This window comes from Moraxella porci DSM 25326 (assembly GCF_002014855.1).
GTDB lineage: Bacteria > Pseudomonadota > Gammaproteobacteria > Pseudomonadales > Moraxellaceae > Moraxella > Moraxella porci.
The window spans coordinates 1-52,553 of record NZ_MUYV01000012.1 but is presented as its reverse complement, the minus strand read 5'-3'; the positions used below and the strand labels follow the sequence as shown (position 1 = coordinate 52,553).

Annotated in this window: 69 protein-coding genes and 1 tRNA gene; 20 read left to right on the top strand and 50 right to left on the bottom strand. The window is 46.5% G+C overall.

Features of this window, described 5'->3' with window-relative positions; genetic code table 11:
• Nucleotides 1-114: 114 nt before the first annotated feature.
• On the bottom strand, nucleotides 115-453 hold the full coding sequence (gene glnK, locus B0681_RS09420) for a P-II family nitrogen regulator (protein ID WP_078318478.1): 339 nt from the start codon (nucleotides 451-453) through the stop codon (nucleotides 115-117).
• A gap of 240 nt (nucleotides 454-693) precedes the next feature.
• On the opposite strand from glnK, the gene murD reads away from it, so the two are divergent.
• From murD to B0681_RS09405, 3 genes are all read left to right on the top strand, one after another.
• Nucleotides 694-2,070, top strand: coding sequence for a UDP-N-acetylmuramoyl-L-alanine--D-glutamate ligase (gene murD / locus B0681_RS09415; protein ID WP_078318477.1), 1,377 nt, complete (start codon nucleotides 694-696; stop codon nucleotides 2,068-2,070).
• Nucleotides 2,071-2,246: 176 nt separating this feature from the next.
• Nucleotides 2,247-3,422 (top strand): FtsW/RodA/SpoVE family cell cycle protein, encoded by a 1,176-nt coding sequence (locus B0681_RS09410; protein WP_078318481.1) that lies wholly within the window; start codon nucleotides 2,247-2,249, stop codon nucleotides 3,420-3,422.
• Between the two features lie 3 nt (nucleotides 3,423-3,425).
• On the top strand, nucleotides 3,426-4,820 hold the full coding sequence (locus B0681_RS09405; protein ID WP_078318476.1) for an MATE family efflux transporter: 1,395 nt from the start codon (nucleotides 3,426-3,428) through the stop codon (nucleotides 4,818-4,820).
• Between the two features lie 57 nt (nucleotides 4,821-4,877).
• Here the strand turns inward: B0681_RS09405 and B0681_RS09400 are convergent, their stop codons facing one another.
• The gene (locus B0681_RS09400) at nucleotides 4,878-5,474 is read right to left on the bottom strand and encodes an FxsA family protein (RefSeq protein WP_078318475.1); all 597 of its coding nucleotides are present in this window, start codon (nucleotides 5,472-5,474) and stop codon (nucleotides 4,878-4,880) included.
• A gap of 126 nt (nucleotides 5,475-5,600) precedes the next feature.
• Between B0681_RS09400 and ruvC the strand changes: the two genes are divergently transcribed.
• A complete protein-coding gene (gene ruvC / locus B0681_RS09395; RefSeq protein WP_078318474.1) occupies nucleotides 5,601-6,191 on the top strand; it encodes a crossover junction endodeoxyribonuclease RuvC in 591 nt (196 codons plus the stop codon).
• Between the two features lie 11 nt (nucleotides 6,192-6,202).
• Here the strand turns inward: ruvC and B0681_RS09390 are convergent, their stop codons facing one another.
• From B0681_RS09390 to B0681_RS09360, 7 genes are all read right to left on the bottom strand, one after another.
• Nucleotides 6,203-6,727, bottom strand: coding sequence for a GDYXXLXY domain-containing protein (locus B0681_RS09390; RefSeq protein WP_078318473.1), 525 nt, complete (start codon nucleotides 6,725-6,727; stop codon nucleotides 6,203-6,205).
• Nucleotides 6,727-8,496: a DUF2157 domain-containing protein gene (locus B0681_RS09385; protein WP_078318472.1), complete on the bottom strand. Its 1,770-nt coding sequence runs from the start codon at nucleotides 8,494-8,496 to the stop codon at nucleotides 6,727-6,729. The genes B0681_RS09390 and B0681_RS09385 overlap by 1 nt, the downstream gene beginning before the upstream one ends.
• Nucleotides 8,497-8,644: 148 nt before the next feature.
• Nucleotides 8,645-8,857, bottom strand: coding sequence for a cold-shock protein (locus B0681_RS09380; protein WP_078318471.1), 213 nt, complete (start codon nucleotides 8,855-8,857; stop codon nucleotides 8,645-8,647).
• Between the two features lie 368 nt (nucleotides 8,858-9,225).
• Nucleotides 9,226-9,654 carry a hypothetical protein gene (locus B0681_RS09375; RefSeq protein ID WP_078318480.1) on the bottom strand — a complete coding sequence of 143 codons (429 nt, stop codon included), beginning with the start codon at nucleotides 9,652-9,654 and terminating at the stop codon, nucleotides 9,226-9,228.
• A 146-nt stretch (nucleotides 9,655-9,800) separates the two neighbouring features.
• Nucleotides 9,801-10,823 (bottom strand): ketol-acid reductoisomerase, encoded by a 1,023-nt coding sequence (gene ilvC / locus B0681_RS09370; RefSeq protein ID WP_078254878.1) that lies wholly within the window; start codon nucleotides 10,821-10,823, stop codon nucleotides 9,801-9,803.
• Nucleotides 10,824-10,971: 148 nt separating this feature from the next.
• On the bottom strand, nucleotides 10,972-11,487 hold the full coding sequence (ilvN, locus tag B0681_RS09365; protein ID WP_078254880.1) for an acetolactate synthase small subunit: 516 nt from the start codon (nucleotides 11,485-11,487) through the stop codon (nucleotides 10,972-10,974).
• Nucleotides 11,487-13,325 carry an acetolactate synthase 3 large subunit gene (locus tag B0681_RS09360; protein WP_078318470.1) on the bottom strand — a complete coding sequence of 613 codons (1,839 nt, stop codon included), beginning with the start codon at nucleotides 13,323-13,325 and terminating at the stop codon, nucleotides 11,487-11,489. Before B0681_RS09360 ends, ilvN begins: the two co-directional genes overlap by 1 nt.
• A 513-nt stretch (nucleotides 13,326-13,838) precedes the next feature.
• Here B0681_RS09360 and B0681_RS09355 point away from each other — a divergent pair.
• Together B0681_RS09355 and queG are read left to right on the top strand one after the other, a co-directional pair.
• Nucleotides 13,839-14,252 (top strand): hypothetical protein, encoded by a 414-nt coding sequence (locus B0681_RS09355; protein WP_143821234.1) that lies wholly within the window; start codon nucleotides 13,839-13,841, stop codon nucleotides 14,250-14,252.
• Nucleotides 14,245-15,399, top strand: a complete 1,155-nt coding sequence (queG, locus tag B0681_RS09350) for a tRNA epoxyqueuosine(34) reductase QueG (RefSeq protein WP_211271532.1) — start codon at nucleotides 14,245-14,247, stop codon at nucleotides 15,397-15,399. The genes B0681_RS09355 and queG overlap by 8 nt, the downstream gene beginning before the upstream one ends.
• 48 nt (nucleotides 15,400-15,447) lie before the next feature.
• Here the strand turns inward: queG and lysM are convergent, their stop codons facing one another.
• The 6 genes from lysM to B0681_RS09320 form a co-directional block, all read right to left on the bottom strand.
• A complete protein-coding gene (gene lysM, locus B0681_RS09345) occupies nucleotides 15,448-15,942 on the bottom strand; it encodes a peptidoglycan-binding protein LysM (protein ID WP_078318467.1) in 495 nt (164 codons plus the stop codon).
• Nucleotides 15,943-16,157: 215 nt separating this feature from the next.
• Complete coding sequence (gene acpP, locus B0681_RS09340; protein WP_078318466.1) at nucleotides 16,158-16,394, bottom strand: acyl carrier protein; 237 nt, start codon at nucleotides 16,392-16,394, stop codon at nucleotides 16,158-16,160.
• A gap of 427 nt (nucleotides 16,395-16,821) precedes the next feature.
• Complete coding sequence (gene fabG / locus B0681_RS09335) at nucleotides 16,822-17,550, bottom strand: 3-oxoacyl-ACP reductase FabG (RefSeq protein ID WP_078318465.1); 729 nt, start codon at nucleotides 17,548-17,550, stop codon at nucleotides 16,822-16,824.
• Nucleotides 17,547-18,506 (bottom strand): ACP S-malonyltransferase, encoded by a 960-nt coding sequence (gene fabD, locus B0681_RS09330; protein ID WP_078318464.1) that lies wholly within the window; start codon nucleotides 18,504-18,506, stop codon nucleotides 17,547-17,549. The genes fabG and fabD overlap by 4 nt, the downstream gene beginning before the upstream one ends.
• Nucleotides 18,507-18,723: 217 nt before the next feature.
• On the bottom strand, nucleotides 18,724-18,906 hold the full coding sequence (gene rpmF, locus B0681_RS09325) for a 50S ribosomal protein L32 (RefSeq protein ID WP_003656952.1): 183 nt from the start codon (nucleotides 18,904-18,906) through the stop codon (nucleotides 18,724-18,726).
• A gap of 241 nt (nucleotides 18,907-19,147) precedes the next feature.
• On the bottom strand, nucleotides 19,148-19,690 hold the full coding sequence (locus tag B0681_RS09320; RefSeq protein ID WP_228143898.1) for a YceD family protein: 543 nt from the start codon (nucleotides 19,688-19,690) through the stop codon (nucleotides 19,148-19,150).
• A gap of 119 nt (nucleotides 19,691-19,809) precedes the next feature.
• On the opposite strand from B0681_RS09320, the gene B0681_RS09315 reads away from it, so the two are divergent.
• Nucleotides 19,810-20,556 carry an elongation factor P hydroxylase gene (locus B0681_RS09315; RefSeq protein ID WP_078318463.1) on the top strand — a complete coding sequence of 249 codons (747 nt, stop codon included), beginning with the start codon at nucleotides 19,810-19,812 and terminating at the stop codon, nucleotides 20,554-20,556.
• 6 nt (nucleotides 20,557-20,562) lie between these two features.
• On the top strand, nucleotides 20,563-21,174 hold the full coding sequence (locus tag B0681_RS09310; protein ID WP_078318462.1) for a Sua5/YciO/YrdC/YwlC family protein: 612 nt from the start codon (nucleotides 20,563-20,565) through the stop codon (nucleotides 21,172-21,174).
• 60 nt (nucleotides 21,175-21,234) lie between these two features.
• Here B0681_RS09310 and rplQ read toward each other — a convergent pair whose 3' ends face one another.
• From rplQ to B0681_RS09160, 30 genes are all read right to left on the bottom strand, one after another.
• Nucleotides 21,235-21,594, bottom strand: coding sequence for a 50S ribosomal protein L17 (gene rplQ / locus B0681_RS09305; RefSeq protein ID WP_078254892.1), 360 nt, complete (start codon nucleotides 21,592-21,594; stop codon nucleotides 21,235-21,237).
• 18 nt (nucleotides 21,595-21,612) lie between these two features.
• A complete protein-coding gene (locus tag B0681_RS09300; protein WP_078318461.1) occupies nucleotides 21,613-22,617 on the bottom strand; it encodes a DNA-directed RNA polymerase subunit alpha in 1,005 nt (334 codons plus the stop codon).
• A 24-nt stretch (nucleotides 22,618-22,641) separates the two neighbouring features.
• Nucleotides 22,642-23,283 carry a 30S ribosomal protein S4 gene (gene rpsD, locus B0681_RS09295; protein ID WP_078318460.1) on the bottom strand — a complete coding sequence of 214 codons (642 nt, stop codon included), beginning with the start codon at nucleotides 23,281-23,283 and terminating at the stop codon, nucleotides 22,642-22,644.
• Nucleotides 23,284-23,295: 12 nt separating this feature from the next.
• The gene (rpsK, locus tag B0681_RS09290; protein WP_078318459.1) at nucleotides 23,296-23,688 is read right to left on the bottom strand and encodes a 30S ribosomal protein S11; all 393 of its coding nucleotides are present in this window, start codon (nucleotides 23,686-23,688) and stop codon (nucleotides 23,296-23,298) included.
• 20 nt (nucleotides 23,689-23,708) lie between these two features.
• A complete protein-coding gene (gene rpsM, locus B0681_RS09285; protein ID WP_078318458.1) occupies nucleotides 23,709-24,065 on the bottom strand; it encodes a 30S ribosomal protein S13 in 357 nt (118 codons plus the stop codon).
• A 130-nt stretch (nucleotides 24,066-24,195) separates the two neighbouring features.
• Nucleotides 24,196-24,312 (bottom strand): 50S ribosomal protein L36, encoded by a 117-nt coding sequence (gene rpmJ / locus B0681_RS09280; protein WP_049236838.1) that lies wholly within the window; start codon nucleotides 24,310-24,312, stop codon nucleotides 24,196-24,198.
• 19 nt (nucleotides 24,313-24,331) lie between these two features.
• A complete protein-coding gene (secY, locus tag B0681_RS09275) occupies nucleotides 24,332-25,663 on the bottom strand; it encodes a preprotein translocase subunit SecY (RefSeq protein WP_078318457.1) in 1,332 nt (443 codons plus the stop codon).
• A gap of 3 nt (nucleotides 25,664-25,666) precedes the next feature.
• Nucleotides 25,667-26,107, bottom strand: coding sequence for a 50S ribosomal protein L15 (rplO, locus tag B0681_RS09270; protein WP_078318456.1), 441 nt, complete (start codon nucleotides 26,105-26,107; stop codon nucleotides 25,667-25,669).
• The gene (gene rpmD / locus B0681_RS09265) at nucleotides 26,107-26,286 is read right to left on the bottom strand and encodes a 50S ribosomal protein L30 (protein ID WP_078318455.1); all 180 of its coding nucleotides are present in this window, start codon (nucleotides 26,284-26,286) and stop codon (nucleotides 26,107-26,109) included. The genes rplO and rpmD overlap by 1 nt, the downstream gene beginning before the upstream one ends.
• Before the next feature lie 16 nt (nucleotides 26,287-26,302).
• Nucleotides 26,303-26,800, bottom strand: a complete 498-nt coding sequence (gene rpsE / locus B0681_RS09260; RefSeq protein WP_078318454.1) for a 30S ribosomal protein S5 — start codon at nucleotides 26,798-26,800, stop codon at nucleotides 26,303-26,305.
• A gap of 2 nt (nucleotides 26,801-26,802) precedes the next feature.
• On the bottom strand, nucleotides 26,803-27,153 hold the full coding sequence (gene rplR, locus B0681_RS09255; RefSeq protein WP_078318453.1) for a 50S ribosomal protein L18: 351 nt from the start codon (nucleotides 27,151-27,153) through the stop codon (nucleotides 26,803-26,805).
• 11 nt (nucleotides 27,154-27,164) lie between these two features.
• A complete protein-coding gene (gene rplF / locus B0681_RS09250; protein WP_078318452.1) occupies nucleotides 27,165-27,698 on the bottom strand; it encodes a 50S ribosomal protein L6 in 534 nt (177 codons plus the stop codon).
• Between the two features lie 150 nt (nucleotides 27,699-27,848).
• Nucleotides 27,849-28,247, bottom strand: a complete 399-nt coding sequence (gene rpsH, locus B0681_RS09245; protein WP_078318451.1) for a 30S ribosomal protein S8 — start codon at nucleotides 28,245-28,247, stop codon at nucleotides 27,849-27,851.
• 14 nt (nucleotides 28,248-28,261) lie between these two features.
• A complete protein-coding gene (gene rpsN / locus B0681_RS09240) occupies nucleotides 28,262-28,567 on the bottom strand; it encodes a 30S ribosomal protein S14 (protein WP_078318450.1) in 306 nt (101 codons plus the stop codon).
• An 11-nt stretch (nucleotides 28,568-28,578) separates the two neighbouring features.
• Complete coding sequence (gene rplE / locus B0681_RS09235; RefSeq protein ID WP_078318449.1) at nucleotides 28,579-29,115, bottom strand: 50S ribosomal protein L5; 537 nt, start codon at nucleotides 29,113-29,115, stop codon at nucleotides 28,579-28,581.
• Nucleotides 29,116-29,135: 20 nt separating this feature from the next.
• Nucleotides 29,136-29,453 carry a 50S ribosomal protein L24 gene (rplX, locus tag B0681_RS09230; protein ID WP_078318448.1) on the bottom strand — a complete coding sequence of 106 codons (318 nt, stop codon included), beginning with the start codon at nucleotides 29,451-29,453 and terminating at the stop codon, nucleotides 29,136-29,138.
• Between the two features lie 18 nt (nucleotides 29,454-29,471).
• Nucleotides 29,472-29,840 (bottom strand): 50S ribosomal protein L14, encoded by a 369-nt coding sequence (gene rplN, locus B0681_RS09225; protein ID WP_049236821.1) that lies wholly within the window; start codon nucleotides 29,838-29,840, stop codon nucleotides 29,472-29,474.
• Nucleotides 29,841-29,952: 112 nt separating this feature from the next.
• Nucleotides 29,953-30,222, bottom strand: a complete 270-nt coding sequence (rpsQ, locus tag B0681_RS09220; RefSeq protein ID WP_078318447.1) for a 30S ribosomal protein S17 — start codon at nucleotides 30,220-30,222, stop codon at nucleotides 29,953-29,955.
• Nucleotides 30,219-30,416 carry a 50S ribosomal protein L29 gene (gene rpmC / locus B0681_RS09215; RefSeq protein WP_078318446.1) on the bottom strand — a complete coding sequence of 66 codons (198 nt, stop codon included), beginning with the start codon at nucleotides 30,414-30,416 and terminating at the stop codon, nucleotides 30,219-30,221. Before rpmC ends, rpsQ begins: the two co-directional genes overlap by 4 nt.
• The gene (gene rplP / locus B0681_RS09210; protein ID WP_064603324.1) at nucleotides 30,416-30,829 is read right to left on the bottom strand and encodes a 50S ribosomal protein L16; all 414 of its coding nucleotides are present in this window, start codon (nucleotides 30,827-30,829) and stop codon (nucleotides 30,416-30,418) included. The genes rpmC and rplP overlap by 1 nt, the downstream gene beginning before the upstream one ends.
• Before the next feature lie 3 nt (nucleotides 30,830-30,832).
• Nucleotides 30,833-31,555, bottom strand: coding sequence for a 30S ribosomal protein S3 (rpsC, locus tag B0681_RS09205; protein WP_078318445.1), 723 nt, complete (start codon nucleotides 31,553-31,555; stop codon nucleotides 30,833-30,835).
• 2 nt (nucleotides 31,556-31,557) lie between these two features.
• Nucleotides 31,558-31,887 (bottom strand): 50S ribosomal protein L22, encoded by a 330-nt coding sequence (rplV, locus tag B0681_RS09200; protein ID WP_078318444.1) that lies wholly within the window; start codon nucleotides 31,885-31,887, stop codon nucleotides 31,558-31,560.
• A 9-nt stretch (nucleotides 31,888-31,896) separates the two neighbouring features.
• Nucleotides 31,897-32,172, bottom strand: coding sequence for a 30S ribosomal protein S19 (rpsS, locus tag B0681_RS09195; protein WP_078318443.1), 276 nt, complete (start codon nucleotides 32,170-32,172; stop codon nucleotides 31,897-31,899).
• Nucleotides 32,173-32,184: 12 nt separating this feature from the next.
• A complete protein-coding gene (gene rplB / locus B0681_RS09190; protein WP_078254911.1) occupies nucleotides 32,185-33,012 on the bottom strand; it encodes a 50S ribosomal protein L2 in 828 nt (275 codons plus the stop codon).
• A gap of 11 nt (nucleotides 33,013-33,023) precedes the next feature.
• Nucleotides 33,024-33,353 carry a 50S ribosomal protein L23 gene (gene rplW, locus B0681_RS09185; protein ID WP_078254912.1) on the bottom strand — a complete coding sequence of 110 codons (330 nt, stop codon included), beginning with the start codon at nucleotides 33,351-33,353 and terminating at the stop codon, nucleotides 33,024-33,026.
• Complete coding sequence (gene rplD / locus B0681_RS09180) at nucleotides 33,350-33,952, bottom strand: 50S ribosomal protein L4 (protein WP_078318442.1); 603 nt, start codon at nucleotides 33,950-33,952, stop codon at nucleotides 33,350-33,352. Before rplD ends, rplW begins: the two co-directional genes overlap by 4 nt.
• Before the next feature lie 11 nt (nucleotides 33,953-33,963).
• Nucleotides 33,964-34,602, bottom strand: coding sequence for a 50S ribosomal protein L3 (gene rplC, locus B0681_RS09175; RefSeq protein WP_078254914.1), 639 nt, complete (start codon nucleotides 34,600-34,602; stop codon nucleotides 33,964-33,966).
• 52 nt (nucleotides 34,603-34,654) lie between these two features.
• Entirely contained in the window at nucleotides 34,655-34,966 is a 312-nt protein-coding gene (gene rpsJ / locus B0681_RS09170; protein WP_003656991.1) for a 30S ribosomal protein S10, read from the bottom strand.
• 555 nt (nucleotides 34,967-35,521) lie between these two features.
• Complete coding sequence (locus tag B0681_RS09165) at nucleotides 35,522-37,138, bottom strand: Rne/Rng family ribonuclease (protein ID WP_078318441.1); 1,617 nt, start codon at nucleotides 37,136-37,138, stop codon at nucleotides 35,522-35,524.
• Between the two features lie 99 nt (nucleotides 37,139-37,237).
• Nucleotides 37,238-37,885 carry a Maf family protein gene (locus tag B0681_RS09160; protein WP_078318440.1) on the bottom strand — a complete coding sequence of 216 codons (648 nt, stop codon included), beginning with the start codon at nucleotides 37,883-37,885 and terminating at the stop codon, nucleotides 37,238-37,240.
• A 185-nt stretch (nucleotides 37,886-38,070) separates the two neighbouring features.
• Between B0681_RS09160 and gatC the strand changes: the two genes are divergently transcribed.
• From gatC to B0681_RS09130, 6 genes are all read left to right on the top strand, one after another.
• The gene (gatC, locus tag B0681_RS09155; RefSeq protein WP_078318439.1) at nucleotides 38,071-38,361 is read left to right on the top strand and encodes an Asp-tRNA(Asn)/Glu-tRNA(Gln) amidotransferase subunit GatC; all 291 of its coding nucleotides are present in this window, start codon (nucleotides 38,071-38,073) and stop codon (nucleotides 38,359-38,361) included.
• 50 nt (nucleotides 38,362-38,411) lie between these two features.
• A complete protein-coding gene (gatA, locus tag B0681_RS09150) occupies nucleotides 38,412-39,887 on the top strand; it encodes an Asp-tRNA(Asn)/Glu-tRNA(Gln) amidotransferase subunit GatA (protein WP_078318438.1) in 1,476 nt (491 codons plus the stop codon).
• Nucleotides 39,888-39,941: 54 nt separating this feature from the next.
• Nucleotides 39,942-40,883 (top strand): class A beta-lactamase, encoded by a 942-nt coding sequence (gene bla, locus B0681_RS09145; RefSeq protein ID WP_036364342.1) that lies wholly within the window; start codon nucleotides 39,942-39,944, stop codon nucleotides 40,881-40,883.
• A gap of 33 nt (nucleotides 40,884-40,916) precedes the next feature.
• Entirely contained in the window at nucleotides 40,917-42,386 is a 1,470-nt protein-coding gene (gene gatB, locus B0681_RS09140) for an Asp-tRNA(Asn)/Glu-tRNA(Gln) amidotransferase subunit GatB (RefSeq protein ID WP_078318437.1), read from the top strand.
• A 60-nt stretch (nucleotides 42,387-42,446) separates the two neighbouring features.
• Nucleotides 42,447-42,962 carry a hypothetical protein gene (locus B0681_RS09135; RefSeq protein ID WP_078318436.1) on the top strand — a complete coding sequence of 172 codons (516 nt, stop codon included), beginning with the start codon at nucleotides 42,447-42,449 and terminating at the stop codon, nucleotides 42,960-42,962.
• 93 nt (nucleotides 42,963-43,055) lie between these two features.
• Nucleotides 43,056-43,132 (top strand) — tRNA-Pro (locus tag B0681_RS09130).
• 209 nt (nucleotides 43,133-43,341) lie between these two features.
• Here the strand turns inward: B0681_RS09130 and B0681_RS09125 are convergent.
• Nucleotides 43,342-43,866 carry a c-type cytochrome gene (locus B0681_RS09125; protein ID WP_078318435.1) on the bottom strand — a complete coding sequence of 175 codons (525 nt, stop codon included), beginning with the start codon at nucleotides 43,864-43,866 and terminating at the stop codon, nucleotides 43,342-43,344.
• 327 nt (nucleotides 43,867-44,193) lie between these two features.
• On the opposite strand from B0681_RS09125, the gene B0681_RS09120 reads away from it, so the two are divergent.
• On the top strand, nucleotides 44,194-44,493 hold the full coding sequence (locus B0681_RS09120; protein ID WP_078318434.1) for a hypothetical protein: 300 nt from the start codon (nucleotides 44,194-44,196) through the stop codon (nucleotides 44,491-44,493).
• Between the two features lie 212 nt (nucleotides 44,494-44,705).
• Here B0681_RS09120 and B0681_RS09115 read toward each other — a convergent pair whose 3' ends face one another.
• Nucleotides 44,706-45,359 (bottom strand): OmpA family protein, encoded by a 654-nt coding sequence (locus tag B0681_RS09115; protein ID WP_078318433.1) that lies wholly within the window; start codon nucleotides 45,357-45,359, stop codon nucleotides 44,706-44,708.
• A 464-nt stretch (nucleotides 45,360-45,823) separates the two neighbouring features.
• Here B0681_RS09115 and B0681_RS09110 point away from each other — a divergent pair, with 464 nt between their 5' ends.
• From B0681_RS09110 to minE, 5 genes are all read left to right on the top strand, one after another.
• Nucleotides 45,824-46,780: an acyltransferase gene (locus B0681_RS09110; protein ID WP_078318432.1), complete on the top strand. Its 957-nt coding sequence runs from the start codon at nucleotides 45,824-45,826 to the stop codon at nucleotides 46,778-46,780.
• A 109-nt stretch (nucleotides 46,781-46,889) separates the two neighbouring features.
• Nucleotides 46,890-47,996, top strand: coding sequence for a hypothetical protein (locus B0681_RS09105; protein ID WP_078318431.1), 1,107 nt, complete (start codon nucleotides 46,890-46,892; stop codon nucleotides 47,994-47,996).
• 78 nt (nucleotides 47,997-48,074) lie between these two features.
• Entirely contained in the window at nucleotides 48,075-48,848 is a 774-nt protein-coding gene (gene minC, locus B0681_RS09100) for a septum site-determining protein MinC (RefSeq protein WP_078318430.1), read from the top strand.
• Nucleotides 48,849-49,034: 186 nt separating this feature from the next.
• On the top strand, nucleotides 49,035-49,850 hold the full coding sequence (gene minD, locus B0681_RS09095) for a septum site-determining protein MinD (protein ID WP_078318429.1): 816 nt from the start codon (nucleotides 49,035-49,037) through the stop codon (nucleotides 49,848-49,850).
• Between the two features lie 2 nt (nucleotides 49,851-49,852).
• Nucleotides 49,853-50,128, top strand: coding sequence for a cell division topological specificity factor MinE (minE, locus tag B0681_RS09090; protein WP_078318428.1), 276 nt, complete (start codon nucleotides 49,853-49,855; stop codon nucleotides 50,126-50,128).
• A 116-nt stretch (nucleotides 50,129-50,244) separates the two neighbouring features.
• Here minE and rpsU read toward each other — a convergent pair whose 3' ends face one another.
• The 3 genes from rpsU to B0681_RS09075 form a co-directional block, all read right to left on the bottom strand.
• Nucleotides 50,245-50,460, bottom strand: coding sequence for a 30S ribosomal protein S21 (rpsU, locus tag B0681_RS09085; protein WP_003657016.1), 216 nt, complete (start codon nucleotides 50,458-50,460; stop codon nucleotides 50,245-50,247).
• Nucleotides 50,461-50,682: 222 nt separating this feature from the next.
• Nucleotides 50,683-51,615, bottom strand: coding sequence for an OmpA family protein (locus B0681_RS09080; protein ID WP_078318427.1), 933 nt, complete (start codon nucleotides 51,613-51,615; stop codon nucleotides 50,683-50,685).
• Nucleotides 51,616-51,685: 70 nt separating this feature from the next.
• Nucleotides 51,686-52,553: YadA family autotransporter adhesin (locus B0681_RS09075; RefSeq protein WP_211271531.1), on the bottom strand; the 868-nt coding region annotated here is incomplete at its 5' end.

The following is a 52,553-nucleotide window of genomic DNA, read 5'->3' as shown; positions in this document are numbered from 1 at the left end:
CTTTTGGGGTGCGGTTCAATTCTGCGGTGTATTTTTTTTGGTATAAATTTATAGATCACAGCGCAAGCTTTCTTAACGCAGTTTGTCAGATTGGCGATATTAGCAATACACTCATCACAGCGCACTTTCATCAAATTCGCCAGTACGGATACGAATCACTTGCTCAAGTGGCGTCACAAAGATCTTACCGTCGCCGATTTTGCCGGTATTGGCAGCCTTGATGATCACTTCAATGATGCTATTGGCCATCTCATCGCTACAGGCGATCTCGATTTTGATTTTTGGAAGAAAATCAACCACATATTCAGCACCGCGGTACATCTCGGTATGCCCCTTTTGACGACCAAATCCCTTAACTTCGGTGATGGTGATGCCATTGACGCCAATTTCCGAGAGCGCCTCGCGTACCTCGTCGAGCTTAAATGGCTTGATGATTGCAGAAATCAGTTTCATAAATTTTCCTTTGGCAAAAAATGGGTTGGGGTCAGCCAAATTCTCATACAACTCAAAGTATTATATAGCCCAAGCAAATAATTAACAACCGTATTTTAACAAAATCTGATCCTCAGTGCAGCGGCGCGCCATAACTTGCTGCGATCCCATAGCCTAGACCTATCGCCCATCTGCCAAACCTGCTACAATAGTCACATCTGTTATCATAGGTTGCTGACACTAAAGAGTAAGGAAAACCCCATGTCAAAAAAATATGCCGTCATCGGTCTGGGCAGTTCAGGTCTGTCTGCTGTTCGTTATTTGTGTGAACAAGGACACGCCGTTGCCATCACCGATGCCCAAGCCGCGCCGGCATTAGCCGATCAGCTGCCTGCCGAGGCGCTGCAGCATTTTGGCGCCATCGATTCTGCAGTATTATTGTCATCAGATGTCATCGTCATCAGTCCTGGCATTGATCCGCGCACCCCAGCCGTCCAAGCCGCCAAAGCAGCTGGCATCCCCGTGATCAGTGATGTGCAGCTGTTTGTTGACGCCTTGGCCGAGCGCGACGCCAAAAATGCGACCCAGACACCGATCATTGCCATCACAGGCTCCAATGCCAAAAGCACCGTCACCACCTTGGTCGGCGAGATGGCAAAGCAAGCAGGCATTTGTGTTGGCGTTGGCGGCAATATCGGCACCCCTGCTTTAGAATTATTAACAATCGATAACATGGCATTGGCGGTGCTTGAGCTGTCCAGCTTTCAACTTGAACACATCAGCCATCTGTCTGCCAAAGCTGCGACCATCCTAAACCTCTCTGCCGATCATCTGGATCGCCATGATGGCATGCAAGACTATCTGAATCAAAAACTGCGCATTTTTGAGGGCTGTCAGACTGCTGTGATTTGCCAAGATGATCCTGCACTGGCGCGCGCCTGCTTAGCTGCCCTGCCTGCTGATGCACAAATCATCCACACCGACAGCTCACTTGCTGCCAAGGACGAATTTCATCTGCATGATGCTGGCGATGGCTTGGCACTGTATTATGGCGCCGATAAGCTCATCGACACCCAAGCGCTTAAGATTAAAGGCAAGCATAACCTGCTCAATGCCTTATCAGCATTAGCCTTGGGGATGGCCGCTGGACTTGATATGCCATCGATGCTCATTGCGCTTGAAAACTTTAAGGGCTTGGCGCATCGCTGTGAATATGTCGATGAAGTGGCAGGCAAGGCTTATTTTAATGACTCAAAAGGCACCAACATCGGTTCGACTTTGGCTGCCATCGATGGCCTTGGCACAGTCTATGGCGAACACTCGATCGCGCTGATCTTGGGTGGCCTGGGCAAAGGTCAAGACTTTAGCGAATTATCCGATCCAGTGGCGCGCTGGGCAGGTGCAGTATATTTGATCGGGCAAGATGCCAATCTCATCGAACAAGGGCTATTGGCGGGCAATGAGCGCTTGGCCAAGATCATCGAGTCGGTAGGGACGCTGGATGCGGCGGTCGCACGCGCCAGTCAGAGCAGCGCCAAAGTCGTTTTGTTGTCACCTGCTTGCGCCAGCATGGATCAATTTAAAAACTACAGCGAGCGCGGTGATCACTTCGTAAAGCTTGTGCATGCGTTAAGCTGACTTTGACCAAGCCTCGATCACCTCGAGGCTTTTTTTGGTTATCGGTTTTATGAACACAGATCGATACCGCGATAAAAATTGTTGGCACAAAATCGCATCATTTGCCCAAAAATCCGTTATAATAGACAGTTTAAGCATATTTTCACCTCATTTAATACCTTGTGACAGCCAACACCATGCCCCAATTTTCTGAAAAATTTCTGAGATTTTTTGATGCCATCAATCCCAGAAAAGTTCTACTGATCAGCTTAGCCCTGGTCATCTGCATCAGTCTTTTGATGATTGCTTCAGCATCGATACCATTTGCTGTGTCGCGCGATCTTGCGCCTTTAAGATTTTTTTGGAGTCAGCTGAGCTATGTTGCCATCGGTGGCATTTTGGCGTTTGCGATCTATCAGATTCCTCTTAAGCTGTATTATCATCGCCAGCACATGAATGTGGTGCTGTTGATGTGGGCGATCTTGCTTGGGCTGCTGATTTTGACTGCGGTGGCTGGCGAAGTAATCAATGGCTCTCGGCGATGGCTAAATCTTGGACTCTTTAATTTTCAGGCGGCTGAGCTTGCCAAGGCGGTGATGGTCTTTGTCACCGCTGACTATGTGGTGCGTCGATCGGCTGAGCTGCGCAGTAATGTGTTTACTGGTGTGCGGTTGTTGGTGTGGTTTTTGCCCATCGGCGGCTTATTGCTGCTACAGCCTGACTTTGGTTCGGTGATCGTACTTTTGGCGACACTTGGAGTGATAGTGTTTATCAGTGGCGCACCTGGTCGACAATACGCGTGGTTTGCACTGTTGGCATCACTACTCATCGGCATCGCAGCGTGGCTTGAGCCGTATCGCCGTGAGCGCATCTTGTCATTTACCAATGCCTTTGATGACATCCAAGGGTCGGATTTTCAGTTGGCGCGCAGCTTGATTGCTTATGGGCGCGGTGAATTTACTGGCGTCGGCTATGGTGATAGCGTCCAAAAACTCTCTCATCTGCCTGAGGCGCACACGGACTTTTTATTGGCCATCACAGGTGAAGAGTTTGGCTTTTTGGGGGTGTTTTTGGTGCTGTTATTGCAAGCACTGATCATTTTTAGCATCATGGTCATCAGCTTGCGCGCACTCAAGCGTCGCCAACTGCGCCTAAGCTACACTGTGTTTGGCTTTGCGGTGGTGATGTTTGGTCAAGTGATCATCAACGCTGGCATGACCATGGGGTTGGCGCCCACCAAAGGCTTGACCATGCCGTTTTTTAGCTTTGGCGGTTCATCGATGGTGGTGCTTTTGATGATGATTGGTTTTATCCTGCGCGTCGATAAAGAAAGCCTTGAGATTCACGCCCAACGCCAAAACGACAAATACTAAAGCATGCTATTAGACATTCGCCGCTTTGGCTGGCCCACCTACAAAAAAGAGCTGTCATCACTGATCCATCTGGGGCTGCCGATGCTGCTGTCACAACTGGCACAAGTCGGTACAAGCTTCATCGATACAGTCATGGCAGGCGGTGCTGGCAAGGGTGACTTGGCAGCAGTAGCACTGGGCAGCAGTGTTTTTATCACCATTTATGTGACGCTGACAGGCTTGATGACCGCCTTAAACCCAATGATCTCACAGCTGTATGGCGCCAAACACAGCGTTCAAGTTGGCGAGATGGGTCGTCAGGGTCTGTGGTACGGACTGATCGTCGGCGTGATGGGCATGGTGGCAACTTGGCTTGCGATCGCTCCGTTTCGCCTATGGCTCGATGTCAGCGAAGACACCTTTGCCATCGCCGAAAATTATCTGTGGTTCATTGGCTTTGCCATGCCAGCTGCGATGCTACATCGAGCGCTACATGCTTATGCCTCAAGCCTAAATAAGCCCAAGGTCATCATGTGGGTCAGCTGGCTGTGCTTTTTTATTAACATTCCTTTAAATTGGATTTTTGTGTACGGCAAATTTGGCATGCCCGCCTTGGGCGGTGCTGGCTGTGGCTTGGCGACGGCGATCGTGTTTTGGATCAATGCACTGGTATTGTGGCTGCTCATCGCCAAAGATCGCACCTTGCAGGCCTTTGGCTTGATGGATCGCTTCGATTGGCCCAATCCCAAATCTTTCTTAGAGATCACCAAGCTTGGCGTACCGATTGGCTTGTCATTTTTTATTGAGGTTAGTTTATTTACCTGCATCATGTTTTTGGTGGCCAAATTGGATGGTAACACCGAGGACTATGTCGCAGCGCAGCAAGTGGTCATCAGCTTGACCAGCCTGATTTATATGATTCCCCAAAGTCTGGGCAGCGCTGCTACCGTGCGCGTCGGCTTTAGCCTTGGCCGCGAAGAATACCATCGCGCGCGCTACATCAGCGGTGTTGGCATCAGCTTTGCCATGCTGATTTCGCTGGGTACGGCGATCTTTTTGGTGCTTTTGCGCTATCCTTTGGCGATGATGTACACCAATGATGCGGCGGTGATTGCTTTGGCAGGCAGCATCATCTTATATGCAGCAGCGTTTCAGTTGGTCGATGCGGTACAATGTGTGGCAGGATTTTGTTTGCGCGGCTATAAGGTGACGACTGTGCCGATGCTGATTCACATCGTCGCTTTTTGGGGTTGTGGTTTGATTCCAGGCTATTGGCTGGCATTTCATCAAGACATGGGCATCTATGGTTTTTGGGCGGCGCTGATCGTCTCGCTGGGGCTCGCGGCAGTATTTTCGCTGTGGTATCTGGAGATGCACAGCCAAAAAGTCACCACTCAGATGCGCGTTCGCATTTTATAATTTCAATCAAAAAGCCCCAATCATCGATCAGGGCTTTATTAAAATTAGGCTTTGGCATCAGTCATCATTGGCTGACTTGATGCGCTTGATGTCTGGATTGACAGGCTTGGCCTCGCCATCAACTGTCGTACCAAAACCGCCTGTTTTGCCAAATGGGCCATTTTTACCAAATGGACTACCGCCCATACCTTGGCCGAACGGACTGCCGCCCATGCCACCAAAAGGACTTTGGCCGCCCATTTGCTTGGCCATGATTTGCATCATTTTGTCTTGATTTTTTAGAGCATAATCTTTGGCTGCGGCGGTGAGTTTATTTTGGACAACTGGCAACAACAGCAGCAGCGCCACCAGATCCGTCAGCAGACCTGGCAACAAAAACAGCAGGCCTGAAAAGCCCAGCGCGATGGACTTGGTGATGGTCGCTTCAGCAGGTTGATTGGCTGGGTTTGGAATGACGCCTTTTTGGATGGCTTTCATTTGCTGAGCCATCGGATTTAGGGTGCCTGCTGCCTTTCGAATCATCACGATGCCAATCACTGCTGCAATGATGAACCAAAAAAACACATACCAACCACTGACAAACTGAGCGGCAAGATACCAAATCAGCATTTCGATGATAAACCAAATCAAGGCAATGCCTACTAATGCACCCATGCCCATCTCCTTAAAAGATTCAATAAACAGATAAAATACGCTATACTACCAGTAAATTAGGACGATTGGCAAGTTTTCAAGCCTCTTTTATGATTTCAACGACAGTTTTGGATTATTGACACCTTTATGACCCTCATCATCGGCATCGACCCAGGCTCGCGCATGACAGGCTATGGCATCATCAGCACAGACAATGACAAATTGAGCTTTTTGGATGCTGGCACCATTCGCACCAACTCAACCGACATCACCGAGCGCATCGCTCAGATCTTTGCAGGCGTGTCGCGCATTGTCACCCATTACCAAAAATACAGCGATAAGCCGATGCAAGCCGCCATCGAACAGGTCTTTATGGCCTCAAATCCCGACTCGGCGCTAAAGCTTGGGCAGGCTCGCGGTGCTGCCATCGCGGCGCTGACTGCACTGGATTTACAAGTCAGCGAATACACCGCGCGTCAGATCAAGCAAGCGGTCTGCGGCTATGGCGCCGCCGACAAAGAACAGGTCACCGCCATGGTGTGTCGCATTTTATCCCTAGAAGTCATCCCTCAAGCCGATGCCGCCGATGGCTTGGCATGCGCCATCTGTCACGCACACGCCTCGCATTCGATGAATAAGCTATTAGGTGCAGCCGCACTCGGTAGTCGCACGAGCAGCAAGAAAAAAGGCCGCTGGCGATTGCATGAAGAAGATCTATTAAAATTAAAACAGCGTTAAGCTCAATGAGATCAATCCTGAGCGCCTTGCCACCATGAAATGCCATCTTGGCAGTTTAAGACTTGCAAATTCTCATCCACCAAATCCACCAGCATTGCTTGGCCATCATCAGCGACGGACAGCTTGGCATAGCGTGCTTCACCATAGCACTCACCCAAGCCTTCGGCAAACAAAAAACTGTCGGTTGCAGGATGCCATTGCCAATGGTGAAATGTCAGCATCAGTGGCGTGCTGTGCGTATTTGAGGCTTGCCAATCAGCCGAGACGATGCGATTGGCATCATCAAGCATTACCCACGCCTGCCGCCGCTTGCCATGCTCATGATCATCGACTGTTTCTGCATCCACATCATTAATGCCAGCCAATGCATAGCCTAGTTGCATATAGTCGCCTTGGATGAGAGATCTGGGATCGACGGGGGCGAGTTTGGCATACATTGGTGTGCCTGCTGCTAATTGTGCCTCATATCGTACAATCAGCGCGCCAAGCAGTATCACAGTGATACATGCAATGATTATCGGGATAAATTTTCTCATCACACTGTCCTTTTATCCAAAGACACACCCATTATGATCATCACACATCCTGTGATGAAAATTGTGATAAACTTCACCAAAAACACCAACGACAGCTGATAATAGATCAGCCATAATAAGCCAATTCCCACACAAACCGCCAATCCATAACTGACATAGTCTCGCCGCGCCACCGCCATCGCTAGTACCAAAATTACCGCAAGCAACCCCGCTAGCCCAAAACCTGCCATCAGACCTAGCGGCATCAGCAGTAGGGTCGTCGCCATCGGCAGTCTCGATAAGCGAAGCCCTAAGCCAATCAATAGCGGCATACTTGCCATCAACATCGCCAACGGCACGGACACACCTCTTAGGTCACCGTCAAGCATCCCAAAATACAGCGACCAGCCCACCGCAAGCGCCATCACCCATAGCCCCACCCCACGCACATCCAGATGAGCATGATCCAGCCATACTTGACGATCCACCCACACAGCAGGCAAAAATCCAAGGGCATACAGCCCATAAGTCATCAGCGTCGGCTGATCGTTTGCTGTCATCACATCAAAGCTTTGGATGGCAAGCAGCCCATACAAAAACAATGCATACATCAGCAGATACAGCCAATGCACGCGCACACGCCATAATAACCCCAAAACCGCACTCTGCAGCGCGATCAATGGCCACAGACTCTCAAGATCCCACCGCTCCATGATGGCATAGATGCTAAGACCAACCCCAACCGCCACCAGCGCATAGCCCAAATGGCGCGTATAAGCCCACCGACCAGCTTTGGTAAGCATCATCATACCAAGCATCAAAATAAAAATCGCATACGCCGTCATCACCCACGCCGAATCAAAGCCCATCAGCACATCCGCCACGAGCCATAATAAGGCGAACAAGCTTGTCAGCCAGCCGCCGACAGCCAGCAGTGCTGTTTGGACTTGGGTAAGCTTACGCCCAAAGTGCCGATAAATACCGTAGGCAAGCAGCCCAAACCATACATGAGCCAAGATGCTGATCACAAGCAGGGACTCGATCTCAAAGCCAATCACTACAGCACAAAATACTGCCATCGCCCCGCCGACCACACCGATGGCAACGCTTGCCATCTGCCGCATCGGCAATCTGACTTTTGCCCACAAGGCAAATAGCCACGGCGAGATAATCACCATCAGTGTACAAAACACCTGTGCCACAGAAAGCTCAAACCAATCACTGATAGCCGCATAAACCGCAAGCACCGATAGCCCAAGCGCCACAAGCCACGACAGACGACACCGCCCAAACACTCGCCACACGCCAAGCAATAATACCATCGCCCAAGCAGGATACCAGCGCTCATCCCACGCCATCTGATCGACCGTCAGCCACAGTGCCACTTGCGACACCGCCATCAATAGCACAAACGATGCATCATTCACCCGATACAGCCATGGCGCGATCAGCACCGACCACAGTACAAATAACCACATACCATCAGCACCCGTCTGATACACTTGCCCAATCACCGCAAGCGATAAGCCTGCCATCAAGGCTGACATCGTATGTAGCGCACTCATCCACATCGCTGATGCACGCATACTCATCACAGCACACAGCATCATCACAAGCGGGTTGATGATAAGTTTCACTTCATCCGGCAAAAGCCGCCAATTCGCCGCCATCAGATAAATCAATGACGCTGCGATCATTATAAGACCGAACACGACCCACTGCATCGCCATCGGTGTAGATGTCAGCGCATCAGGCAAGTTGACAAATTGGCGTTTGGACTGATAAATCATAACAAATACTCACAGCGGTAGATTATTTTAATCATAACAAAGCCAACAAGAACTTTCAAACGGCGAAAATAAAAAAAATGCCGCCCAGTTGGACGACATTTTATGCTATCTAAAGTCAGATCACTTCTTGGATCTTTTTGATGACTGTTTAGATCGCTTCGATTTCTTCAGCTTGTGGGCCTTTTTGACCTTCGCCTAGAATGAACGATACTTTTTGGCCTTCAGCTAGAGTTTTAAAGCCAGAACCTTTGATCGCGCTGTAATGTGCGAACACATCTTGGCCGCCATTGTCTTGAGCGATGAAGCCAAAACCTTTAGATTCATTGAACCACTTAACAGTGCCTTGTACTTTATTTGACATAACAATTTTCCTAATTTGGATGATGAAAAGCGTAAAATACGCGAACTTATGCTATTCATGCAAAACTTACAATAACGATCGGGATCACGGACACAGGTCCTAACTTCTTCGCTCATCCAAATAAGAAACTTACTGGTCTTTACTAAAGAACGCTTGATACCACTGCGTTTTTCTGCAGTTACACTTCAAAGTCTTTTTGATAATGACAACCTCAAACGACAAAATCATCGGCATCAAATTAACTGAGCGGTACACAAATACCATGCCAAGCAGTATAACAGATTCTCACCCAAAAAGGTGAAATTTTTTTAAAATTTTTAAAAATCTTATAAAAAATATCAAATATGTATCATCAACTTTATGACAGTCTAAATTTGAATACGCCCAAAAAGCTCAAAAACCGCTACCAAACACAGCGCAAAATAGACAATCCCAAATGAGCGACAATAGTGCAAATATTTGATGGGTAATGCAATTTGTGCTGGATCATCAGGCAGATCGACGCCGCGCATTAGCCGCGCTGAATACAATAAACCTAAGATGCTATACAGTGGATAAACAAAGGCCACAACAGAACCAAACAGCTCAAGCTCAAGAAAAAACCACGCCAAACCACTCACCAGCGTCCAAGCAGTCGAAAATATACTGACCACCATAAATATGCGGCCGACAGGCATTTTGCCACCGTTTTTTTCAAGCAAAGTAGCTTCAATGATGACGCACAGCGCCACGAACAAACTTGTGCAGACATAAACGGTGGGTAGAACATCTTTAAGATCGGAAAATTGGCTGAACATAATACGCTTATTAATCAAAAGCGCCATTATAGCGGTTTTGACCATAAAATCATAGCCAATAAAATGGCCGCAAGCACAGACTTGCGACCATAACACTGTATCGAGCCAAATAACGCTTGATTACAAGACATTATTTGGCCAGTAAATCAGTTCTTTTCTTTGTCGATGATTTTGTTACCACCAATCCAAGGCATCATCGCACGCAGCTTAGCACCTGTAGTTTCGATTGGGTGTGCTGCATTGTTGCGGCGACGAGCAGTCATTGAAGGGTAGTTAGTCATACCTTCAGCGATGAACATCTTCGCGTATTCGCCATCTTGGATGCGTTTTAGAGCATTACGCATGGCTTTGCGTGATTCTTCGTTGATGACTTCTGGACCAGTCACATACTCACCGTACTCAGCGTTGTTAGAGATTGAGTAGTTCATGTCAGCGATACCGCCTTCGTACATCAAATCAACAATCAGCTTAAGCTCATGCAAGCACTCAAAGTATGCCATCTCTGGTGCATAGCCTGCTTCTACTAGGGTTTCAAAGCCCATCTTCACAAGCTCAACTGCGCCACCACATAGAACCGCTTGCTCACCGAATAGGTCAGTTTCGGTCTCGTCTTTGAAAGTGGTTTCGATGATACCAGAACGGCCGCCGCCCACGCCTGCTGCATAAGATAGTGCAAGCTGCTTGGCTGAGCCTGATGCATCACGCCATACAGCGATCAAATCAGGGATGCCGCCACCTTTGGTGAACTCAGAGCGTACAGTGTGGCCTGGTGCTTTTGGTGCAACCATGATGACATCTAGATCGCTACGTGGCTCAACTTGGTTGTAGTGGATCGCAAAGCCATGAGCAAATGCCAAAGTTGCACCTTGCTTGATGTTTGGCTCGATAACTTCTTTATAAAGTTGGCGTTGGAATTCGTCTGGGGTCAAAATCATGACCACATCCGCACCAGCGACCGCGTCGGCAGTTTCAGCGACTTTTAGGCCAGCGTTTTCAGCTTTTTTCCAAGAAGCAGAACCGGCACGCAGACCGACAGTCACATCAACGCCTGAGTCTTTTAGGTTCAATGCGTGTGCATGACCTTGAGAACCGTAGCCGATGATGGCGACTTTTTTGCTTTGGATGATTGACAAATCACAATCTTTGTCATAATAGATATTTAGGCTCATAAGAGTTTCCTTTTGTTAAAAATCGTTTTCAAATCTAAAATCTAAAACGAGTTGGTTAAAGTTAATTAGTTTTTGGTTTGGCTTGGCAAGCTGTCGAAATCAAAGCTTGATCCCAAAAGCATCATTGGTGATTTTTACGGCACCACAATTACAAACTCAATGTCTTCTCACCACGAGCGATACCAATCACGCCTGAGCGTACCACCTCTAGGATACGATCACGGCCGATGACATCGATAAAGCCATCAAGCTTGCCTGCATCACCAGTGATCAAGATGGTGTACAGATTTGGGGTGACATCGACGATTTGGGCACGGAAAATATCCGCCGTACGCTTGACTTCTTCGCGGTGTGAGCCTGTGGCACGCACTTTGATCAGCATCAGCTCACGCTCGATTTGGCTACCGCCACTGATTTCAGACAGATTTTGTACCTTGACCACTTCAATGAGCTTATGCAGCTGCTTGGTGATTTGCTCAATCTTATCATTGGTGGTGATGGTCGTCAGCGTCAGACGAGAAATCGTCGGATCATCGGTTGCAGCGACATTGAGCGTATCAATGTTGTAGCCACGCTGTGAAAACAGACCAACCACACGAGATAGCGACCCTGCTTCGTTTTCCATCAATACAGAAATCAGATGTTTATGGACTTGATTTGACATTAGGTACGCTCCCCTTTTGATAGCCACATATCACGCATTGACTGACCTGCCACTTGCATCGGATAGACGTGTTCGCTCTTATCCACATACACATCGATGAATACCAGCTTGTCTTCCATCGCCAACGCCGCTGCCAGCTCTTCTTCCATTGTCGCAGGATTGGTGATTTTTACGCCTTTATGCCCATAGCTTTCGGCAAGCTTCACAAAATCAGGCAGCGACTTCATATACGACTGTGCATGGCGTGCTTCGTATAGCATATCTTGCCACTGCTTAACCATGCCCAGTTGAGCGTTGTTTAGGTTTAGGATTTTTACAGGTAGATTGTACTGTAAGCAGGTTGACAGCTCTTGGATATTCATCTGAATCGAGCCTTCACCCGTGATACAAACGACAGTCTTTTCGGGGCGAGCAAGCTTGGCTGCCATTGCATACGGCAAGCCGACACCCATCGTGCCTAGACCGCCTGAGTTCAGCCATTGGCGTGGTTCATCATATTTATAGTACAGTGCAGCAAACATCTGGTGCTGACCGACATCTGAGGTGATGATGGCTTGACCTTTGGTGAGTTTGTACAATGTCTCAACCACGTGCTGTGGCTTAATGGCATGGATTTCAGCTTCCATATCATCAGCATCATAACGCAGTCCATGACGCTTACGCCATTCGTTGATTTGTTGCCACCAGTCATTGAGTGCGTGCTCATCGATGCGCTTGTCAGTTTCTTTGAGCTGTGAGAGCATCTCAGTCAGCACAAGCTTGACATCACCAACGATAGGGATATGTGCGGTGATGGTTTTTGAGATGCTGGCAGGATCGACATCAATATGGATGACGGTTGCATTTGGGCAGAATTTTTTGACATTATTGGTGACGCGGTCATCAAAGCGTGCACCAATCGCCAAAATCACATCCGCATGGTGCATGGTCATGTTGGCTTCATAAGTGCCGTGCATACCCAGCATACCGATGAATTGCTCACCTGAGCCTGGATACGCACCCAAGCCCATCAAGGTATTGGTCACAGGGAGTTTGAGTAGATCAGCAATTTGGCGTAGCTCTTCACTGGCATTACCCAAAATCACACCACCGCCTGAGTACAATACTGGGCGTTTTGCCGCCAAGAGTGTCTCGATGGCTTTTTTGATTTGACCGCCATGTCCTTTGTGCGTCGGCTGATACGAACGCATCGAGATAGACTCAGGCATACGATAAGCAAATTTATCGCTTGGATTGGTCATATCTTTTGGAATATCAACCACAACAGGGCCTGGACGACCTGAGCCTGCGATATAGAAAGCTTTTTTGATGATTTCAGGGATTTCTTCAGCGCTACGCACTTGGAAACTGTGCTTGACGATTGGGCGAGAGATACCCACCATGTCACACTCTTGGAATGCATCATCACCGATCAGCGTGGTCGGCACCTGACCAGCCAAGATTACCATCGGAATGGAGTCCATATAAGCAGTAGCAATCGCAGTCACGGTATTGGTCGCACCAGGACCTGAGGTCGCCAGCACCACACCAGTCTTACCTGTGGTACGGCTATAGGCATCCGCCATATGACCTGCTGCCTGCTCATGGCGGACTAGGACATGTTCGATTTGATCTTGTTTGAATAAGGCGTCATAAATGTGCAGTACCGCACCGCCTGGATAGCCGAAAATGTACTCAACACCTTCATCAATCAAGGCTTGCACAAGCAGCTCGCCACCTGACATCATGGCTGTCTCACCACGAGCCAGCTTCTCTTGGGCTTCACGGAAATGTGCTGCTGCGTCTTTGGTCTGGGTGTGTCCCGTCATGTTCGGGGCTTGGGTGGTTTGTTGCGTCATCAGTTACATCCTTTTGCCAATCAACGGCAATATACAGACGAAATGGCGTAGCATGGTCAGTAACAGACTGTCAATTCAGGATGAACTTCAAAGCAAGGGCATCGTGACAATGCCAACAAGAAAGGAATGGGATAATTTCTTGTGTCTTGCAGACCGATAAGTCCTATTGCAATGTACAATCTTGCGTCATCAAACGGTAATCCGATGGCACCAATCGCACAAACGCAGCACCTGATAAATAGCTACGCCGACTCATGATAATGCTTATAACTTTTAGTATGCTTTATAAGCGTCATCAAAACAATGCCAACTATATTACCCCAAAAACCCGTTCTTGCCAAGCCATTTTTTTAATCATTTTACTAATTTTGTTCAACAAATGGCCTTTATCATCCTTCTGATCGTCATTTATCCCAAAAATCCTTGATTGCTGCGTGCTTTTTATGATGGTCTAATGCTAAAATGACGGCCAAATGCTCGGGTTGATGGGCAAAGTGGGTATGGTTGATTGGTGTGTTAATTGCAGCAAGCGTGGTAAGCATGGGTAAAAAGCGACAGATGATAAGACGGCATGTTGGCATCAAAGTTGGGTTGGTGGCGTTGGTTGTTGGTGTTTTTGATCAATTATCGATGGCAAACAGCGGTGTGGTTTATAAAAGCACAGGCCAACACGGTGAAGCGCTGTTCAGTCAAATGCCGCCAATCGATCGAAAATTTCAGGCGGTGCCTGTGTATTATCTGCATCCGCCCCTTCGTGCTGCATCAGACGCTTGTCGCTATTTGAGCATCAACCTACAAACGCTCCAATCAGGCGGCAACATCGTTGAGGTGGATGAGCAAGGTAGACGACGCCCAATGAGCGCTGAAGCCATCCAAGCTAAGATCACCGACATCCAAGATGCTGTGCGCGAGCATTGCCATGACTAAGCCATCATCACAGCCATCACGCATTGACAGCACCACCCTACCCGATGTCGATGCGGTCAAGGACTGGATCCGTGCCAAGGCGATGGAGCTTGGCTTTGCTGATTGTGGTTTTTTGAGCGTACATCATCCACTATTTGCCGAGCAGACTCAGGCGCTCAAAGCATGGCTTAACCAAGGGCTACACGGCACGCTGGATTTTATGCAGGATAATCATGAGCTGCGAGCCAGTCCACATAAGCTTGTTGATGGTGCCAAAACCATCATCAGCGTGCGTATGGATTATCTACACACTCTGCCAAATCCACGACGCATTGATGATGACAACAGACCAAATCACGCCATCATCGCTCGCTATGCTCGGGGGCGAGATTACCACAAAACCGTCCGCCAACAGCTCAAAAAACTGGCTCGTGCCATCGAATCCGAACTGCCCAACTGGACACATTTATCCATCGATGCCGACAAGCCTTTTGTGTTTCGGCCATTTAGTGACTCAGCGCCGATTTTTGAGCGTCCGATTGCTGATGCTGCAGGGCTTGGTTGGACAGGTAAGCACACCTTGCTGATCAATCGGCAAGCAGGGTCGTTTTTTAATTTGGGCGAGCTGTTTATTAGCCTTGACTTGGTTGGCAAGACCGAGAGTCATCCTGTCAAAGTACACTGTGGCAGCTGTACCGCTTGTATTGATATTTGCCCGACCAAAGCCATCATCGCACCCTACACGCTCGATGCCGGTGCGTGCATTTCTTATCTGACGATCGAACACAAAGGTAGTATTGATATCAAATACCGTAAAGCCATTGGCAATCGCATCTTTGGCTGTGATGACTGCCAACTGATTTGCCCGTGGAATCGCTATGCCAAGCTTGCTACTGTCGCTGATTATGCCCCCCGTCATGGGCTAGATGAAATAAGCTTACTTGAAGTATGGGCATGGGATGAAGATGAGTTTCTACAAAAGACCGAAGGCTCACCACTTCGGCGCACCGGCTATCTGAATCTACTGCGTAACACTGCCATCGCCCTTGGCAATAGCCAGCCCGATGATACCACCAAAGCAGACACCATCAAGGCACTACGTTCACGGCTAGGTATGAATGCGATGCTTGATGAGCATATTCATTGGGCGATTCGTGAGCTTGAATAAAAAATCCCCAAACCATCTGGCTTAGGGATTTTGTTTATCATCAGACTATCACGCAGGAATACGCAATACTTGACCTGCATAAATCTTATCTGGGTGGCTCAGCATTGGCTTGTTGGCATCAAAGATTTTCATATAGTCATTGGCATTGCCGTACATTTCTTTGGCGATTTTTGAGAGTGTATCACCTGATTTGACGGTATAAAAACGCGATTCTTCGGCAGGCGTTTCTACTTCGATGTCATCAACGACAGTCTCAACATACTGCACATTGCCCACTGCCAGACGCGCGCGCTCACGGTCTTCTTGGGTCTTAGCGGTGCCTGATAGCGTCACGGTGTCGGTGTCGCCGTTATAATTGACTTTTAGGCCAGAGATGTTGACATTTTGAGCTTGAATACGAGCCAATAGCAAATTGGCGATCTCTTGAGCAGTTGGCTCAGCTGCTGCTGGCGCTGCGCTCGGTGCAGCTTGCTCAGTCGCGTCTTTTTTGTTGCGGTTAAAAATCTTATCGCCGATGTCTTTGGCAAAGCTAAAAATACCCATGTATGACTCCAAATTATAATCCATAAAAATGATTGCCAATCTATTGACTGGTAAATCCATCTTAACGAAGAATTGCAACACAATTGCATACTGATGTTAGTAACTGTGTAACCTTGTGTATTATTATCGCTCACTGATGATATGGCTTGTAAATGATCCATCAGAAAAACAAAAAACCGCTCATTCGGTGAATAAGCGGTCTTTTAGTTAATCAATTAAGCAACTTTTGCAGATACATAATCGATGGCTTTTTGAACTGTAGTTAGTTCTGCAGAATCTTCATCAGGAATGGTGATGCCAAAACTGCTTTCGAATGCCATCACTAGCTCAACTAGGTCTAATGAGTCTGCACCTAGGTCGTCCATAAATGATGCGTCATTTTTGATTTCATCAACGCTTAGGCCTAGTTGCTCAGCTACTGCGTCTTTTACTTTAGCTTCGATATCGCTCATGGGAATTTCCTTTGAATAAAAGAGCCATCAGCACCACGCTGAAAATTGGCTCGTATGAAACTTAACTTGTATCATAAAACATTTGCCAAAAAAGTGCAAGCATTTATGAATACATATGTACACTTTTTTCAATGATAATGGCAAACGAGGTCTTTGTCAATGCTTTTATTTATTTGTATATAAAATGATTGGCTTTATACTAGGCAGGCGAACCAAAATGTACAATCGGTTGTAAAATCGTCACACTAATCAGGGCTAGTGCTAGGCAGACGAGCGATGGCGTATATTTAGTACATGAGCGCTCTACCGCCAAGTATAAAATGGGTTATCGAAGTGGCTGATGTTTAGTGCTAGGCAGGCAAAGCAGGTGTATGAGTGATACATCAAGTGAGCCTAACAACGCAATAAACACAGCCACAAAGATAACCTACATGTACATACCGCCATTGACCGCTAATACCGTCCCCGTGATATAGCTGGCATCATCACTGGCTAGGAATGACACCGCAGCGGCGATTTCTTCTGGCTGAGCCATACGACCCATTGGTACAGCATCAAGCATTGAGTTGAGCAGACGCTCATCCAGCTCTTCGGTCATGTCAGTTTCCACAAAGCCAGGTGCAACACAGTTTACTGTCACACCACGAGAACCGATTTCACGAGCCAATGCACGGCTAAACCCTTCAGCACCTGCTTTGGTGGCTGCATAGTTGGTTTGACCTGCATTACCCATTTGACCGACGACAGAGGTGATATTGATGATACGGCCATGACGAGCCTTCATCATGCCACGCACTGCACGACGGCTCATGCGATAAATAGAAGTCAGATTGGTATCGATGACACTTGCCCAGTCTTCATCTTTCATACGCATCAATAGACCATCTTTAGTGATGCCGGCGTTATTCACCAGTACATTGATACCGCCATAGACGCTGTCAATCTCTTCAAACAGCTTATCCACATCTTCATCACTGCATACATCGAGCACACGGCCGATACCGCCTGATTCGCTCAAGTATTCTGCGATGGCATCAGCACCTTTTTCGCTGGTGGCTGTACCGATGACAAAATGCCCTTCATCTGCGAAACGCTGTGCAATTGCCTTGCCGATACCACGGCTAGCACCTGTAACTAGAACGATTTTACGACTCATACAAGATTCTCCAATTTTTCTAAACGAGCCAATTTATCGGTTGGCAAAGCCGTGATTGGGGTAGCTTGACGCTTAGCAAGGTTTGATAAGACATTACCCGGGCCGCATTCAATGATCAGCTCAACCTCTTGGTCGGCAAGCTTTTGCATGGTTTTTGACCATTGTACTGGCATTGACAGTTGTTCGGTCAAAGCAAGCTTGATATCCGCGACATCCGTATGCACTTTGGCATGGCGATTTTGGATGACGGCGATTTTGGCAGTGTGAAACTGCGTTTTGCCCAATAGATCGGCCAAAGCTTCACTGGCAGGATTCATCAGTTCACAGTGTGACGGTACAGAGACCTTGAGCGGCACGGCTTTTTTACCAAGCGCTTCAACAGCTGACAACACACCAGCCACGCCAACAGCCGTACCTGCAACCACCACTTGACCTGGACTATTAAAATTGGCGGCATTCACCACACCAGCTGAGCCACTGACTTCCTCGCATAGGCTTGCCACTTGCTCATCCTCCAGACCCAGTACAGCTGCCATCTGCGTATCCATACCCTGAACTGCATCCGTCATCAGCTTGCCACGCTCATGGACAAGCTTGGCGGCATCACCCAGACTAAGCACACCAGATGCCACCAGCGCACTGTACTCGCCCAGCGAATGCCCCGCCAAATAAAGTGGCTTTAATGACTGCTTGGCAAGCATCGGCTCAATAATCTGCCAAATCGCCACACTCGATACAAGTAGTGCTGGCTGCGTATATTCCGTCTTATTGAGTCGGCTCTCATCCTGAGTCACTTCCCACAAATCAAAACCCAGTGCCGCACTTGCCTCATCAAACGCCTGACGCACGCTCTCAAAATTCTCAGCCAGCTCATTCATCATACCAACCGTCTGCGAGCCTTGACCAGGGAAAACCACCGCCAATCGTTTGGCAACCGTGGTGATGTCTTGTGTCATAATTCACCTATAAAAAAATATAGCCAAAAACACTTGGCTTCATCGGGATAATAAAAAAACTGTGCTAATTTTAACACAAAAAAATACATTTGTTTACCCAAATGTCAAGTTTGCTGCGATATTTGCAAATCTATGGCATCAGCTGATGGATATAAATAAAAAGCCAAGCCCATTGACTTGCAATGTCGGCTTGGCTTACTCATCACATGAGTGATGCTTAGCTATCTTGGCTAACCTTGAATAGCTGGCGACCACGGTAGAAACCGTCTTTGGTCGCGTGGTGGCGAAGGTGTTTTTCGCCAGTAGTAGAATCGATGCTTAGCTCAGCAATAGCGATATGGTCGTGTGAACGACGCATGTCACGGCGTGAGCGGCTCTTGCGGTTTTGTTGAACTGCCATGATAGCTCCTAATTAAGTCAGTGGGCAGTTTTGCCCATCAAGAAATAAACGGTTCGTGCGTCTTTGTCAATTTGTGTCAATGCGATTAAGCATCAATCGCCGTCCATCATAGACCTATGCACAATAAACGCTGTATTATACGCAAAAATCTTGCAAATTTCAAAGCCTAATCGCAAAAATTTACAAAACTTTTCATCAAAATTCTGCCTAACACGACATAAATTTTGCTAAGTGATTGATATTAAGATAATTTACCTTTTAATGCCGCCAAAGCAGCGAATGGATTTTCTTGTACTTCTTCTTCGATTTTATCACCAGCACTCTCCACCAGCATATCACAATCCTCGTGGCGTGGCGATAATGGCAATGCCAACATCAATTCATCTTCGAGCAAATCTTTGATGGGTAATAATCTACGAGCCGATTCACCAAGCTCATCAATCAGCACATATTCAGCACCATCGATTAAGCCGATTTCGCTCTCATCGTTTAATAATGCCAAACGATACTCGCCAGACAAATCAATGCTCAATGGCTCAAGGCAACGCTGACAGCCGACGCTAACACCGCCTGTCACTTGATACAAAAGCCACAATACGCCATCTTGCTTAGCCAAATCAACAAGTGCGTGCAAGCTGCCACCACCGACAGTCTGTTCGCTTAGCCGTGGCAACTCATCAATAGCAATGACCCCTTGCCAATGAAAGCCAATGTCCGCCCATTTTTCAAGCAAGATGTTATTGGGTAGGGTTTGATTATCTGGGTGTTTGTGTGTTTGTGTCATAATCATTAAAATCTTGAGGTAAGTTGGCATTATGGCATATTTTTAATGATTTCAAAAGAAAAATTTCTTAACCAAAATGCCCAAAGCGATTATAATAGTCATTTTAAGATTCGATCCTGATGATAGATTTTAACAGACTCTCGCCCGATATTGATAGCAACACCGCTGCCAGTGATGCCAAGCACGCCGAAGTCATTCAACAGCTGTGGCGTAAGTTTCATGAGCAAAGTGCGCCGATTGGCGATGGCCATCTATTATTTGCACAAATCAGCGATGATGCATGGCAAAGATATTATCAGACTTGGCAAGCCATCAAGGTAGATGTCGGTAATGATACTGTACTGACAAAGTGGCTGATTGAGTTGTTTGATGATTTATTTAATAATGATCAGCTTAATCAGATGCCGACACAGCTGGTACGAGGCGAAGGCGAACCTGAATATTTCCCAGCTGATACGCACGATGTCGCTCGCATCGAATTTGCGCATGGGTTTTTCCAAAGTGCCTTGCACGAGATTAGCCATTGGTGTGTAGCAGGCAAACACAGACGCACGATCAATGACTTTGGGTATTGGTACGAAGCCGATGGCAGAAACGAGCAAACTCAAGCGATGTTTGAGCAGGTAGAAATCACGCCCCAAGCCATTGAATGCCTGTTAAGTCTTGCACTTGACCGTTATTTTTATGTTTCACAGGATAATCTCAATGCCAATTTTGATACTTCCAAAAGCACCTTTGCCCAAGATGTCTATGCCAAGGCAGTGAGTTATTTGCAAGCACCCAATACCTTGCCCAGAGATGCGCGCAGGCTACTGTGGGTATTTTTGACGCTCAGCCACCCATCATTTTATCAACCCATCAAGTGAGGCAGCATGATCACCTATTACCTACATCCCGACAACCCACAAGAGCGCATCTTAAGCCAAATCATCACAGCTTTCACAAACGATGAACTCATCGTCTATCCCAGTCAGCACGGGTATCAGCTTGCCATGAGCCTTAGCGCCAAAGAGGCGCATCTGCAAGCGGTACGCATGGGCAATTACCAGACAGTACCGCACGCCGTGCTCATCTGCCAAGATTTAAGCCACATCGCCCAATATGCCGACATTGACAATTTTGCTCATCGTATTATGAAGTCAAAGCTTGGCACTGGCATTGATTTTGCTTTAGCGCCTACCAAGCTTACGCCCAAAAAATTCATTGATGACAAAAGCAAAACCATCACCGTACGACAAGCAGCCACAGCAATCGAACGAGCCTTAGTAGAAAAGCTTGGCGAGGCATTTGTCAGCTTACCAATCATCATTGATGATGAGCCGATCAGCTATAGCAGTAATTATGAAGTTGAAATGGCAGTAGAAAATCTGGTGGATGGCTATATAAATGGCGGAGAAATTATGCAAAGCGAACCGACACTGGTTGATCTCACCGATGGAAATATCACTGTGTTAAACCAAGGTGACGCACAAATTGACTTTTAAAATCATAAACAAAACAAAACCCTGATTAAATAATCAGGGTTTTTTGCATCAGAGCGTTGATTATGGACGATCAACAAGCTCTACATATGCCATAGGTGCATTGTCACCATCACGGAAACCGCACTTGATGATACGCAGGTAACCACCTGGACGAGTTTGGTAACGAGGACCAAGCTCAGCAAATAGTTTACCAACCATATCTTTGTTACGCATACGGCTGAATGCTAGACGACGATTTGCAACGCTGTCTTCTTTTGCCAAAGTGATTAGTGGCTCAGCTACGCGGCGAAGCTCTTTTGCTTTTGGCAAAGTGGTTTTGATTAGCTCATGCTCGAACAGTGAGTTAGTCATGTTCTGGAACATAGCCTTACGATGGCTGCTGGTGCGACCCAGCTTGACTCCGCTTTTACGATGTCGCATGGTCAAGTATCCTTAAAATTAGCGGCTACGATAAGAAAAACGATCATCGACACGCAAATCGGTTGGCGGCCAGTTATCCAGACGCATACCAAGCTCAAGATTCTTAGATGCCAATACATCTTTGATCTCGGTCAATGATTTCTTACCTAGATTTGGTGTCTTAAGCAGTTCAGTTTCTGAACGCTGTACCAAATCACCGATGTAATAAATGTTTTCAGCTTTCAAACAGTTAGCCGAACGAACCGTTAGCTCAAGATCATCCACTGGACGAAGTAGTACAGGGTCGATCTCTTCTTTTTCTTTGATAGGCTCAGGCGCTTCTTCTGCTTCTAGATCTACAAAGATAGCGATTTGCTGTTGTAGAATAGTCGCAGCTTTACGAATGGCTTCTTCTGGATCAATCGTGCCGTTGGTCTCAAGCTCGATAATTAGCTTATCAAGATCAGTGCGCTGTTCTACACGCGCATTTTCGACATCATAGGCCACTCGGATGATTGGGCTGAAACTTGCATCAAGCTTTAAGCGACCAATGATCTTAGAGTTGGCATCTTCACGACGCTGATTGGCAGGTTCATAGCCGCGGCCTGTTACCACACGAAGACGCATCTTCAAGTGGCCACGCTCACTTAATGTGCCTAGCACCAAATTTGGATTGGCGATTTCAACATTGTGTGGCAGTTCTAGGTCGGCAGCAGTGACAACACCAGCACCCTTTTTATCCAAAGTCAAATAAGCTTCATTTTGGTCATGCAAAATAATAGCCAAAGATTTTAGGTTTAGCAGAAGATCCAATACATCTTCTTGCAAGCCTTCGAGGGTAGAATACTCATGGTCCACACCCTCAATCTCAGCTTCAATCACTGCAGCGCCAGATAATGAAGAAAGTAGAATGCGGCGCAGAGCATTACCCAAGGTATGCCCAAAACCGCGTTCTAACGGCTCGAGCGTGACCTTTGCAGTCGTTTCATTAACCGTATCCACATTGATGGCGCTCGGTGTAAGAAACTCAGTTGCATTTGTCATAGTGTCACCTCGAATTAGTTCGGATTATTTAGAATATAGCTCAACAATCAAGTTTTCGTTGATTTCAGCTGGCAATTCGCTACGCTCTGGCGCAGATTTGAAAGTGCCTTGTAGTTTGCTGTGATCAACTTCCAACCATGCAGGAATACCGCGTTGGGTCGCAAGTTCAACTGCGTTTTTGATACGAAGTTGTTCTTTTGATTTTTCGTGAACAGCAATCACATCACCGTCTTGAACTTGGATTGATGGAATGTTTACACGAACAAACTCATCACGGCCAGCTTTTTTAAGCATGATCGCACGGTGGCTAACCAATTGACGCGCTTCTGCACGAGTAGCGCCAAAGCCCATACGATAAACCACATTGTCAAGACGACGCTCTAGAGTTACTAGTAGGTTTTCACCAGTTGCACCGCGCTGACGAGCAGCTTCTTTATAGTAGTTAGAGAACTGACGCTCTAGAACACCATACATGCGCTTAACTTTTTGTTTTTCGCGAAGCTGTGATGCGTATTCAGAAGTTTTGTTCTGGCTGTTGCCATGCTGACCAGGTACACGACCTGCTTTTTTTGTTTTCACATCAAAAGGTTTTACGCCTGATTTCAATTGAAGATCAGTGCCTTCACGACGTGATAGTTTTAGTTTTGGACCAATATAACGGGCCATAAGTCGATCTCCTTAAACGCGGCGCTTCTTAGGTGGGCGGCAGCCGTTGTGTGGAATTGGGGTGACATCGCTGATGCTGTTAATTTTATAACCCAATGTACCTAATGCACGAACCGCAGACTCACGACCTGGTCCTGGACCTTTTACCAAGACATCAACATTCTTCACACCATAAGTTTCTTGAGCAGCTTTACCAGCCACTTCAGCTGCAACCTGTGCAGCAAATGGTGTAGATTTGCGTGAACCGCGGAAGCCTTGTCCACCAGAAGTGGCCCAAGCCAATGCATTACCTTGACGATCAGTAATCGTTACAATGGTGTTATTAAAAGACGCATGAATGTGGGCGATACCTTCAGATACCGAACGACGAGCCACTTTTTTGCGGCTACGAGTGTCTTTTGCCATCTTTTAGCTTCCTAAGTTAGTTACTTTTTAATTGCTTTGCGTGGACCTTTACGGGTACGCGCGTTAGTTTTAGTGCGTTGACCATTAACTGGCAGACCACGACGGTGGCGAAGACCGCGATAGCAACCAAGATCGACCAAACGCTTGATGTTCATTGAAACTTCACGACGAAGGTCGCCTTCAACTGTGTAGTTTGCAACTTCTGCACGGACAGCATCAAGTTGTGAATCATCTAACGAACCAATTTTGGTGGTTTCAGCGATACCGACTTTAGCAAGGATTTGCTTAGCAGTAGTACGGCCAACACCAAAAATGTAAGTTAGCGAAATCACAGCATGTTTGTTGTCCGGAATGTTTACACCGGCAATACGAGCCATTGATTTCTCTCCATTAGCACAAATGCGTATGCATTTGCTAAGTGTTTTAACTGCTATCAAAAAATGATAGCATGGCAAGAAGCGGATAATACATTATCCGCTACCAAATATCAAGTATTAATTTGTAAAATTAACCTTGACGCTGCTTGTGGCGTGGTTCAGCACTGCAAATCACAAGAACTTTGCCTTTACGGCGAACGATTTTGCAGCTACCACAGATTTTTTTGACAGATGCTTGAACTTTCATGTCACGCTCCTACGATTCATCACGGTTGTGATGATTTGATTAATGTTTGATTATGATACTGATGGGTCGTCAGATGCGCTTGCAATTGAGCAATAAAGTCCATCAAGACAACAACCATAATCAATAAAGATGCACCGCCCAACGGAATTGGCACATTAAACCATGTTTGAATTACCATTGGCATTAAGCAAATGATGGTCATGTACATTGCACCAATAAAAGTCAGTCGGTTCAAAACAAAGTCCAAATATCGCTTGGTTTGCTGGCCTGGTCGAATACCAGGAATGTATGCGCCACTGCGTTTAAGATTTTCTGCGACTTCTTTTGGATTAAACATCAACGCTGTATAAAAATAACAGAAAAAGATGATCATCACACCAAAAAGCAGTAGATACAGAGGCTGTCCTGGTTGCAGTACCAAAGTAATGTTCTGAATAATTTGCTGAGTCAAAGTTGGATTTTCATTCACTGTCGTCCACTGACCCAAGCTTGCAGGCACCAATAGCAAAGAGCTGGCAAAAATCGCAGGAATCACACCAGCCATATTAATTTTTAATGGCAGGTGCGATTGTTGTTGCATATAGATCTTTCGACCTTGTTGCTGTTTTTGAGCGTAATTCACAGGCACTCGGCGCTGAGCTCGCTCAATAAAGACAATGGCTGCAGTCACAGCGATGCCTAAAACAGCAAATAACAACATAACAATCAGATTCATGTTTTGGCTGAAAGCTTGTGAAATCATCCCTGGGGCGCTAGCGATGATGCTGGCCAAAATCAACATAGAAATGCCATTACCAACGCCGCGTTCAGTGATTTGCTCACCCAGCCACATCAAAAACATCGAACCTGCAACCAGCGAGGTTACCGTAGGAATATAAAAACTTAATCCTGTCGTCAGTGTCAAACCGCCTGCAATCAGACCTGTTGACATACCCACTGCCTGCACAAAAGCCAAAGCCAACGTGCCTTGACGCGTGTATTTATTCAGAGTTCGGCGTCCAGACTCACCTTCTTTCTTTAATGCCTCAAGCGATGGGATGATTGCTGACATCATCTGCACGACAATCGATGCAGAAATGTATGGCATAATGCCCAGCGCCATGATTGACATTCGCTCCAATGAGCCACCAGAGAACATGTTAAACATGCCCAAAAAGGTATTGCTGTTGCTTTGGAAAAAGTTGGCTAGAGAAACTGGATTCATACCTGGTACAGGTATGTGAGAACCAAGTCGATAAACAATCAGCGCCCCCAGCAAAAACATCAAGCGAGTCCAAAGCTCATCATACTTACGAATGAAGGCAAATGGATTTAAAGGGATGCCAGATCGAGATGCTGACTGCTTAGACATAAATTACTCCTCGACGCTGCCACCAGCAGCTTCGATTGCTTGTTTTGCACCTTTAGTTACTTTTACGCCTTTAAAGGTCAATGCGCGAGTCACTTCACCTGATAGAATGATGCGCGCACGCTTCATATCACCGCGGATGATGTTCGCAGCTTTCAAGGTTTCTACAGAAACCACATCGCCTTCGATTTTGTTCAGTTCAGACAAGCGTACTTCAGCTGTCGTCATCGCAATCTTAGAGGTGAAACCAAATTTTGGCAGACGACGGTAAATTGGCATTTGACCGCCTTCAAAACCTGCAGGAATGCTTGAGCCAGAACGAGAAGTTTGACCTTTGATACCACGGCCACCAGTTTTACCGATGCCAGAGCCGATACCACGACCACGGCGTAGTGCTTTTTTCTTAGCACCAACTGCTGGTGATAATTCGTTAAGTTTAAGACCCATTACGCTTCCTCCACTTTAACCATGTAAATTACACGATTTACCATACCGCGAGTAGATGGGGTATCTTCCACTTCTACAGTATGACCGATGCGACGAAGTCCCAGGCCTTTAAGACAAGCTTTATGGCTTGCCAAGCGATGGGCGCTCGACTTAATTTGAGTAACTTTCATTTTTTTCATCGTAACTCACCTATGCTTAGCCCAAAATTTCTTCAACAGATTTACCGCGCTTAGCAGCAACTTGTTCTGGAGAAGTCATGTCACGAAGACCTTTAAAAGTCGCTTGTACAACGTTTGCAGCATTGGTAGAGCCGTAGCACTTTGCCAATACATTTTGTACACCAGCAACTTCAAGTACTGCACGCATCGCACCACCAGCAATAACACCGGTACCTTCTGATGCAGGTTGCATGTATACTTTAGATGCACCGTGACGCGCATTAATTGGGTGTTGAATGGTGGTACCATCCAAGTCCACCGTGATCATATTGCGCTTAGCAGCTTCTAGGGCTTTTTGGATTGCAGCTGGCACTTCACGTGCTTTGCCGCGGCCAAAGCCAACACGGCCATTACCATCACCCACAACAGTCAATGCTGTGAAAGAGAAAATGCGACCACCTTTAACAACTTTTGCTACACGGTCAACGGCAACCAATTTTTCTACCAAACCGTCAGTTTGTTCAACTTTTGCCATGATTAGAACTCCAATCCGTTTTCGCGAGCAGCGTCAGCTAGTGCTTTTACGCGGCCATGATATTTAAAACCACTGCGGTCAAATGCAACTTTAGTGATACCAGCAGCTTTTGCGCGTTCTGCGATAAGCGCACCAACAGCTTTGGCTGCTTCAACATTACCCGTTGCGCCAGAACGCAAAGTTGAATCCAAAGTAGAAGCTTGAGCGACAACCACGCCACCAGTTGGTGAGATGATTTGTGCATAGATGTGGCGCGGTGTACGAGTCACAGTCAAACGATTCACACCCAAGTGACGGATGTGTGCACGAGTTTTTTTGGCACGGCGTAGGCGTGCTGATTTTTTATCAAACATATTTACCTACCTTACTTTTTCTTAGCTTCTTTACGAAGAACCACTTCATCGCTATAGCGAACACCTTTGCCTTTATATGGCTCTGGTGGACGGAAGCTACGAATTTTAGCAGCTGCTTGGCCAAGTTTTTGTTTATCGCTTGATTTTAGTACGATTTCAGTTTGGCTTGGGCTTTCTGCTGTAACACCTTCAGGTAGGGTGTACTCGATTGGGTGAGAGAAACCAAGGCTTAGGTTTACTTTGTTACCTGCAACTTGTGCACGATAACCAACGCCGATCAGTTGTAGGCGACGCTCGAAGCCTTCGCTCACACCTTTAACCATATTGTTTAGTAGTGCACGGACTGTACCAGTGTGCATCCACGCTTCTTTGGTGTCAGCAACTGGAGATAGTGTTACAACACCATCTTCTTGTTTTAGCTCGACCAATTCATGCAGGCTCAAAGACAATGTACCGTTTTTGCCTTTGACTTCAACCTGCCGATCGTTCAAAGTAACGCTGGTACCCGCTGGTAGCGTTACTGGGGCTTTAGCCACACGAGACATAGGAATTTTCCTTCAATTTAAAATTACACCATCCAACACAGTGTTGGATGGCCACAAAAAACTAACAGGCATTAAAGCCTGCTAGTTTAACACATCTAAGCTAATGAGTAAAGCCTCGATGTAATTTTTTTGTAAGTATTGCGTAGCGCATTAAGCAACTAGTGCAATTACCTCACCACCGATACCTGCAGCACGAGCAGCACGGTCGCTCATGATGCCTTTACTGGTAGAGATGATGGCAACACCAAGGCCTTTTTTGACGCTTGGTAGCTCATCTTTACCACGGTATTGACGAAGACCAGGACGGCTATAGCGTTTCAATTGCTCGATAACGCCTTTGCTTTGATAGTACTTCAATTCGATGGTCAATACTTTTTTGCCGTTCTCAGCTTCAGCAACTTCAGCTGAAGTAAGATAACCCTCAGCAACCAACAAATCAGCGATTGATTTGCGTAGCTTGGATGCCGGCATTTGTACAGATGGTTTGTTTCTTGATTGTGCGTTGCGAATGCGAGTTAGCATGTCGGCAACTGGATCTTGCATACTCATAGCGTAACTCCTTATTACCAGCTGGCTTTACGAACGCCAGGCACATCGCCTTGCATTACATATAGACGCAGCATGTTGCGTGATAGACCAAATTTACGGAAATAGCCGTGTGGACGACCAGTCACACCACAACGATTGCGCAAACGCACTGGTGATGAGTTGCGTGGCAATGCTTGTAGAGCCAACATAGCATCTAGGCGCTCTTCTTCACTTGCGTTAACATCGCTGATGATCGCCTTAAGCTGTGCACGCTTTTCTGCATACTTAGCAACGGTTTTTTCGCGCTTTAGTTCGCGATTAATCATGCTCTTTTTAGCCATAACGTTTTACCTTATCTGAATGGGAAGCCGAATGCTTTTAGCAATGCACGACCTTGATCATCGTCTGCTGCGGTAGTGGTGATGGTAACATCCAAACCACGAATGCGATCGATTTTATCAAAATCTACTTCAGGAAAAACGATCTGCTCTTTGATACCTAGTGAATAGTTACCACGACCATCAAATGCTTTGGCAGAGAAACCACGGAAGTCACGAATACGCGGAATTGCAATGGCAATTAAGCGATCTAAGAATTCGTACATTTGCTCGCCACGCAAAGTAACTTTACAGCCAATCGGCCATTCTTCACGAATTTTAAAGCCAGCAACTGATTTGCGTGCTTTAGTCACAACAGGTTTTTGACCAGCGATCGCGGTCATGTCTGCCAAAGCACCTTCTAGTAGTTTTTTATCCTGTGCGGCACCACCAACACCCATGTTTAGAGTGATTTTGGTGATTTTTGGCACTTGCATGACATTTTCTAAGCCCAGCTCGTCTTTGATTTGCTGCTTTAGCTTGTCATTGTATAATGATTTTAATCTTGCCATTACTATATACCCTTAGTCTCTTATGCAGTCGCCACTACTTCACCAGTTGAACGATAGATGCGCTCTTTTTTGCCATCACTGTTCACTTGGTAAGCAACACGATCTGCTTTTTGGGTGTTTGCGTTATAAATCGCAACATTTGAAATGTGTAGGAAAGCTTCTTGCTTAACGATGCCACCTTCTTTACCTAGCATTTGGTTAGGTTTTTGGTGTTTGGTTACAATATTAACGCCTTCAACTTTTACACGGTCTGCTTTCACCGCCAAAATTGTGCCTTGCTTGCCTTTGTCTTTGCCAGCAATCACAACCACGGTGTCGCCTTTACGTAACTTTGCCATAATAAGCCTCTAATACAATTACAGTACTTCTGGTGCTAGTGATACAATTTTCATAAATTGTTCACCGCGCAGTTCACGAGTAACAGGTCCAAAAATACGAGTAGCGATCGGCGCTTTGTTGTTGTTCAACAATACAGCAGCATTGTCGTCGAAACGAAGCACTGAACCATCTGGGCGACGCACGCCTTTTTTGGTACGAACTACAACCGCATTCATCACGTCACCTTTTTTAACACGGCCACGCGGAATCGCTTCTTTCACTGTTACTTTGATGATGTCGCCAACAGATGCATAACGACGATGTGAGCCGCCCAGTACTTTAATGCACTGAACGCGTCTTGCACCACTGTTATCTGCAACTTCCAGCATTGTTTCAGTCTGAATCATCGCATTACTCCAATAATAAATAAAGCAATAAAAGCCATTTGCCGTCCTTGCAGACGGATATACATCTAAAGGATGCATATTATACTCGCAAATGGCTTAAATTGCAACTAACTTAAATTTTTACAGCAGTTTCAACCACATCCACCAAAGTCCAAGTTTTGGTCTTTGAGAATGGACGGGTTTCTTTGATGCGTACAATATCACCTTCTTGGCATACATTGTTCTCGTCGTGAGCTTTTAGCTTCGTAGAACGGCGAACTTGCTTGCCATACATAGGGTGACGGATTTGGCGCTCAACCAACACCACGATAGATTTGTCCATCTTGTTGCTGATCACTTTACCAGTTACAACGCCAACTTCTTGAGTGGTGTTCTCGCTCATGCATCACCTCTTTGTTTTTCGTTGATCAAAGTCAAAATCTTAGCGATCGTACGACGATTTGCTTTGATTTCGTGAGTGTTGCCAAGCTGACCCGTTGCTTTTGCCATGCGCAGACGAAATGCGTCAAGTTGCTTTTCGTCAAGCAATTGAGCCAACTCATCTACTGATTTTTCGCGTAATTCGTTGGTTTTCATTACATAATCGTCCGTTTAACAATAGTGGTCTTAAATGGAAGCTTAGCAGCCGCTAGCGTTAGCGCTTCACGAGCTAGCTCTTCGCTTACACCTTGGATTTCATATAGCATTTTGCCTGGCTTGATTTCTGCTACCCAGTACTCAACAGGACCTTTACCTTTACCCATACGAACTTCCAATGGTTTTTCGGTAATTGGCTTGTCTGGGAATACACGGATCCAGATTTTACCGCCACGCTTGATGCGACGAGTGATGGTACGACGAGCAGCTTCGATTTGACGAGCAGTCATACGACCACGACCGATAGATTTTAGACCAATTTCACCAAAAGCGACGGTGTTACCACGCTGGGCTAGGCCAGTGTTACGACCTTTATGCATTTTGCGAAACTTGGTACGTTTTGGTTGTAACATATCTTAACCTCTGTCTGTGTTGCGGCGGTTAGTACGGCCACGGCGTTTTGGAGCGCGTGCTTTGTCTTCAACCACTGGGTTGTAAGCACTGTTCATACCGTCTAGGATTTCACCACGGAAGATCCAGACTTTCACACCGATAGTACCGTAAGTGGTTTCTGCACGAACTGATGCATAATCGATATCGGCACGAAGAGTGTGTAGTGGCACACGACCTTCACGATACCACTCAGTACGAGCGATCTCAGCACCGCCTAGACGACCAGATAGCTCAACTTTGATACCTTGTGCGCCAGCACGCATACTGTTTTGAACAGCGCGCTTCATTGCACGGCGGAACATTACACGACGCTCAAGCTGGCTTGAGATACCTTCGGCAACTAGACGAGCGTCTAGGTCTGGTGAAGTGATCTCTTGGATGTTAACCTGTGCGGGTACGCCCATCAACTTGGTTAGCTCTTTTTGTAGGCTTTCGATATCTTCGCCTTTTTTACCAATGATGACACCAGGACGAGCACTGTGAATGGTGATTTTTGCTGCACCAGTAGGACGCTCGATATTGATGTGACTTACCATTGCACCTTCAAGTTTTTTGCGTAGGAAAGCACGAACTTGGAAGTCGTTTAGCAGATACTCAGAGTACTGCTTTGGACTTGCATACCAGTTAGCGTTGTGCTTTTTGATCACGCCTAGACGGATACCAATTGGATGTACTTTTTGACCCATGATTATTCCCCTACTTTAACAGTGATATGGCAAGTGCGTTTGCTGATGCGATCAGCACGACCCTTGGCACGGGGCATAATACGCTTCAAAGTGATGCCTTCATCAACATAGATGGTGCTAACACGAAGCTTATCGATGTCAAGACCATTGTTGTGCTCAGCGTTTGCGATCGCTGATTCAAGGCATTTCTTAACCAATTTAGCACCTTTTTTGTTGCTGAAGGTAAGAATGTCTAAAGCACGCTCGATTGATTTACCACGAACTTCGTCCGCAACCAATCTTACTTTTTGTGCCGAAATGGCGGCACCACGTAATTTTGCAGTTACTTCCATGGTAGCACCTTATCTCTTAGATTTCTTATCAACGCCATGACCGCGATATGAACGGGTCGGAGCGAATTCACCTAGTTTGTGACCAACCATTTGTTCGTTCACGATAACTGGCACATGAGTGCGGCCATTGTGAACTGAGATGGTTAGACCTACCATTTGTGGTAGAATCATCGAGCGACGTGACCAAGTTTTGATCGGTTTGCGGTTGTTGCTTTCTAGAGCATCTTCAACCTTGGCAAACAATTGCGCATCGATAAATGGACCTTTTTTCAATGAACGAGGCATGAAACTTTTCCTTTATTTCTTGGCACGACGGCGACGGATGATCATACTGTCAGTACGCTTGTTAGAACGAGTCTTAAGACCCTTAGCTTTCTGACCCCATGGGCTGGTTGGGTGCTTACCGAAGTTACGGCCTTCACCACCACCGTGTGGGTGGTCAATCGGGTTCATCGCAGTACCACGAACGGTAGGACGAACACCACGCCAGCGCGCTGCACCTGCTTTACCTAGTGATTTTAGGTTGTTTTCAGTGTTTGATACTTCACCGATAACCGCACGGCAGTTAGCGTGGATACGGCGAGTTTCACCTGAACGCAAACGAACGATCACATAAGCACCATCACGACCTAGCAACTGAACTGCTGCACCAGCTGAACGAGCGATTTGCGCGCCTTTGCCGATTTTTAGTTCGATGTTGTGGATCACGGTACCAACAGGAATATTTTTAAGTGGCAAGCAGTTACCTGGACGGATTGGTGCTGCTTCACCTGATACTACTTGATCACCTACGCTCAATTTCTTTGGCGCGATGATGTAGCGACGCTCACCGTCAGCATACTTAAGTAGTGCGATGTGTGCGGTACGGTTTGGATCGTATTCAATACGCTCAACAACAGCTGGGATACCATCTTTGTTGCGTTTGAAGTCAACTAGACGATAGTGTTGCTTATGACCACCACCGATGTGGCGAGTAGTAATACGACCGTTGTTGTTACGACCACCAGTTTTAGCTTTTGATTCAACAAGCGGTGCATATGGACGACCTTTGTAAAGGTGTGGATGCACTACTTTCTCAACAAAGCGGCGACCTGGTGATGTAGGTTTTGCTTTTACGATAGGCATTTTGTTAATCCTTATTCGTTAGTCGCTGTTTCACTAGTGATTTCTTCACCAGCACCGATTTGTACGTCTGAACCAGCTTTTAGGGTTACATACGCTTTTTTGATGTCGTTACGCTTACCAACAACACGGCCAAAACGCTTAGTTTTGCCTTTGATGTTTAGCGTGTTTACTTTAACAACTTCAACACCTTCAAACATTAGCTCAACAGCTTGTTTGATTTCTTTTTTGGTAGCTTTGCCATCAACTTTGAAAACCTGCACACCAAGGGTATCGCCTAGGCGTTGAGATTTTTCTGAAAATACAGGTGCTTTTAGTACCTGATATAGTCTTGCGTTGCTCATGCAAGTGTCTCCTCAAATTGTTTGGCTGCTTCAACAGTCATAATTACTTTGTCAAAAGAAACCAAGCTTACTGGATCAACTTCACGAGTACCCAATACATTCACATATGGGATGTTGCGTGCAGCTAGGTACAAGTTTTCGTCAACTTCGTGAGTAACGATCAACGCGCGTGGTGCATTTAGATCAGCCAATTTAGCAACCAATTCTTTGGTTTTTGGTGAAGATACAGAGATCTCGTCAACCAATACCAAACGCTCTTGGCGTACTAGCTCAGCTAGGATGCATTGCATTGCACCGCGGTACATTTTACGGTTCACTTTTTGTGACCAGTCTTGTGGCTTAGCAGCGAATGCACGACCACCGCCAACCCAGATTGGGCTACGGATAGAACCAGCGCGCGCACGGCCAGTACCTTTTTGACGCCATGGCTTCTTGCCACCGCCAGAAACTTCGCCACGAGTTTTTTGTGCACGAGTACCTTGACGAGCACCAGCCAAATAAGCGGTCACTACTTGATGTACCAAGGCTTCATTGAACTCACGGCCAAATGCGACCTCTGAAAGCTCAACCGCTGCACCTGTAACAGTTTTTAAATTCACGTTTAATCCCCTTAGGCTTTAACTGACGGACGTACGATAACATCGCCACCGTTGGCACCTGGAACAGCACCCTTGATGACTAGTACACCTTTTTCGGCGTCAACTGAAACAATTTCCAAGCCTTGAACAGTAACGCGCTTGTTACCCATTTGACCTGGCATTTTTTTGCCTTTGAAAACGCGACCTGGGGTTTGGTTTTGACCTGTAGAACCCAATACACGGTGAGAAACAGAGTTACCGTGAGTTGCGTCTTGAGTGCGGAAGTTGTGACGCTTCACACCACCTTGGAAACCTTTACCCTTGCTTTGACCAGTCACATCAACCAACTGACCAACTTCAAAGATATCAGCTAGGATATTGCCGCCAACTTCGCGACCTTCTAGGTCAGCTTCTTCTGCGCGGAATTCCCAAACACCACGACCAGCGGCTACGCCAGCTTTTGCGAAGTGTCCTTTTTGAGCAGCAGTTACGCGGCTGTCACGACGCTCACCAGTGGTGATCTGAATCGCGTTATAGCCATCGGTGTCTACTGTTTTGATTTGCGAGATGCGGTTGGCATCAACCTCAACCACTGTTACAGGGATAGATACGCCTGCTTCAGTGAAGACTCGGGTCATGCCGCATTTTTTACCGACTAAACCAATCGCCATTTTAGACCTCATTTATATTAAAAGTTAATAGTTCAAACCAGACTTATGTTCATTAGCCCAAAGCGATCTGAACATCAACACCAGCAGCTAGATCTAGCTTCATCAGTGCATCAACAGTTTTGTCAGTTGGTTGCACGATGTCGATCATACGCTTATGGGTGCGAATTTCGTACTGGTCACGAGCGTCTTTGTTGACGTGTGGTGATGTCAATACGTTGAACCGCTCAATACGAGTCGGCAACGGTACAGGACCGCAAACTTGTGCACCTGTACGCTTTGCAGTATCGACAATCTCTTGTGCCGACTGGTCAATCAGACGATGGTCGAACGATTTTAGTCGGATACGGATTCTCTGGTTAGCCATGCCAACAAGCTCCTAATTAAGTGCTTTTTAAAACTTCCATCTATGCGTTTATTGCGTTTTAGACTTCAGTTAAACCGTTAAAATTTGTTCTCGAAAAGCTGAAAACAAAATAATCCTATCCCTGCCAACCTTGCATAGAAATGCTGGTAGCAGGGGTGTTTTGTTCAATAGTGCCAAAAACGATGCTTCGGCTGTGGCGTTGACTTGGTACTTCCTCAACTGTTGAACTTTGGTTCATTCTTGAAGTAAACTTTTGATTTATTTGGCAATGTGTGCCATCAAAAGCGCAACGCAATACAATGATGGCGTGTATTATACACGAAAATTGTCACAATGCAAGGTATTTATTGGCTTTTTGTGCGTTTTTTGCCAAGTTTTTGAATGATTTTACAAAAGACTAACAAAGCGTGTCTATTGTACAATTTTTAACCATTCTTTTTGCCATTGTTATACGATTTATTAATTTTTACTATGTTAATTTTTGATAAATATTAGGTAAAATTGGCATTTTTACATTAAAATTATTTATAAAAAATTATTTTTTGATAAATAAAATCAATCTAATGCGATATTATATTGCTCTTGTTGGTACAATGGTTCTATCTCAAAACGGATGGGCTTGCCAATCAAATATTCCAAATCAGCGACGGTGTTGGCTTCACTTGATAGCATCAGCTCAATCACTGCACCGTGGGCGATGACGGTAAACTGGCGTGGGGCATTAAAGGTACGTGCATAACGCATGATCTCACGAAATATCTCAAAGCAGACAGTTTCTGCGGTCTTGATATAGCCCTTGCCTTCACAGACCGGGCATGGCTCGCACAGCTGTTGTGGTAGCGACTCTCGGGTACGCTTGCGTGTCATCTCAACCAATCCAAGCTCACTGACCTGCGTGATATTGGTTTTGGCATAGTCATACGACAGCTGTTCTTGTAAGCTTGCCAAGACATCTGCTCGGTGTGCCTCTTCGAGCATATCAATGAAGTCTAGAATAATAATCCCGCCCAAGTTTCTTAGGCGAATCTGCCTTGCGATGACTTGTGTGGCTTCTAGATTGGTCTTATAAACTGTATCTTCGAGCGAACGCGCGCCGACATATGAGCCTGTATTGACATCGATGGTGGTCATCGCTTCGGTTTGATCAATAATCAGATAGCCACCAGATTTGAGATCGACACGGCGTTTTAGGGCATTTTGGACATCTTCTTCGACACGATATAAGTCAAATAATGGCACTTCGCCTGCATAATGCGCGACCATCGGTGCAATCGATGGGACAAATTCACGGGCAAAATGTGCCACTTCATGATAGACCGCTTCGTGGTCGATCAGCACTTTGGTGGTTTTTTCGTTGACCAAATCACGGATACAGCGAAGTGGCAAGGACAGCTCTTGATAGATCAGCTCAGATTTTTTGTTTGAGTGTAGCTTGGCAGCAGCTTGTCGTGTCAAAATCGTCCGCCACAGTTGCACTAAATAATAGATATCTTCTTCAAGCTTAATCTCACTCACCTTTTCGGCAGCAGTGCGGGCAATCAGTCCGCCTTTGAGATTCGCCGATTGTAATAACTTGGTCAATTCGTTCTTAAGGCGGGTGCGTTCGTCACTTTCTTCGATGCGGATTGACACACCGACATATTCATCACTGGTCGGTAAATACACAAGATAACGAGATGGTAATGAGATATTGGTCGTCAAGCGCGCACCCTTGGTGCCAAGCTCATCTTTGATGACTTGTACCAAAATGCGGTCGCCTTCCCTGAGACGATATTGGATCAAATCAGTGCTTGGTGTGGGTTTTTTGGTGATGGTCAGTGATTTGACATCGGTGACGGCACTATGTCCTTGCTCAAGCTCACTGCTTTGTGCTGGACTGTGTGCGATGGCTAGGCGCGTGATGGGTGTTTGGATAATCTCATCGGGGCTGTCATTCATGCGTTTGGGTTTTTGCATATCATTGGCGTGCAAAAATGCCGTTCGTGACTGGCCAATATCCACAAACGCCGCCTGCATCCCTGGTAGCACTCGCACCACCGTACCTAGATAAATATTACCCACTAAGCCCAATTTTTGGTGGCGTTCGATCAGTATTTCACTCGTTACGCCATCGGTCAAGACCGCCACCCGAGATTCCATCGGCGTATAATTAATCAATAGCTCTTCTGACATTTTTTACTCAATTTTTATAATTTTCAAATTCTTTATCGCTATCGATTATAGTAAGCGATATTGCCGATTTATGCAAGGTGAACGCAAATTAAGGCTGATTTAGGGCTTATTATGATGGCTAATTGGTCCATCCTTGACGACAGCCAAGTCTTGCATTGCTTTGATTTTTTGAACTACTTGTGCCAATGGCAACCCAACCACATTGGTATAGCTGCCACGAATCGCACTCACCCATGCTGCTGCACCGCCTTGGATGGCATATGCACCTGCCTTATCCTGCGGCTCGCCTGTCTGCCAGTAGCTGGCTTTATCATCATCGCTAAGCTTGATAAACTCAACTTCGGTACGCTCGCACAAATACTGCTGATCCATGCGTTCACCCTGTGATAAGCGCGTCAAGCACACCGCCGTCCATATCTCATGCGTCGTATCCGACAATCGATCCCACATCCGATAGGCATCTGCCTGATCCACAGGTTTGGTCAAGACTTCACCATCATCAAGCACACCAATGGTATCGGCAGTGATGACAATACACTCGCTTGGCAAAGTTGCATCCGCCATCACCGCATCTGCCTTGGTCATCACCATACGGCGAATATAGGCATCTGCCGACTCGCCTGCCAGCCACGACTCATCAACCTCTACGCCCACCGTCATAAACTCAATCCCTGCTTGGCTCAATAGCTCTCTACGGCGTGGTGATGTCGATGCTAGGATAATGGCTGGGCGTGCGGCTGTATTCATGGTGGATATGTCCAATAGATGACCAATAAAATTGTGGCAATTATCCACCTTTTCATGGCATGGGTCAAATCAAATCTCATCGGCACAGATTTCTATCCATCGCTTTGTACTCATGGCAAGCTATGGTACAATGGTGCTGATTTTTTTGTTATTTTTATCTCAAGTTTTTAACTCAAGGAAAAACCATGAGCCAACTTACCTCGGACGATATCCTATCGGTAGCCAATTTGGCACGCCTAAAAGTGGATGACAACCTAGCAGCCGACTACGCCAAAGACATCAGCAAAATCCTAGCGATGATGGATATCTTAAGCTCGGTCAATACCGACGGCGTCGCCCCACTTGCCAATATTCACGAAAGCTGTCAACCCCTACGCCAAGACACGCCTACCACCGACATTGACCGAAATGCCAATCAATCGGTCGCCCCTGCGGTACAAGACGGTCTATATTTGGTGCCACAAGTGATTGAATAATCTATTCTTTATCTTAATTTTATTTATTTTTATTTTTTAAGTAGTTTATTATGTCAAATTTACATACTTTATCTGTACAAGAAATAATTACAGGGCTTGCCAATAAAGACTTTTCTAGCCTTGAACTCACCAACCATCTACTAAATCGCATTGATAGTTTAGATAAAGACATCAACAGCTTTATTACTGTGACGGCTGATTTGGCAAAAGAGCAAGCCAAACTTGCCGATGAGCTGCGTGCCAAAGGCGACAGCCGTCCTTTGCTTGGCGTACCGATGGCACATAAAGATATTTTTTGTACTCAAGGGGTGCTGACCACTTGTGGCTCAAAAATGCTTTATAACTTTGTGTCGCCTTATAACGCTACCATTGTAGAAAATATCGCCAATGCAGGTATGATAAGCCTTGGCAAGCTTAACATGGACGAATTTGCCATGGGTTCGGACAATGAAAAATCCTATTATGGGGCAGTGCATAATCCTTGGGATTTGGAGCGTGTGCCAGGGGGATCGTCAGGTGGGTCGGCAGCGGCGGTAGCGGCAGGGTTTGTACCTGTGGCGACAGGCTCGGATACAGGTGGTTCTATTCGTCAGCCTGCTTCATTTTGTGGTTTGACAGGCATCAAGCCTACCTATGGGCGCGTGTCTCGCTTTGGTATGATTGCCTATGCGTCCAGTTTTGACCAAGCAGGGGCATTTGGGCGCTCGGCATTGGACTGTGCGTGTCTTTTGCAGGCGATGAGCGGTTATGACCCCAAAGACAGTACAAGTGTAAACAAAGAAGTTCCTGATTGGCTTGGCGAACTTGACAAAGTGAGTGGCGACAAACCGCTTGCAGGGCTAAGAGTGGGCGTACCGCAAGAATATTTTGGCACGGGGTTAAATGCTGATGTTAAAGCCAAAATTGAAGATGCTTTAAAAGTCTATCAAGATTTGGGGGCGACTTTGGTATATGTGCATTTGACCGACCCACAAATTACCCTTGCCACTTATTATCTTTTAGCCCCTGCCGAAGCCAGCTCCAACTTATCTCGTTTTGACGGTGTCCGCTATGGCTATCGCTGTGAAAATCCTAAGGATTTGCACGATTTATATACTCGTAGTCGCTCGGAAGGCTTTGGGGCGGAAGTGCAACGCCGTATCATTATGGGAACTTATGCCCTGTCCGCAGGTTATTTTGATGCTTATTATGTCAAGGCTCAAAAGGTTCGCCGCCTGATTTTAAACGACTTTTTAAAAGCCTTTGAAACCTGCGACATCATCGCCACACCCACCGCCCCAACGGTTGCCTATAAATTGGGCGAAAATCTCTCCCCTGCCGAAATCTATATGGGCGATGTCTATACCATTGGCGTGAATTTGGCGGGCTTGCCAAGTCTATCGCACCCTGTGGGCTTTGTTGGCGGTTTGCCTGTGGGCTTGCAACTCATTGGCAAACATTGGGCGGAAAGCGAACTTCTAAAAACCGCTCATGTGTATCAGGCGAATACCAAGTTTCATCAAGAGATGGCGGATTTGGTGAAGTGATTTTGGATTTGGGATAAATGATAAATTTATCCCAAGCAATAAAAGGGGATAATGATGCAACGCCGTCATTTTTTACAAAAAACCTTATTGGCACTACCTATTATTTTTTCTGGCAATTTATTAACTGGATGCAAAACGAGTTTATCCAATAACCATTTACCTAATGACAAGATAACAAAAAATCCAAATTTATTACAAAATAAATTAAAAGAAATATTGCCAATTTGGGAAAATAAATTTAATGCCAAAATTGGTATGACGATTATTGCTGACAGTGGTGAAATATCCAGCCATCGTGGTGATGAATATTTTCCTGTTAATAGCACCATTAAAGCCTTTATCGCAAGCCATATATTATTACTTGTAGATAAAGGAAAATTGGATTTAAATGAAAAAATCATCATTAAAGAAAGCGATTTGATAGAATATTCTCCTGTCTGCAAAAAATACTTTAATGAAAATAAACCAATTTCTATTAGTGAATTGTGCGAAGCTACCATAACACTGAGTGATAATGGCTCTGCCAATATCTTGTTGGATAGAGCTGGGGGCTTGACTGCATTCAATCAATTTTTGAAAGAGATTGGGGCGGATATGGTGTTAGCAAATAATGAACCTTTACTAAATCGCTCACATTATGGTGAAACCAGTGATACCGCAAAACCAATTCCTTATACAAGAAGCCTAAAAGCATTGATTACAGACAATATCCTATCCAATCAAAGCAAAGAACAGTTGATAACTTGGCTTATCAATGATAAAGTTGCTGATAATTTATTGAGAAAATATTTACCAAAAAATTGGCGAATTGGCGACAAAACAGGCACAGGTAGTGAATCAAAAAATATCATTGCTGTGATTTGGAATGAAAATAATAAATCTTATTTTGTCAGCTTATTTATCACTCAGCCACATGATGGTAAATCCCTTGATTTTAAAAATCAAAAAGATGAAATAATGGCACAAATTGGTAAAGAAATTTATCCATTTTTATAACCCATTAAATTTTTATAGTTAATAGGAAAATTTATGACTAACCAAGCCCCCCTAATTGACGGCTATGAAGTTGTCATCGGCATTGAAATCCATTGCCAATTAAACACCGAAAGTAAAATTTTCTCAAATGCACCCACCGCTTTTGGTGCTGAGCCAAACACCCAAGCCACCATCGTTGATCTAGGCTTTCCAGGTGCTTTGCCTGTGCTCAATGAAGGCGTGATTGAGCGTGCGCTCAAATTCGGCTTAGGCGTCAATGCTGAACTGGGTATGTACAATACCTTTGACCGCAAAAACTATTTTTATCCTGATTTGCCAAAGGGCTACCAAACCACCCAAATGGCAAATCCCATCGTCGGCAAAGGCTATATTGACATCCTAGTCAATGCAGGACAAAAGGACGAATACACCAAACGCATCGGTATCACCCGTGCTCACCTAGAAGAAGATGCGGGCAAATCAGTGCATGACGCCGTGCCTGCCATGACAGGCGTGGACTTGAACCGTGCTGGCACGCCACTCATCGAAATCGTCTCTGAGCCTGATATGCGTTCGGTTGGCGAGGCGGTTGCTTATGTCAAGACCATTCATGAATTGGTCACTTGGCTAGGTATCAGTGATGCCATCATGGCAGAAGGCTCATTCCGTGCTGATATCAATATCTCAGTACACAAACCAAATACGCCATTTGGTACACGCTGTGAGCTTAAAAACCTAAACTCATTCCGCTTCATCGAGCGTGCCATCAAATCAGAAATCGAACGCCAAATCGATGTCATCGAAGACGGCGGTAAAGTCGTGCAAGCCACTCGCCTATACGACCCTGAGCGTGACGAAACCCGTGCGATGCGTACCAAAGAAGAAGCCAATGACTATCGCTATTTCCCTTGCCCTGACCTATTGCCTGTAGTGATTAGTGATGAGACTTTAGCAAAAGTCAAAGCCGATATGCCAGAGCTGCCAAGCGTGCGTAAAGAGCGATTTGTGAATGAATTTGGACTATCCACCTATGATGCCAATGTGTTAAATGGTAGCCGTGAATTGTCCGATTATTTCTTGGAAGTCATTGCCATCACTGGCAATCAACACGCCAAAATCGCCGCCAACTGGGTGATGGGCGAGCTGTCAGGCGCACTCAATAAAAATGAGCTGACAATCAATCAATCCCCAATCAGTGCCGAGCGTCTGGCAGGGATGATTGCTCGCATCACCGATAACACCATCAGTGGCAAAATCGCCAAAGAAGTGTTCGGCTATCTGTGGGAATCTGACAAATCAGCCGATGACATCATCGCGGAGCACGGACTCAAACAAGAAACCGACACAGGCGCCATCGAAGCCATCATCAAAGAAGTCTTGGCAAACAACCAAGCGATGGTGGATGAATATAAAGGCGGTAAAGAAAAAGCCTTTAACGGCTTGGTCGGTCAAGTGATGAAAGCGTCTCGTGGCAAAGCCAATCCTGCTCAGGTTAATGAGCTGTTGAAAAAGTTGATTGGTTAATCAACTAAGCCCCAAATACCGTGTGTTTGGGGCTTATTTTTAATCTTAGGGGAAATAAATATGGAACTTGCCCTGATTGCGTTTTTAACTTGGGTTTGTAGTAACATATTGCTATTTATCTTATACAGAATACATTATGCTTATGCAGTCCATCTGCTGGGTGATGGATATTGGATTGGCTGGGAAATTTCTTGGGAATTTTTTCTAGGCGTGGCAATCTATTTTATGAGCAGTCTGCTGCTTTCAAAATTTTGCAAAATCAACACATTTAAAAATCGAATTCTGATTGCTCATCTTATTCCCTTGACCATCTCTGTGATAACCTATATCAATGTGCCAGACAATTATTATGCCAAATTTTTTGATGGGATTGCTTCTGAATTTGAAACTTTTGTCGTTGCAACAACTTATCCTTTATGTCTCATCGCAGGCATTAGCCAAATATTATGGGTTTGCCAAGAAGTCAAATTTTACAGCCAGCAAAGTGTACACATTCTTATACCAACTTTATTAATCTTGATTAATGCTGGTTTCATTACTTTTTGGGCTGTCTTAGCAGTAGCCTCATGGATATAACCGTTCAGCCCACAACTTTTTGGCAGTACGCCATCACAACCCACAAAAAAACCACTTGCCAAATCAGCAAAATCCGCTACAATATAGGGCTTACGGAATGTAGCGCAGCTTGGTAGCGCACTTGCATGGGGTGCAAGGGGTCGTAGGTTCAAATCCTATCATTCCGACCATATAGTAATTTCGGGGCGTTGCATTAAGTGTAACGCCCTTTTGTTTTCAAGGGTTTTAGCGCTTTTGATTGCCTGTATAACCTCATAAAACCCCGTTAAATTCTAACAAATGCTGGCATCGTGGTTGATATCGGTTTTATGAGATTTACACAACCAAAAATAAAAGGCCTATCCACAGATAAACCTTTTGTTAAGTAGTTTTTTATGCGCTACTGAGCGGTTTGGATGATGTAATTCACCGCAGCATAAACTTCAGCCTCACTAACATCGCCGACCGCTTGGGCTGGCATCTTATTAAAGCCTTTGGCGGAGTTGGCCTGTAATGTCTCAAGCCCTTTGGCGGCCAAGCGTTTTTGCCATTCTTCTTTGGCGCTAAGCTTAGGCGCATCGAGCAGACCTGCATCATGACAGACCTTACAAGTTGCCTCATAGCGCCGCTTACCCTCTTCGATGGACAGTGCCTCGACAGGTGCAGCCGCTGATGCTGCCACCTCGCTATCTTGGCTGACGCTGGCAGCTTGATCTGTCTTGGCTGCGATCTCGGCTGGTTGTGGGCTTTGCTGGGAAGCGGTGTCTGGCTGAGTGGCCTCGGCAGTGCTTTGCGTGCTGCTGACTGCAGGTGCGGCAGCTTGGGTGGTCGTAGTCGCTGCTGGCTCTTCGCTACCGCAAGCCGAAAGCACGATGGCGATACAGACAGGCAGCACAAGCTGCTTGGTTTGATTAATCAATTTCATAACCCCTCCATAATATTCGACAGCGCCCATATTCGTCTTTGGGTCGCCAAAATGATGCATCTTAATAATGCCTGACACTTATTTTAACATAAGCACGCACAAAAGTGCATAAATTATTCATTTAAAATACATCTTTTATGCATTCAACAAATCCATCGATTTGCTCAGTCATTTAAGATTTTCTTAGTCATTTAAAAAGCAATTACAAAACACCTAATGAAAAACCCTCACAAAAGAGTAAAATACTGCCAACATCCCACAATCAGCGTAGTTTACTATACATATCGACGACTGATTGATCGTTATTCAGAAATTTAAGGAGTTTTTATGAAAGCCATCGCCTGCATCGCTGCTGCTGCCATCGCCCTAACAGGCTGTAATGCCATGACAGCCACTGCCGATAAAATCATGAACAAAAAAAGCAACTTTTCACAAGTTGACACCACAGTCTATCCTATTGGCGAAGGCCCAAATTATGATGCTCAAACCAAAGCCGATGCAGTACTTGAGGACATGAAAGCCACTCAGGCGGTCAATGGCCAATACCCAAAAGCCGACAGCAACGATGACAAAACCCAACAGCAAATCGATGCTGCCATCGAGCAGGCAAACCAAACCGCGCAATAATCAAACGGCGCAACCCACCCCTCTTCGTATGGCTTAGCATACAGCGGATGATCGACAGATTGTCCGTTTTTTATGGCAGATTCTGCACCACTTTATCTGCTCTTGGTACAGCCTAAATAAAGATCGTGGCACAAAAAAGACCGCCAAACTTAAAGCAGTTGGGCGATCTTGTATCCTCTATCAGTCTGCGTGTGATGCACAGATGACAGTGATTACATATTTTGTGGCGTCAAGATGGTCAGCTCAACACGACGGTTTTGGGCGCGGCCAGCTTCAGTTGCGTTGGTAGCCACTGGTTGACGCATGCCATAGCCGACAGTTTGGATGCGGCTGGCTGATACACCTTGGCTAACCAAGTAGTTACGCACAGCAGCAGCACGACGCTCTGACAATGCTTGGTTGTAAGCGGCTTGGCCAGTTGAATCTGTGTGGCCTGCTACCACGATGGTGGTTTCGCCATATTGACGCATGGTGGCTGCCAATTGATTTAGGCTACCCAAGAATGCGCTGTTCAATGTCGCATCATCATGTGCAAAGGTGATGTTGCCTGGCATGGTCAGGTTGATGTTACCTGTGGTGGTGTCATGGTTAACAGTCACGCCTGTGCCTGCCATTTGTTGCTGGATTTGCTTAGCTTGGCGCTCCATGTAAGCACCTGCTGCTGCGCCCACTGCTGCACCGATGGCAGCATCGCGGCCAGTTTTTTCACCGCCAGTAGCTTTAGAGATGGCTGCGCCGCCCAGTGCGCCAGCGACTGCGCCTAGCACAGCTTTATTTGGGGTAGCGGTGCCAGTGCCAGTGTTTGCACAGCCTGCCAAAGCGACACTTGATGCCAATACGGTTACGCCTAATGCTTTAAGTTTCATAATAAACTCCTTTTGTCTGTTGTTATCAGACGGTTAATAAATCAGGCATGAATCATACCTGTGTTTGTCTTGCTTGCTGTTATTATGCACCTGATTTCTTGCTTGTCTGTATAAGTCGTGTAGCTTGGCTGTGATGTTTTTATTATTTTGACTGGGTAAATTTTGCTTAATTGTTCCACATTTTCGCGATAAATGGGGCAATTTGCGCCAGTTTTCCCATTCATCATGGAAAATTTGATCAAAACTTATCCAAAACCCATCAATTCATCAATCCACTCAGCCAAATTGTTACAAATTTTTTCAACTTTAGGATAAAAATTGCCATAATCGCCACAGATTTTGGCAATTTTTACCCGATTTTTCGCAGAGTTTGGTAAACTATGTACAACCGTGTACAAAATCCGCTGCCTTGCTGCGATTTTGAAACATTATGTAACATTTACTCCGTTTAATTTGGGGGCGTCATGACCAAATCACGCAAAACCTTGAGTTTTTTTGAAAAGCTGCATCACACCCAGCCAAAACTTGCCCAAAAACTGTCTTTGGTGACCAGTACCGGCACCATCGCCGCTAACAGCCTGCTAATGGGTGCGCCTGTGATTGGCGCTGGCATCACCAAAATACTTACAGGATCTGCCGCTGCCGATAAAGCCGTCATCAGTATCGCCAACCGCTGGATCCACACCAACAATCTGCTGATCGATAAAGTGCTACCCACCAAAGATTGGCGCGTCACCCTGCCAGAATCACTGGATCCCAATGGTAAATATCTGCTGATCTGCAACCATCAATCTTGGGTCGATACCAGCATCATCCAGTATATCAGCGAAGGCGCGCTGCCGATCACACGGTTTTTTGCCAAGCACGAACTCATCTACATTCCCATCGTCGGTCAGACTTTTTATTTCCTAGATTTTCCGATGATGAAGCGTCACACCAAAGAGCAAATCGCCAAAAATCCTGCGCTGGCAGGTCGTGATCTCGATGAAGCACGCCGCGCCTGTCAGTCGCTGAGCGGCAAGCCTTTTGTGCTGCTAAACTATCTGGAGGGTACGCGTTTTACCAAGGCCAAGCACGCCAAACAAGCCTCACCTTATCAGCACCTATTAAAGCCCAAGGCAGGCGGCTTTGCCTTGGCATTGGCCAGTCTTGGTCATGAGATCGATGGCATCTTAGACATGACCATCGTCTATCCTGATGGCGCGCCAGAATATACCGATCTGTGGTCGGGTAAGCTGACTCGTTTATCGGTGGATATTGACTTTGTTAGCCCTGATGAGACGCTGTTAGCCGCGCTAAAACAAGGCGCGTATGACACCGATGAGCAAATCAAAGCAGCGCTGTATGCTTGGCTTGATGAGCTATGGCAAGCCAAAGATGCCAAAATCGAGGCGCGCTTGACAGAGTTTGCAGACGCTTAGACCATCTATGATTGTCCATTGACACGCAAGCAGCTGCCATCGCCTCAATTCACTGGCTTAAGTTGGCTTAGATGTTTTTTAATTTAATTTTGTCATTGCAGGTAGTACCATGACACAGCACCCACCCACCACACCCAAGCTTGATGAGTTTGGCATGCCTCAGCAAGCACATCTGCCTGAGGATGTGATTCCATTTTATGGTCATGATAAAGAGCCAGACCGTCCACCGAACCGCGCGAAGCTTGGATATGACATCAGCATGCTGGTGTTGCTATTGGTCGATCTGGCGCTGATTGCGATCGATAATGTTTTGATGAGCGGCTTTGCGGTGCGCGTCGCCGAGTGGCTTGGACTGTCATCAAGCTTGGCGGTGTATCAGCAGGTACATCATTTGAGTATTGCGACGATCGGTGGATTTTTTACGCTGTTTTGGGTGATGGATATCTTGGTGCGCTGGGCTTTGGCGATCCATCGGCGCACTTATTATCGCTGGTTTTTCTTTCCTTTTGTGCATTGGTATGAGGTATTGGGCGCCTTTCCTGCGCTGCGTGCGCTCAGACTGCTCAGAGCTGCAGTGATCATCCGCCGACTGCATCGCATGGGCATTCAGGTCATTCCTAAGCGCTGGGTTGATTCTGCCAAATTTTATTATCACATCCTATTAGAAGAGCTGTCTGACCGCGTGATCTTAACAGCCATCGATAATTTTCGGGCACAGATGAATCGCCCCAATGCCGACAGCAGCAAACTGGTGCACCAGACGATCCATAACAATCGTGCGCACATCCAAAGCGCTGTGTTAAGCCTCTTGCGCAGTGAACTGGTGCCGCGACTGCAGGCAGCACTACTGGCGCATCAAGGTGAAAAACTGGCCACCGACATCGGCCACGCAGTCGAAAAGGCACTGACTGATACGCCACAACTGCGCAAATACCTAAAGCTGATTCCCATCGCAGGCACGCTGATCGAATCTGAAATCCACACCATCGGGCGCAGCATCGGTGAGAATGTCACCACCGCGATCAACCAGCATCTGTTTGATGACAACACCCTTGATGGTCTGATGATCTCAATCGCCCAAGGGGTCTCACAGATCGATACCACCACGCCCGAGGTACAAGCACTGATCAGCGAGGTGATCGAAGATGTGCTGACATCTTTTGAGGCGCAGGTGAAAATCCAGCAATGGAAACACGCTCAGCAACTGCCGCTGTGATGGCTTTAGCGCTTTTTTCATTCGCCAAAAAATGCTACAATAAATGGCAATAACAACTGATTAATCAAGGCAATTTCCATGACTCAAGCCGTGACTTTATTTGGCAAAATGCTCACTTTTAGCCGCCTAAAACTCCAAACCGACGATCTACAGCTGATCCGCCGCGAATTGCAACAAGTGCTGACCGACAATCCCATCGCCAGTGGCTTGCCCATCGTCATCGACAGCAGCGTCGAGCTTGAGTTGGATGCACTGATTGACATGCTGTGGATGATGGATGTGCAGCCCATCGGCGTGGTCAGCGGCGTACTCGATGCCCAAGCCCGCGATCTGCGCATGGCGATTTTGCCTGCCGATGGCAAGCGCATCGAACGCCTACCAAACACCGACAGCAAACCTGTGACCGTTGCCCCAAGCACTGATGCTGGCCATGAAGATGCTGCCATCTCCGCCGCTGCCGCTAATACTCAACAAGGCACCACCTTGACCACTGCCCAAGATCACAGCCGCGATCTAAAAAGCGGTATCCACACACAGATGCTGCGATCGGGTCAGAGCCTACAGCATCTGGGTGGCGATTTGACCATCATCGGCGGAGTCAATGATGGTGCCGAAGCCATCACCGATAACAGCCTACACATCTATGGTCGCGGTCTGGGTCGCTTAGTGGCAGGTGCAACTGGCGATAAGGATGCGCGCATTTTTTGTCAAAAATTCAATCCCTCGTTGGTATCCGTGGCAGGCACTTACTGTCTAAGAGACGCCATCCCCACCGAGATGATCGATCAAGCGGTACAGGTGACTTATGATGAAGAGCGCGGACTGGTGTTTACCCTACTCACCCAGCTATAGACCAATGCGGTGATGGCCAAAAATCAGCTCAATGCCGCCCTACTCAAACTCATCAGAAAACTGACAGATGAATTGATGAAAACCCCCAAATATGCTATGCTATTGATATGCTATATTTGGGCAAATTTTACGCGGTCATCAGCCTATGTGGCCGCTTAATTGCATGTTTATTTAAGGAGTGCCATTGTGGCAAAAATCGTAGTAGTAACCTCAGGTAAAGGTGGTGTCGGCAAAACCACTACCAGCGCATCATTCGGTGCAGGTCTGGCCAAGCGCGGCTTTAAAACTGTCATCATCGATTTCGATGTGGGCCTGCGTAACCTAGATCTGATCATGGGCTGCGAAAACCGCATCGTCTATGATTTCGTCGATGTCATCAGCGGCAATGCCAAACTGGCACAAGCACTGGTCAAAGACAAGCAATATGACAACCTATTCATTCTGCCTGCCTCTCAGACTCGCGATAAAGATGCGCTGACTGATGAAGGTGTGGCTCAAGTGATGAAAGAGCTGTCTGAAGATATGGGCTTTGATTACATTATCTGCGATAGCCCAGCAGGCATCGAGCGCGGTGCGCAGCTGGCGATGTATCATGCTGATGAAGCACTGATCGTCACCAACCCTGAAGTATCATCAGTACGCGATTCAGATCGCATCATCGGCATCCTCCAAAGCCGCACCAAAAAAGTCGAGGAAGGCGGCAGCGTGCGCGAGCATCTGGTCATCACTCGATACAACCCACAGCGCGCCTCTGAAGGTGAGATGATGGACTATCACACCATCGCCGATGAGATCTTGCGCGTGCCTTTGATCGGCATCATCCCAGAAAGCAATGCTGTGCTAGAAGCCTCCAACCAAGGCCAACCTGTCATTCACTTCACCGACTCGGCTGCCGGTCAATGCTATGATGACATCGTCGCACGATTCTTGGGCGAAGAAGTGCCACTGCGCCATCTAGAAGTGAAGAAAAAAGGCTTCTTTGAAAGATTGTTCGGGGGTTAATAATGAAAAAAGGATTTTGGAGCACCCTATTTGGCAGTAACACAGGCTCGAACAGTGCCGATATCGCCAAAGATCGCCTAAAAGTCATCGTCGCCAGTCACGATCGCCTAAACACGCGCCTGACCGCTGATCGCATCGAGCAGATGAAGCGTGAGATCTTGGCTGTGGTGAATAAGTATGTCAATGGTGTCAGCATCGATGATTTAAATATCAATCATCGTCATGAAGACAATCTGGATGTACTTGAGATGAATATCAGCTTGCCTGATCGTAAATAATCGGTCAGTGATGCACTGCGCAAAGGCCGATGGCTTTTGCGCTTTTTTATGGTCAATGCTAAAATAAAAAGCCCCAAATAAGATTGGGGCTTTTGGATATCTGAGTGACTGACAGATCAGTATTTGCGTTGATGACGCACTTGCTCACGATATACTTTTTTCTTGTAGCGCTTCACAGCGGCAGCTTTTTTGCGCTTACGCTCTTGAGTTGGCTTTTCGAAGAATTCTTTTTTGCGAACATCGGCTAGGACGCCTGCTTTTTCGCAAGCACGCTTAAAGCGACGGATCGCGATATCAACTGGTTCGTTTTCTTTTACCTTAACTGAAGGCATGGGATACTCCATAATCAAGACGGGTGGCATCAATCTGGCTGTATTATTAAGTATATAGCACTGCTGTCTTGGTGCAGGCATCAGCTCAGATCGGAAATAAAATCGCCCTTATCAGGCTGTCTTATCCAGATAGACAAAACAGCGGATATTATACGCGTTCTTAGATAAAAAAACAAGACCCAAATCAGTATTTGGGTCTTGTTTATCAATCAAAAGATCAGATCATTGACCTTGATTGAAATTTTGATAATCACGGCCTTGTTGGATCTCTTGCATGCCCTCAGCGGTACGCGCATAGACAGCCACATCGACAGTCACACGGCGGTTCGGCTGTAGGCACTTGATCAGCTGATCGCGCGGCATCGCATCTGAGCAGACCACTTCAGGTAGTGGCTGTAGCTCACCTGCGCCAGCTGCGGTCAAGGTCGCTGCATTGACACCACGACTGATCAGATAAGTGCGGACAGTCTCAGCGCGGCGCTGTGATAGGCCCATGTTATACTCATCCGAACCTAGGCGATCGGTGTGGCCCACTAGGCTGACACGGCTGTCACCGCGTTTTTCCCACTCAAGCAGCTTGATGGCCAGCTCATCTAGGCTAGCACGGCCTGCTGGTAGCATGTCTTCGGTTTTCCACTTATCAAACTTAAACAGTGCATCGGCAGCCAAGTTGATGCGCTCTTGGGCGATCGGTGCCAATGGCGCTGGCGCTGGTTGATTGACGATGATGGTCTGACCTGCTACCGGTGGCTTGGCGTACTGCGCGCAGTCAGCTGGCAGCCAGTAAAATTCTTGGCCGCGGAAGTTTTCATCAAAGATGACTTTATATTGGCACACTTTGACGCTGTCATCGGCTTGATAGAACTTTAAGATGTAGTCCCATTCGCGCGCGCGGTTCGACTCATTAAAATGCGGACGGCCGATCAGCTGATACAGCTCATCTTTGGCAACACCTGGGCGGATCTTAGATAGGTTTTCACGGTTTGGGAATTGACCGTCTTTTTGCCATGCTTTATTTAGCTCTGGGAAATAGATGTCTTCGGCAGCAATGGTGCCTTGATTAGAGATATTTTGGCTGACTTGCTTGGTACCCATACAGCCAGTGATAGCAAGTACCGAGGCCGCCAAGATGCTTAGACCTTGTAACTTTTTCATAATATACCCTTAAAATATAATTAAATCGGGGGATGCTTGCACCGATTGGCACAAGCATCCTGATGACGGCTTAGAAGTGGAAGCCTGCGCCCACTGCACCGCCTGCATTGCCTTGGGTGTCGGCAGAGCCAGACACTTTTAGCACCCAGCGGCCGTTGTCAGACAGCTTCGAGAAGCCGACTGCCACCGCGCCTTCGCCATTGTAACTGGCGATACCACCGGTTAGCATAGACTTGCCTGGGATGTAGGCCTGTGGTAGAGCTGCCATCGCCATCGCTGATGAGACACCTGAGTTGGCATCATCTGCCACGCCATCGATGCGGTTGTTGATGTGCTGTGCCATACCTTGTAGCTGGCTGACATTCACGGCATCAGTTGCATCGACGCCTGGGGCGACATTGGTGATGCGGTTACCACCGTTATTTAGACCATCTTTGGTTAGGCTGACGGTATTATCAGCGTTACCTTCAACCGGTGCCTTGATGGTGATGCCATCGTTATTCATCACGGTGGCGCCTGCAGTCACGCTGTCCACTTTTACATCTTTTGCCAAATCATAAGTGATGTCAGCACCTTCACGCTTAACAGTTAGATTGTCGCTACCAGTTTTGAAAGTAACTGTGTCTGATGGGTTGATTAGCTCAGTGCCATCAGTACCATCTGCTGCCAGTTTCCAACCAGAGTTGTTAATAGCGTCAGCAACGGTGTTAGCAGTTACTAGTGAATCGCCATTGTCAACAGGTGCACCCACTTTGCCATCGGTAGATGGTGTAAAGGTGGTGGTGACAGCTGCGATGTTGCCATTGTCATCAATCTTCGTGGTAGTACCGTCAGTCTTAGCAGATACGGTGTAAGTGGTTGAACCGTCTTCGTTTTCTTTGGCTTCAACCTTGATGCCGTCAGCTTCTTCAACCTTGGTGGTTGCTGCGGCTTGAGCG

Bases quoted from the DNA above. Each gene is read 5' to 3' on its own strand.
- glnK (WP_078318478.1), bottom strand. From the start codon at position 453: ATGAAACTGATTTCTGCAATCATCAAGCCATTTAAGCTCGACGAGGTA.
- murD (WP_078318477.1), top strand. From the start codon at position 694: ATGTCAAAAAAATATGCCGTCATCGGTCTGGGCAGTTCAGGTCTGTCT.
- B0681_RS09410 (WP_078318481.1), top strand. From the start codon at position 2,247: ATGCCCCAATTTTCTGAAAAATTTCTGAGATTTTTTGATGCCATCAAT.
- B0681_RS09405 (WP_078318476.1), top strand. From the start codon at position 3,426: ATGCTATTAGACATTCGCCGCTTTGGCTGGCCCACCTACAAAAAAGAG.
- B0681_RS09400 (WP_078318475.1), bottom strand. From the start codon at position 5,474: ATGGGTGCATTAGTAGGCATTGCCTTGATTTGGTTTATCATCGAAATG.
- ruvC (WP_078318474.1), top strand. From the start codon at position 5,601: ATGACCCTCATCATCGGCATCGACCCAGGCTCGCGCATGACAGGCTAT.
- B0681_RS09390 (WP_078318473.1), bottom strand. From the start codon at position 6,727: ATGAGAAAATTTATCCCGATAATCATTGCATGTATCACTGTGATACTG.
- B0681_RS09385 (WP_078318472.1), bottom strand. From the start codon at position 8,496: ATGATTTATCAGTCCAAACGCCAATTTGTCAACTTGCCTGATGCGCTG.
- B0681_RS09380 (WP_078318471.1), bottom strand. From the start codon at position 8,857: ATGTCAAATAAAGTACAAGGCACTGTTAAGTGGTTCAATGAATCTAAA.
- B0681_RS09375 (WP_078318480.1), bottom strand. From the start codon at position 9,654: ATGTTCAGCCAATTTTCCGATCTTAAAGATGTTCTACCCACCGTTTAT.
- ilvC (WP_078254878.1), bottom strand. From the start codon at position 10,823: ATGAGCCTAAATATCTATTATGACAAAGATTGTGATTTGTCAATCATC.
- ilvN (WP_078254880.1), bottom strand. From the start codon at position 11,487: ATGTCAAATCAAGTCCATAAACATCTGATTTCTGTATTGATGGAAAAC.
- B0681_RS09360 (WP_078318470.1), bottom strand. From the start codon at position 13,325: ATGACGCAACAAACCACCCAAGCCCCGAACATGACGGGACACACCCAG.
- queG (WP_211271532.1), top strand. From the start codon at position 14,245: ATGACTAAGCCATCATCACAGCCATCACGCATTGACAGCACCACCCTA.
- lysM (WP_078318467.1), bottom strand. From the start codon at position 15,942: ATGGGTATTTTTAGCTTTGCCAAAGACATCGGCGATAAGATTTTTAAC.
- acpP (WP_078318466.1), bottom strand. From the start codon at position 16,394: ATGAGCGATATCGAAGCTAAAGTAAAAGACGCAGTAGCTGAGCAACTA.
- fabG (WP_078318465.1), bottom strand. From the start codon at position 17,550: ATGAGTCGTAAAATCGTTCTAGTTACAGGTGCTAGCCGTGGTATCGGC.
- fabD (WP_078318464.1), bottom strand. From the start codon at position 18,506: ATGACACAAGACATCACCACGGTTGCCAAACGATTGGCGGTGGTTTTC.
- rpmF (WP_003656952.1), bottom strand. From the start codon at position 18,906: ATGGCAGTTCAACAAAACCGCAAGAGCCGCTCACGCCGTGACATGCGT.
- B0681_RS09320 (WP_228143898.1), bottom strand. From the start codon at position 19,690: ATGACACAAACACACAAACACCCAGATAATCAAACCCTACCCAATAAC.
- B0681_RS09315 (WP_078318463.1), top strand. From the start codon at position 19,810: ATGATAGATTTTAACAGACTCTCGCCCGATATTGATAGCAACACCGCT.
- B0681_RS09310 (WP_078318462.1), top strand. From the start codon at position 20,563: ATGATCACCTATTACCTACATCCCGACAACCCACAAGAGCGCATCTTA.
- rplQ (WP_078254892.1), bottom strand. From the start codon at position 21,594: ATGCGACATCGTAAAAGCGGAGTCAAGCTGGGTCGCACCAGCAGCCAT.
- B0681_RS09300 (WP_078318461.1), bottom strand. From the start codon at position 22,617: ATGACAAATGCAACTGAGTTTCTTACACCGAGCGCCATCAATGTGGAT.
- rpsD (WP_078318460.1), bottom strand. From the start codon at position 23,283: ATGGCCCGTTATATTGGTCCAAAACTAAAACTATCACGTCGTGAAGGC.
- rpsK (WP_078318459.1), bottom strand. From the start codon at position 23,688: ATGGCAAAAGACACTCGTAGCCGCAAAAAAGTGGCTCGTCGTTCGGTA.
- rpsM (WP_078318458.1), bottom strand. From the start codon at position 24,065: ATGGCTCGTATTGCCGGTGTAAACATTCCGGACAACAAACATGCTGTG.
- rpmJ (WP_049236838.1), bottom strand. From the start codon at position 24,312: ATGAAAGTTCAAGCATCTGTCAAAAAAATCTGTGGTAGCTGCAAAATC.
- secY (WP_078318457.1), bottom strand. From the start codon at position 25,663: ATGTCTAAGCAGTCAGCATCTCGATCTGGCATCCCTTTAAATCCATTT.
- rplO (WP_078318456.1), bottom strand. From the start codon at position 26,107: ATGGGTCTTAAACTTAACGAATTATCACCAGCAGTTGGTGCTAAGAAA.
- rpmD (WP_078318455.1), bottom strand. From the start codon at position 26,286: ATGAAAAAAATGAAAGTTACTCAAATTAAGTCGAGCGCCCATCGCTTG.
- rpsE (WP_078318454.1), bottom strand. From the start codon at position 26,800: ATGGCAAAAGTTGAACAAACTGACGGTTTGGTAGAAAAATTGGTTGCC.
- rplR (WP_078318453.1), bottom strand. From the start codon at position 27,153: ATGTTTGATAAAAAATCAGCACGCCTACGCCGTGCCAAAAAAACTCGT.
- rplF (WP_078318452.1), bottom strand. From the start codon at position 27,698: ATGTCTCGTGTGGCTAAAGCCCCAGTAACGCTACCAGCGGGTACCAGC.
- rpsH (WP_078318451.1), bottom strand. From the start codon at position 28,247: ATGAGTATGCAAGATCCAGTTGCCGACATGCTAACTCGCATTCGCAAC.
- rpsN (WP_078318450.1), bottom strand. From the start codon at position 28,567: ATGGCTAAAAAGAGCATGATTAATCGCGAACTAAAGCGCGAAAAAACC.
- rplE (WP_078318449.1), bottom strand. From the start codon at position 29,115: ATGGCAAGATTAAAATCATTATACAATGACAAGCTAAAGCAGCAAATC.
- rplX (WP_078318448.1), bottom strand. From the start codon at position 29,453: ATGGCAAAGTTACGTAAAGGCGACACCGTGGTTGTGATTGCTGGCAAA.
- rplN (WP_049236821.1), bottom strand. From the start codon at position 29,840: ATGATTCAGACTGAAACAATGCTGGAAGTTGCAGATAACAGTGGTGCA.
- rpsQ (WP_078318447.1), bottom strand. From the start codon at position 30,222: ATGAGCGAGAACACCACTCAAGAAGTTGGCGTTGTAACTGGTAAAGTG.
- rpmC (WP_078318446.1), bottom strand. From the start codon at position 30,416: ATGAAAACCAACGAATTACGCGAAAAATCAGTAGATGAGTTGGCTCAA.
- rplP (WP_064603324.1), bottom strand. From the start codon at position 30,829: ATGTTACAACCAAAACGTACCAAGTTTCGCAAAATGCATAAAGGTCGT.
- rpsC (WP_078318445.1), bottom strand. From the start codon at position 31,555: ATGGGTCAAAAAGTACATCCAATTGGTATCCGTCTAGGCGTGATCAAA.
- rplV (WP_078318444.1), bottom strand. From the start codon at position 31,887: ATGGAAGTAACTGCAAAATTACGTGGTGCCGCCATTTCGGCACAAAAA.
- rpsS (WP_078318443.1), bottom strand. From the start codon at position 32,172: ATGCCTCGTTCATTGAAAAAAGGTCCATTTATCGATGCGCAATTGTTT.
- rplB (WP_078254911.1), bottom strand. From the start codon at position 33,012: ATGCCTATCGTAAAAGCAAAACCTACATCACCAGGTCGCCGCTTTGTT.
- rplW (WP_078254912.1), bottom strand. From the start codon at position 33,353: ATGAGCAACGCAAGACTATATCAGGTACTAAAAGCACCTGTATTTTCA.
- rplC (WP_078254914.1), bottom strand. From the start codon at position 34,602: ATGGCGATTGGTTTAGTCGGTAAAAAATGCGGCATGACCCGAGTCTTC.
- rpsJ (WP_003656991.1), bottom strand. From the start codon at position 34,966: ATGGCTAACCAGAGAATCCGTATCCGACTAAAATCGTTCGACCATCGT.
- B0681_RS09165 (WP_078318441.1), bottom strand. From the start codon at position 37,138: ATGTCAGAAGAGCTATTGATTAATTATACGCCGATGGAATCTCGGGTG.
- B0681_RS09160 (WP_078318440.1), bottom strand. From the start codon at position 37,885: ATGAATACAGCCGCACGCCCAGCCATTATCCTAGCATCGACATCACCA.
- gatC (WP_078318439.1), top strand. From the start codon at position 38,071: ATGAGCCAACTTACCTCGGACGATATCCTATCGGTAGCCAATTTGGCA.
- gatA (WP_078318438.1), top strand. From the start codon at position 38,412: ATGTCAAATTTACATACTTTATCTGTACAAGAAATAATTACAGGGCTT.
- bla (WP_036364342.1), top strand. From the start codon at position 39,942: ATGCAACGCCGTCATTTTTTACAAAAAACCTTATTGGCACTACCTATT.
- gatB (WP_078318437.1), top strand. From the start codon at position 40,917: ATGACTAACCAAGCCCCCCTAATTGACGGCTATGAAGTTGTCATCGGC.
- B0681_RS09135 (WP_078318436.1), top strand. From the start codon at position 42,447: ATGGAACTTGCCCTGATTGCGTTTTTAACTTGGGTTTGTAGTAACATA.
- B0681_RS09125 (WP_078318435.1), bottom strand. From the start codon at position 43,866: ATGAAATTGATTAATCAAACCAAGCAGCTTGTGCTGCCTGTCTGTATC.
- B0681_RS09120 (WP_078318434.1), top strand. From the start codon at position 44,194: ATGAAAGCCATCGCCTGCATCGCTGCTGCTGCCATCGCCCTAACAGGC.
- B0681_RS09115 (WP_078318433.1), bottom strand. From the start codon at position 45,359: ATGAAACTTAAAGCATTAGGCGTAACCGTATTGGCATCAAGTGTCGCT.
- B0681_RS09110 (WP_078318432.1), top strand. From the start codon at position 45,824: ATGACCAAATCACGCAAAACCTTGAGTTTTTTTGAAAAGCTGCATCAC.
- B0681_RS09105 (WP_078318431.1), top strand. From the start codon at position 46,890: ATGACACAGCACCCACCCACCACACCCAAGCTTGATGAGTTTGGCATG.
- minC (WP_078318430.1), top strand. From the start codon at position 48,075: ATGACTCAAGCCGTGACTTTATTTGGCAAAATGCTCACTTTTAGCCGC.
- minE (WP_078318428.1), top strand. From the start codon at position 49,853: ATGAAAAAAGGATTTTGGAGCACCCTATTTGGCAGTAACACAGGCTCG.
- rpsU (WP_003657016.1), bottom strand. From the start codon at position 50,460: ATGCCTTCAGTTAAGGTAAAAGAAAACGAACCAGTTGATATCGCGATC.
- B0681_RS09080 (WP_078318427.1), bottom strand. From the start codon at position 51,615: ATGAAAAAGTTACAAGGTCTAAGCATCTTGGCGGCCTCGGTACTTGCT.